Annotated in this window: 54 protein-coding genes and 1 pseudogene (1 of these 55 running past the window's edge); 42 read left to right on the forward strand and 13 right to left on the reverse strand. The window is 41.9% G+C overall.

Going from position 1 to position 57671, the window contains the following annotated elements:
- Window positions 1-47 precede the first annotated feature (47 nt).
- Window positions 48-731, reverse strand: a complete 684-nt coding sequence (locus tag RUMTOR_RS01215; protein WP_242647669.1) for a helix-turn-helix domain-containing protein — start codon at window positions 729-731, stop codon at window positions 48-50.
- Between the two features lie 115 nt (window positions 732-846).
- Here RUMTOR_RS01215 and secG point away from each other — a divergent pair, with 115 nt between their 5' ends.
- The 12 genes from secG to RUMTOR_RS01275 all read left to right on the forward strand — a co-directional run bounded on the left by secG (window position 847) and on the right by RUMTOR_RS01275 (window position 13376).
- Complete coding sequence (gene secG, locus RUMTOR_RS01220; protein WP_004845185.1) at window positions 847-1089, forward strand: preprotein translocase subunit SecG; 243 nt, start codon at window positions 847-849, stop codon at window positions 1087-1089.
- A gap of 185 nt (window positions 1090-1274) precedes the next feature.
- On the forward strand, window positions 1275-3482 hold the full coding sequence (gene rnr, locus RUMTOR_RS01225; protein ID WP_004845187.1) for a ribonuclease R: 2208 nt from the start codon (window positions 1275-1277) through the stop codon (window positions 3480-3482).
- Between the two features lie 101 nt (window positions 3483-3583).
- Window positions 3584-4048: an SsrA-binding protein SmpB gene (gene smpB, locus RUMTOR_RS01230; RefSeq protein ID WP_009243370.1), complete on the forward strand. Its 465-nt coding sequence runs from the start codon at window positions 3584-3586 to the stop codon at window positions 4046-4048.
- Window positions 4049-4098: 50 nt separating this feature from the next.
- Window positions 4099-4959, forward strand: coding sequence for an NAD(+) diphosphatase (gene nudC / locus RUMTOR_RS01235; protein ID WP_004845189.1), 861 nt, complete (start codon window positions 4099-4101; stop codon window positions 4957-4959).
- A gap of 4 nt (window positions 4960-4963) precedes the next feature.
- A complete protein-coding gene (locus RUMTOR_RS01240; RefSeq protein WP_004845190.1) occupies window positions 4964-5386 on the forward strand; it encodes a bacteriohemerythrin in 423 nt (140 codons plus the stop codon).
- Between the two features lie 181 nt (window positions 5387-5567).
- Window positions 5568-8252, forward strand: coding sequence for an NYN domain-containing protein (locus tag RUMTOR_RS01245; RefSeq protein ID WP_242647670.1), 2685 nt, complete (start codon window positions 5568-5570; stop codon window positions 8250-8252).
- 104 nt (window positions 8253-8356) lie between these two features.
- A complete protein-coding gene (locus RUMTOR_RS01250) occupies window positions 8357-8977 on the forward strand; it encodes an ECF transporter S component (protein WP_004845192.1) in 621 nt (206 codons plus the stop codon).
- Between the two features lie 111 nt (window positions 8978-9088).
- Entirely contained in the window at window positions 9089-9829 is a 741-nt protein-coding gene (locus RUMTOR_RS01255; protein WP_009243367.1) for a CD225/dispanin family protein, read from the forward strand.
- A 22-nt stretch (window positions 9830-9851) separates the two neighbouring features.
- Window positions 9852-10295, forward strand: coding sequence for a DUF2752 domain-containing protein (locus RUMTOR_RS01260; RefSeq protein WP_004845194.1), 444 nt, complete (start codon window positions 9852-9854; stop codon window positions 10293-10295).
- Between the two features lie 378 nt (window positions 10296-10673).
- The gene (gene pyrF / locus RUMTOR_RS01265; protein ID WP_004845196.1) at window positions 10674-11603 is read left to right on the forward strand and encodes an orotidine-5'-phosphate decarboxylase; all 930 of its coding nucleotides are present in this window, start codon (window positions 10674-10676) and stop codon (window positions 11601-11603) included.
- An 88-nt stretch (window positions 11604-11691) separates the two neighbouring features.
- A complete protein-coding gene (locus tag RUMTOR_RS01270; RefSeq protein WP_009243366.1) occupies window positions 11692-12474 on the forward strand; it encodes a dihydroorotate dehydrogenase electron transfer subunit in 783 nt (260 codons plus the stop codon).
- A complete protein-coding gene (locus RUMTOR_RS01275; RefSeq protein WP_004845198.1) occupies window positions 12474-13376 on the forward strand; it encodes a dihydroorotate dehydrogenase in 903 nt (300 codons plus the stop codon). Before RUMTOR_RS01270 ends, RUMTOR_RS01275 begins: the two co-directional genes overlap by 1 nt.
- 169 nt (window positions 13377-13545) lie before the next feature.
- Here the strand turns inward: RUMTOR_RS01275 and RUMTOR_RS01280 are convergent, their stop codons facing one another.
- On the reverse strand, window positions 13546-14196 hold the full coding sequence (locus RUMTOR_RS01280; RefSeq protein WP_004845199.1) for an SdpI family protein: 651 nt from the start codon (window positions 14194-14196) through the stop codon (window positions 13546-13548).
- On the reverse strand, window positions 14193-14471 hold the full coding sequence (locus tag RUMTOR_RS01285) for an autorepressor SdpR family transcription factor (protein WP_004845200.1): 279 nt from the start codon (window positions 14469-14471) through the stop codon (window positions 14193-14195). The genes RUMTOR_RS01280 and RUMTOR_RS01285 overlap by 4 nt, the downstream gene beginning before the upstream one ends.
- Before the next feature lie 330 nt (window positions 14472-14801).
- On the opposite strand from RUMTOR_RS01285, the gene RUMTOR_RS01290 reads away from it, so the two are divergent.
- Both RUMTOR_RS01290 and RUMTOR_RS01295 read left to right on the forward strand, forming a co-directional pair.
- Window positions 14802-16088, forward strand: coding sequence for an aspartate aminotransferase type Ic (locus RUMTOR_RS01290; RefSeq protein WP_009243364.1), 1287 nt, complete (start codon window positions 14802-14804; stop codon window positions 16086-16088).
- A gap of 137 nt (window positions 16089-16225) precedes the next feature.
- Window positions 16226-16558, forward strand: a complete 333-nt coding sequence (locus RUMTOR_RS01295) for a hypothetical protein (RefSeq protein WP_004845205.1) — start codon at window positions 16226-16228, stop codon at window positions 16556-16558.
- A gap of 111 nt (window positions 16559-16669) precedes the next feature.
- Here RUMTOR_RS01295 and RUMTOR_RS01300 read toward each other — a convergent pair whose 3' ends face one another.
- The 4 genes from RUMTOR_RS01300 to RUMTOR_RS01315 all read right to left on the reverse strand — a co-directional run bounded on the left by RUMTOR_RS01300 (window position 16670) and on the right by RUMTOR_RS01315 (window position 20323).
- The gene (locus RUMTOR_RS01300; protein ID WP_004845206.1) at window positions 16670-16993 is read right to left on the reverse strand and encodes a hypothetical protein; all 324 of its coding nucleotides are present in this window, start codon (window positions 16991-16993) and stop codon (window positions 16670-16672) included.
- 111 nt (window positions 16994-17104) lie between these two features.
- The gene (locus RUMTOR_RS01305) at window positions 17105-17467 is read right to left on the reverse strand and encodes a VOC family protein (RefSeq protein ID WP_004845207.1); all 363 of its coding nucleotides are present in this window, start codon (window positions 17465-17467) and stop codon (window positions 17105-17107) included.
- Between the two features lie 126 nt (window positions 17468-17593).
- The gene (locus RUMTOR_RS01310) at window positions 17594-18601 is read right to left on the reverse strand and encodes a YeiH family protein (protein ID WP_004845208.1); all 1008 of its coding nucleotides are present in this window, start codon (window positions 18599-18601) and stop codon (window positions 17594-17596) included.
- 324 nt (window positions 18602-18925) lie between these two features.
- A complete protein-coding gene (locus tag RUMTOR_RS01315) occupies window positions 18926-20323 on the reverse strand; it encodes an IS30 family transposase (RefSeq protein WP_242647671.1) in 1398 nt (465 codons plus the stop codon).
- A gap of 371 nt (window positions 20324-20694) precedes the next feature.
- On the opposite strand from RUMTOR_RS01315, the gene RUMTOR_RS01320 reads away from it, so the two are divergent.
- The 3 genes from RUMTOR_RS01320 (at window position 20695) to RUMTOR_RS01330 (ending at window position 23398) form a co-directional block, all read left to right on the forward strand.
- Entirely contained in the window at window positions 20695-21570 is an 876-nt protein-coding gene (locus RUMTOR_RS01320; protein ID WP_004845212.1) for a LysR family transcriptional regulator, read from the forward strand.
- Between the two features lie 147 nt (window positions 21571-21717).
- Window positions 21718-22464 carry an ABC transporter ATP-binding protein gene (locus RUMTOR_RS01325; RefSeq protein ID WP_004845213.1) on the forward strand — a complete coding sequence of 249 codons (747 nt, stop codon included), beginning with the start codon at window positions 21718-21720 and terminating at the stop codon, window positions 22462-22464.
- Window positions 22454-23398 (forward strand): SufB/SufD family protein, encoded by a 945-nt coding sequence (locus RUMTOR_RS01330; RefSeq protein ID WP_004845214.1) that lies wholly within the window; start codon window positions 22454-22456, stop codon window positions 23396-23398. Before RUMTOR_RS01325 ends, RUMTOR_RS01330 begins: the two co-directional genes overlap by 11 nt.
- 17 nt (window positions 23399-23415) lie before the next feature.
- Here RUMTOR_RS01330 and glpK read toward each other — a convergent pair whose 3' ends face one another.
- Window positions 23416-24930 carry a glycerol kinase GlpK gene (gene glpK, locus RUMTOR_RS01335; RefSeq protein ID WP_004845215.1) on the reverse strand — a complete coding sequence of 505 codons (1515 nt, stop codon included), beginning with the start codon at window positions 24928-24930 and terminating at the stop codon, window positions 23416-23418.
- A gap of 215 nt (window positions 24931-25145) precedes the next feature.
- On the opposite strand from glpK, the gene RUMTOR_RS01340 reads away from it, so the two are divergent.
- The 3 genes from RUMTOR_RS01340 to RUMTOR_RS01350 all read left to right on the forward strand — a co-directional run bounded on the left by RUMTOR_RS01340 (window position 25146) and on the right by RUMTOR_RS01350 (window position 27821).
- Window positions 25146-26675 (forward strand): Na+/H+ antiporter NhaC family protein, encoded by a 1530-nt coding sequence (locus tag RUMTOR_RS01340; RefSeq protein WP_004845216.1) that lies wholly within the window; start codon window positions 25146-25148, stop codon window positions 26673-26675.
- Window positions 26665-27297 (forward strand): C39 family peptidase, encoded by a 633-nt coding sequence (locus tag RUMTOR_RS01345; RefSeq protein WP_004845217.1) that lies wholly within the window; start codon window positions 26665-26667, stop codon window positions 27295-27297. Before RUMTOR_RS01340 ends, RUMTOR_RS01345 begins: the two co-directional genes overlap by 11 nt.
- Before the next feature lie 197 nt (window positions 27298-27494).
- Window positions 27495-27821: a hypothetical protein gene (locus tag RUMTOR_RS01350; protein WP_009243363.1), complete on the forward strand. Its 327-nt coding sequence runs from the start codon at window positions 27495-27497 to the stop codon at window positions 27819-27821.
- Window positions 27822-27903: 82 nt separating this feature from the next.
- Here RUMTOR_RS01350 and asnA read toward each other — a convergent pair whose 3' ends face one another.
- Complete coding sequence (gene asnA / locus RUMTOR_RS01355) at window positions 27904-28914, reverse strand: aspartate--ammonia ligase (RefSeq protein WP_004845220.1); 1011 nt, start codon at window positions 28912-28914, stop codon at window positions 27904-27906.
- An 813-nt stretch (window positions 28915-29727) separates the two neighbouring features.
- Here asnA and RUMTOR_RS13080 point away from each other — a divergent pair.
- Together RUMTOR_RS13080 and RUMTOR_RS01360 are read left to right on the forward strand one after the other, a co-directional pair.
- Window positions 29728-29898, forward strand: a complete 171-nt coding sequence (locus RUMTOR_RS13080) for a hypothetical protein (protein ID WP_009243362.1) — start codon at window positions 29728-29730, stop codon at window positions 29896-29898.
- Window positions 29899-30059: 161 nt separating this feature from the next.
- Complete coding sequence (locus RUMTOR_RS01360; RefSeq protein WP_004845222.1) at window positions 30060-30875, forward strand: PHP-associated domain-containing protein; 816 nt, start codon at window positions 30060-30062, stop codon at window positions 30873-30875.
- Window positions 30876-30935: 60 nt separating this feature from the next.
- On the opposite strand, the gene RUMTOR_RS01365 is transcribed toward RUMTOR_RS01360, so the two are convergent.
- The 3 genes from RUMTOR_RS01365 to RUMTOR_RS01375 all read right to left on the reverse strand — a co-directional run bounded on the left by RUMTOR_RS01365 (window position 30936) and on the right by RUMTOR_RS01375 (window position 33675).
- Complete coding sequence (locus tag RUMTOR_RS01365) at window positions 30936-31283, reverse strand: hypothetical protein (protein ID WP_004845223.1); 348 nt, start codon at window positions 31281-31283, stop codon at window positions 30936-30938.
- Window positions 31283-31645, reverse strand: coding sequence for a PqqD family protein (locus RUMTOR_RS01370; protein ID WP_022003258.1), 363 nt, complete (start codon window positions 31643-31645; stop codon window positions 31283-31285). Before RUMTOR_RS01370 ends, RUMTOR_RS01365 begins: the two co-directional genes overlap by 1 nt.
- A 137-nt stretch (window positions 31646-31782) precedes the next feature.
- Window positions 31783-33675 (reverse strand): OPT family oligopeptide transporter, encoded by a 1893-nt coding sequence (locus RUMTOR_RS01375; protein WP_330359996.1) that lies wholly within the window; start codon window positions 33673-33675, stop codon window positions 31783-31785.
- Window positions 33676-33989: 314 nt separating this feature from the next.
- On the opposite strand from RUMTOR_RS01375, the gene RUMTOR_RS01385 reads away from it, so the two are divergent.
- From RUMTOR_RS01385 to RUMTOR_RS01450, 14 genes are all read left to right on the forward strand, one after another.
- Window positions 33990-34646 (forward strand): Crp/Fnr family transcriptional regulator, encoded by a 657-nt coding sequence (locus RUMTOR_RS01385; RefSeq protein ID WP_004845227.1) that lies wholly within the window; start codon window positions 33990-33992, stop codon window positions 34644-34646.
- A gap of 156 nt (window positions 34647-34802) precedes the next feature.
- Complete coding sequence (gene trxA, locus RUMTOR_RS01390; RefSeq protein WP_004845228.1) at window positions 34803-35111, forward strand: thioredoxin; 309 nt, start codon at window positions 34803-34805, stop codon at window positions 35109-35111.
- A 103-nt stretch (window positions 35112-35214) separates the two neighbouring features.
- Window positions 35215-38610 carry a PD-(D/E)XK nuclease family protein gene (locus tag RUMTOR_RS01395; protein WP_004845229.1) on the forward strand — a complete coding sequence of 1132 codons (3396 nt, stop codon included), beginning with the start codon at window positions 35215-35217 and terminating at the stop codon, window positions 38608-38610.
- Between the two features lie 2 nt (window positions 38611-38612).
- Window positions 38613-42206: a helicase-exonuclease AddAB subunit AddA gene (gene addA, locus RUMTOR_RS01400; RefSeq protein ID WP_004845230.1), complete on the forward strand. Its 3594-nt coding sequence runs from the start codon at window positions 38613-38615 to the stop codon at window positions 42204-42206.
- Window positions 42203-42469, forward strand: a complete 267-nt coding sequence (locus RUMTOR_RS01405; RefSeq protein WP_004845231.1) for a DUF1294 domain-containing protein — start codon at window positions 42203-42205, stop codon at window positions 42467-42469. The genes addA and RUMTOR_RS01405 overlap by 4 nt, the downstream gene beginning before the upstream one ends.
- A 290-nt stretch (window positions 42470-42759) precedes the next feature.
- Window positions 42760-43524: a MerR family transcriptional regulator gene (locus RUMTOR_RS01410; RefSeq protein WP_009243355.1), complete on the forward strand. Its 765-nt coding sequence runs from the start codon at window positions 42760-42762 to the stop codon at window positions 43522-43524.
- A gap of 133 nt (window positions 43525-43657) precedes the next feature.
- Window positions 43658-43993, forward strand: a complete 336-nt coding sequence (locus RUMTOR_RS01415; protein ID WP_009243354.1) for a PadR family transcriptional regulator — start codon at window positions 43658-43660, stop codon at window positions 43991-43993.
- A gap of 40 nt (window positions 43994-44033) precedes the next feature.
- Entirely contained in the window at window positions 44034-44249 is a 216-nt protein-coding gene (locus RUMTOR_RS01420) for a small, acid-soluble spore protein, alpha/beta type (RefSeq protein ID WP_004845234.1), read from the forward strand.
- Window positions 44250-44297: 48 nt separating this feature from the next.
- On the forward strand, window positions 44298-44975 hold the full coding sequence (locus tag RUMTOR_RS01425) for a WecB/TagA/CpsF family glycosyltransferase (protein WP_004845235.1): 678 nt from the start codon (window positions 44298-44300) through the stop codon (window positions 44973-44975).
- A gap of 231 nt (window positions 44976-45206) precedes the next feature.
- Window positions 45207-46298, forward strand: coding sequence for a PucR family transcriptional regulator (locus RUMTOR_RS01430; protein ID WP_004845236.1), 1092 nt, complete (start codon window positions 45207-45209; stop codon window positions 46296-46298).
- 34 nt (window positions 46299-46332) lie between these two features.
- Window positions 46333-47019, forward strand: a complete 687-nt coding sequence (gene ftsE, locus RUMTOR_RS01435; RefSeq protein ID WP_004845237.1) for a cell division ATP-binding protein FtsE — start codon at window positions 46333-46335, stop codon at window positions 47017-47019.
- Window positions 47009-47959: a permease-like cell division protein FtsX gene (gene ftsX / locus RUMTOR_RS01440; RefSeq protein ID WP_004845238.1), complete on the forward strand. Its 951-nt coding sequence runs from the start codon at window positions 47009-47011 to the stop codon at window positions 47957-47959. Before ftsE ends, ftsX begins: the two co-directional genes overlap by 11 nt.
- Window positions 47960-47971: 12 nt before the next feature.
- Complete coding sequence (locus RUMTOR_RS01445) at window positions 47972-49066, forward strand: murein hydrolase activator EnvC family protein (protein WP_009243351.1); 1095 nt, start codon at window positions 47972-47974, stop codon at window positions 49064-49066.
- Between the two features lie 269 nt (window positions 49067-49335).
- A complete protein-coding gene (locus RUMTOR_RS01450) occupies window positions 49336-50628 on the forward strand; it encodes a S41 family peptidase (RefSeq protein ID WP_009243350.1) in 1293 nt (430 codons plus the stop codon).
- A gap of 183 nt (window positions 50629-50811) precedes the next feature.
- Here RUMTOR_RS01450 and RUMTOR_RS13865 read toward each other — a convergent pair.
- Window positions 50812-51075, reverse strand: a pseudogene (locus RUMTOR_RS13865) (4Fe-4S binding protein); the annotation flags it as partial.
- 201 nt (window positions 51076-51276) lie between these two features.
- Between RUMTOR_RS13865 and RUMTOR_RS01455 the strand changes: the two are divergent.
- From RUMTOR_RS01455 to clpB, 6 genes are all read left to right on the forward strand, one after another.
- Window positions 51277-51546 (forward strand): hypothetical protein, encoded by a 270-nt coding sequence (locus RUMTOR_RS01455; RefSeq protein ID WP_004845242.1) that lies wholly within the window; start codon window positions 51277-51279, stop codon window positions 51544-51546.
- A gap of 41 nt (window positions 51547-51587) precedes the next feature.
- Window positions 51588-52190 (forward strand): LysO family transporter, encoded by a 603-nt coding sequence (locus RUMTOR_RS01460; RefSeq protein WP_004845243.1) that lies wholly within the window; start codon window positions 51588-51590, stop codon window positions 52188-52190.
- A 58-nt stretch (window positions 52191-52248) separates the two neighbouring features.
- Window positions 52249-55041 (forward strand): restriction endonuclease, encoded by a 2793-nt coding sequence (locus tag RUMTOR_RS01465; RefSeq protein ID WP_004845244.1) that lies wholly within the window; start codon window positions 52249-52251, stop codon window positions 55039-55041.
- Window positions 55042-55180: 139 nt separating this feature from the next.
- Window positions 55181-55828 carry a helix-turn-helix domain-containing protein gene (locus RUMTOR_RS01470; protein WP_004845245.1) on the forward strand — a complete coding sequence of 216 codons (648 nt, stop codon included), beginning with the start codon at window positions 55181-55183 and terminating at the stop codon, window positions 55826-55828.
- A gap of 37 nt (window positions 55829-55865) precedes the next feature.
- A complete protein-coding gene (locus RUMTOR_RS01475) occupies window positions 55866-56606 on the forward strand; it encodes a TraX family protein (RefSeq protein ID WP_004845246.1) in 741 nt (246 codons plus the stop codon).
- Window positions 56607-56990: 384 nt separating this feature from the next.
- Window positions 56991-57671, forward strand: partial view of an ATP-dependent chaperone ClpB gene (clpB, locus tag RUMTOR_RS01480; protein WP_004845247.1) — the beginning only. Its footprint extends 1932 nt past the window's final position; 681 of the gene's 2613 nt are visible here — the first part of the coding sequence; it begins with the start codon at window positions 56991-56993; the stop codon falls past the right edge of the window.

A 57671-nucleotide genomic window follows, 5' to 3' on the forward strand; every position in this document is an offset into this window, starting at 1 on the left:
TTTTACTTTTTAGGCAGATCGATATTTTTAACACTCAAAGCTCCGGATCAATGTAATGTAAAGCGTTTTTTCTGAGTAAGGGATCTCCGGATGATCTGTAGGATCATGTAAGGGGACTGCCCCTGCATAATCAGTGGGGAAACCAGTTCATCCAGCGTTATCAAATCTTCAGGAGAAATGTTGATACCAGTTCGCGATTCAATCAGAACGGTTCGATATTCCCTGTGAGCAATCGTGGCTCTATAATAAGCCTTATCCAAACGGCATCCGCTTTTTTTACTGCAAGCATTGCATACAAAGGGAGCTTTATCTAGTTTGGAACAATGATAACTGCGAGGAATGAAATCATCGCAATGGGAATTACAGTGGTTGCAGAGTTTACACATTCTTTTGCATATCGGAGCATAGATTTCACAGATATTCTTTTTTTTGCAGTCTTTTATTAGAGCACATTTATTTTTTGATTCATTGAAGTGGCTATGTTCCTGAATAGTGCGGTGCTTTTTAATTTCTTTGGAGATAGTGGTTGGATCTTTTCCTAACTGTAGCGCAATGCTATGGAGGGAGTTTCCTTGATCCAACCTTTTTTCAATTATAATACGCTGATCCATTGTCATATGCTTTTGATTTCCAGGGATAGATTTACACATAAGTACCTCTTTTCTACTGCGGATAGAAGGTACTAAAATAATATAGGATATAGAAGAAGAGAGTAAGACTAAATTCAGCATGATGGTGGAATTTAGTTTTTCATTTAAGGGTTAATAACAACAATGGATGAAATGTCTTGCAAATAAGCTGTAATTGTGATAGAATAATTTTGGTTTATTTCAGGAGGTAGAAGAAATGGATATTTTAAAAACAGTATTGACGATTATTTTTGTTATAGATTGCATCGCATTAGCTTGTATTATTCTTTTACAGGAGGGTAAATCCGCAGGTCTTGGAACGATCAGCGGAGCTGCAGATACATATTGGGGACATAATAAAGGACGTTCGATGGAAGGCGCGCTTGTAAAGGCTACAAGAGTTATTGCGGTTCTGTTTATTGTATTGGCAGTTGTACTGAATCTCAATATCTTTAACTAAAAGGATAGTATAAAAAGACAGCAGAAGATAATAATGATTATGAGCACTCTATACGAATATAGGGTGCTTTTGCTTTGTAACGGCGAAGAGCCGGAGCTCGGAGACGTCTGAGAATCTGGCGGCTGTTTACAATCGGGAATGTGCCTTTTGGTACTTTCGGCGATTATTTTAGTGCGGAGGGTAAAATGCGGAAAACACACGGTAACAGAGAGAAAAAAAGAAGAATACATGATGATCGCGTCAAAGTGAATGACAGAAAAAATCCTTCAAAATCAAAAGAGGAAAGCCGTCAATTTGAAAAACGCAAAAAGGTACTTTTTGATTTTATCAACGATGATCTGTACGTACCTATGAAGATCAAAGAGATTGCCGTCGTACTTCAAATTCCGGGAGAACAGAGACAGGAACTGCGGGAAGTTCTCGATGCTCTTGTGGAAGAAGGGAAGATCACGATTTCAAAAAGGGGAAAATATACATGCGGTCATACCGAGCGTCTGAAAGGAATATTTCAGGCAAATGCAAGAGGTTTCGGTTTTGTTACGCCGGAAGATGGAACAGATGACATCTTTATTCCGGAAGAGTGTCTTGGGAATGCATTCCAAGGCGATGAAGTAGAGTATATTATAACGTCAGCTCCGGCAGGAAAGCGGCGGGAGGGAAAGATCGTCGGAATTATTTCGCACGGAGTAACGCATATTGTCGGATTGTATGAAAAATGTAAAAGTTTCGGGTTTGTCAGGCCGGATAACTGTCGGTATGTAAACGATATTTATATTCCGTCAGGGCGTGAGATGGGCGCTGTGACAGGTCATAAAGTTGTTGTGGAAATGACGTCTTACGGCGGGGAACATATGAAACCGGAAGGAAAAGTTACGCAGATCATCGGACATGTGAACGATCCGGGCACGGATATTTTGTCAATCGTAATGGATCTTGGCATTAAGACAGAGTTTCCCGAGAAAGTTTTGAATCAGGCGGTCAGAGTCGGGAAGCCTGTAAGTGAGGCGGATCGTGCCGGGAGAAAAGACCTTACGAATGTGAAAATGGTGACGATCGACAGTGAAGATGCAAAAGATCTGGATGATGCCGTATCGGTAGAGCGGGACGGAGAAAATTATGTGCTCGGCGTACACATAGCGGATGTAACGAATTATGTTCAGGAAAAAAGCGCCCTCGACAGAGAAGCGTTGGAACGCGGAACAAGCGTCTATTTGGCTGACAGGGTTATTCCGATGCTTCCGCACATTTTGTCAAACGGGGTCTGTTCGCTCAATGCGGGGGAAGAGCGTCTTGCTTTGTCCTGTATCATGACGATCTCGCCGAAAGGGGAGATGATTTCCCATGAGATTACAGAGTCGGTGATCTGTGTTGACAAGAGGATGAGTTACAACAAAGTTTCCGCTGTATTAGAGCAGGATGAGCAGGCGCTTCGTGAGTATGAAGGATTCGTTCCGATGATATGGATGATGAAAGAATTATCGGAGTTGATCAGACAGAAACGGGGAAAACGGGGCGCTATCGATTTTGACTTTCCGGAGACGAAGATTGTTTTGGATGAAGATGGAAAACCGATCGAAGTAAAGCCGTATGACAGAAATCCGGCGACAGAGATTATCGAAGATTTTATGCTTATGGCAAATGAGACAGTGGCGGAAGAGTTTTTCTGGAGGGAGATTCCGTTTCTTTACCGGACGCATGAAGCGCCGGATGAGGACCGGATCAGACAGCTTTCGGCATTTGTCAACAGCTTCGGCTATCATATCCATGTCGGAAATGAGATCCGGCCGAAAGAGATCCAGAAACTGCTTGAGAAAGTAGAGGGAAAACCGGAGGAAGATCTGATCAGCAGACTTACGCTCAGGTCGATGAAACAGGCGAGGTATACGACGGAGAATACCGGACATTTCGGACTTGCGGCAAAATATTATACTCATTTCACATCGCCCATCCGAAGGTATCCCGATCTTCAGATCCATCGTATCATCAAAGAAAACTTAAGAGGAAGATTTGATGAGAACCGGGCGGAGCATTATTCTGAACTTTTGCAGCAGGTTGCGGCACAGTGCAGTGAAAGGGAGAGAAGAGCCGAAGAAGCCGAGCGGGAAGTTGTGAAGCTGAAAAAGGCTGAGTATATGAGAGATCATATCGGGGAAGAGTTTGACGGAGTGATTTCGGGAGTGACAAAGTGGGGCGCTTATGTAGAATTGGAAAATACGGTGGAAGGACTTGCACATGTGGCGGATATGTGGGATGATCATTATGAGTTTTATGAACAAAGCTATGAACTGGTCGGAGAACATACAGGCAAGACTTATAAGCCGGGACAGAAGGTGAGAATTTGCGTCACAGATGCGGATAAACTTCAAAGGACAGTGAATTTCAGGATTCTGTAAGAAAGAGATATTTGCGTATGTAAAGCATTCGTACAAAGAGGTGTTCGGGTATGTGAAAGTATTTGGACATGATAGATTTTAGGGCAGGAGAAGAGTGGATTATGGCAAAGTCAGAAGTCAGGATGATCGCCAATAATAAGAAAGCGTATCATGACTATTTTATTCTTGAAAAATATGAAGCAGGAATTGTTCTGCACGGTACAGAGGTAAAATCTCTGAGAATGGGAAAATGCAGTATAAAAGAAGCTTTTATCAGGGTGGAGTCAGGAGAAATGTATATTTACGGGATGCACATCTCTCCGTATGAGAAAGGGAACATATTTAATAAAGATCCGCTCAGGGTGAGAAAGCTCCTTCTCCATAAAAAAGAGATAGACAAGATGTTCGGAAAGATGAAAGAACAGGGAATTACTCTTGTTCCGCTGCAGGTGTATTTTAAGGGGAGTCTTGTGAAAATGGAGATCGGAGTGGCAAAAGGAAAGAAACTGTATGATAAGCGGGACGATATTGCTAAAAAAGATCAAAAACGGGAAGCACAGAGAGAATTTAAGATCAGAAACTTATAGCGTCGCTGCAAAAGGAAAGAAAAACTGCGGCGTATGGGAAAGGAACTGCTATGATACAAGACATTGAACCGCATCACTTAGATAATCAGTACAAACCGGTTCCGCCTGATAAAGACAGTATTGCATTGTATTATGAAGATCACGCGGCGCTGATGAAAGTGTCTGAAAAGGGAATCAGTTTTCCGAGTTTTGCGGATTTGGAACATTTGAACAGGGAGATTTACAAAGAGTGTATATATTTATTTTCAGTAGATGATGAGCGTTATTATCTCGTAAATGAAATTGACAGATCGATGCTTTTAGACTTCCAAATGAAAAATACAGAGATTTTCAGAACGGCAGATCCGCAAGACCGGGCATTTGCCGGAATTACGGGATATCAGCTTTATAATTGGTATAAAGACCGGAAATATTGCGGACGGTGCGGAAAACGGCTGAAGCACGGGGAGAAGGAGCGGATGCTTGTCTGTGAAGCGTGCGGAAATACGGAATTTCCGAAGATATGCCCGGCCGTTATTGTCGGCGTGACGGATCACAACCGGATTTTGATGTCCAAATATGCAGGACGTACATATAAAAAATATGCGCTTTTAGCAGGATTTTCGGAGATCGGGGAGACTGTCGAACAGACTGTGGCGCGGGAAGTGATGGAAGAAGTCGGGCTGAAAGTGAAAAACATCCGGTATTATAAAAGTCAGCCGTGGGCGTTCAGCGATACGCTTCTTATGGGATTTTATTGCGATCTTGACGGGAATGATGCAATCACACTTGACAGAGAGGAACTGGCGGTGGCAGAATGGTTTGAAAGGGAAGACATTCCTGTAGAGCCATCACGGGATAGTCTTACAAATGAAATGATCCTGCAGTTTAAAAACGAAAGAACGGCAGTGAAAAAAGAAAAAGGAGAATGAAACGATGAGAGCAGAATTTGATGAAAGTTTGGTAACGGGAAATGAAATGATCGATACACAGCACAAAGAACTGATTGACAAGATCAATAAGCTTCTTGATAGTTGTGAGACGAGCAAAGAAAAAGTAGTGGCAGTGAAAACGCTTGATTATCTTGCAGACTATACAGAGTTTCATTTCGGGGAGGAAGAAAAACTTCAGGAATCGATCAATTATCCGGCAATAGCGGAACATAAAAAAGAACATGACAAACTGCGTGCCGTAGTAAAAGATCTTTACAATATGCTTGAAGAGGAAGAAGGACCGTCAGAGGCATTTGTAGAGCAGGTGAATAAAAATGTTATCGAGTGGCTGTACAGACATATTAAAGGTTTTGACCGTTCCGTGGCAGAATACAAATTTATGAATGAAAGCAGCGAAAGACTGTAGAAAAATAGAGTGGAAAAGTAGAAAACGTTTTACATTCGACTTATACCCCTTTCTGTGATATGATAATTTCTGTATAAAAATCACAGGAAAGGGGTATTTTCATGGAAAATACATCCGAAAAGAAAGACAAAAATTCGGTAAAAAACCATTAAAACATATATGTATCGGTCTTGTTGCCCATGTGGACGCGGGCAAGACAACATTGTCGGAAGGAATGCTTTATTTAAGCGGACAGATTCGGAATATGGGGCGCGTCGATCATGGGGATACATTTCTTGATAATTATGAAACAGAACGAGAACGCGGGATCACGATTTTTTCAAAACAGGCGGAATTTATATGGAATGATACGAGTATTACGATTCTTGACACTCCCGGGCATGTGGATTTTTCAGCAGAGATGGAACGAGTGCTGCAGGTGCTTGACTGCGCCGTACTTGTTGTCAGCGCTGTGGACGGGGTACAGGCACATACGGTCACGCTTTGGAGGCTGCTGAAACAGTACAAGATTCCGACAATGATTTTTGTGAATAAAATGGATCGTCAGGAAGCAGACAGAGAAAAACTGCTGGAAGAATTAAAAAACCGATTCGGAGACGGCTGTGTGGAGATGGACATGCAGTCGGAGGAGAACAGAGAAAGTCTTGCGATGTGTGATGAGACAATGCTTGAGGAATATTTATCAGGCGGGAAGATCGAAAAGGAGACTGTGAAAAAGGCGGTTGCCGCAAGGAAAGTATTTCCGTGTTGGTTTGGTTCTGCTTTGAAAGCGCAAGGAATCGAAGCGCTGATGTCGGGATTATGTGAATATGCGCCGTCGGCAGAGCCTTTGCCTGAATTTGGGGCAAAAGTCTATAAGATCGCCCGTGATCCTCAGGGAAACAGGCTGACTTATCTGAAAGTCACAGGAGGACAGCTGCGCGTCAAAGATGTTCCTTTTGCGGCAGAACAATCATGTACAGGGAAGGTCAATCAGATCCGAAAGTATTCGGGAGAAAAATACGAACTCGTTCAAACAGTTTCCGCAGGGGAAGTATGTGCGGTGACAGGACTTGAAGGAACTTATCCGGGACAGGGGATCGGCGCGCAGAAAGAATCTTTGCTTCCTGTATTAGAACCTGTCATGACATATCGGATCGAACTTCCGGACGGGTGTGACGCTCATAAAATGTTTCAGAATCTGCGATGTCTTGAAGAAGAAGATCCGCAGCTTCATGTGATCAGAAACGAGGAAACATCAGAGATCCACATCCGTCTTATGGGAGAAGTGCAGACGGAAGTTCTGCAGAAGATGGTGAAAGACCGGTTCGGAGTTCTCATTCATTTCGGAGAAGGACGCATTGTATACAAGGAGACGATCAAAAACAGTGTGGAAGGGGCAGGTCATTTTGAACCTCTTCGACATTATGCGGAAGTGCATTTGAGATTAGAGCCGGGAGAGCGCGGATCGGGGATGCAGTTTGCGGCAGATTGTTCGGAGGATGTTTTGGATCGTAATTACCAGAGGCTGATACTTACGCATTTGGAAGAGCGGGAACATAAAGGAGTACTGACAGGTTCTGCTCTTACAGATGTCCGAATTACGCTTCTGTCGGGAAAGGCGCATAAAAAGCATACAGAAGGCGGTGATTTCAGGCAGGCGACATATCGTGCGGTACGTCAGGGACTTCGGAAGGCGGAAAGTGTTCTTCTTGAACCGTACTACGAATTTCGTATGGAACTGCCGTTGGAAAATGTCGGAAAAGCAATGACGGATATAAAACGGATGAGCGGAGAGTTTGAAGGACCTGAGACGGAAAATGGGATGGCGGTGCTTAAAGGAAGTGTTCCTGCCGCCGAGATGAATGGATATCAAAAAGAATTTACGGCGTACACAGGCGGTTACGGAAGATTGTTTTGTTCTTTGAAAGGATACGGCGAATGTCATAATACAGAAGAAGTGATCGGGCAGATCGGATACGATGCGGATGCAGATGTAGAAAATACTGCAGATTCGGTATTTTGCTCTCATGGGGCGGGAACGATCGTTCCGTGGTATGAGGCGGACGCCCATATGCATGTAGAAGGCGAGGCGGCAGAAAAATCGGAAGAAGATACACAGATGTCTGCAGCATTTCGTCCACAGAGAAGAACGATCGAGCTGACACAGGAAGAGCTGGATGCAATCTATGTCAGAACGCCCGATCCGGTGAAGAAAACGAAAAGGAGCGCGCCTGTTACTGTGACGGCAGGAAAGGCGGCAGCTTTTTGCAACGGCGACCGCTTACAATCCCGAAATGTACCTTTTGACATTTCCGGTGATTATACAAAAACGAAAAAAAAGAAAGCAGACCGGAAAGAATATTTGCTTGTAGATGGGTATAATATTATTTTTGCGTGGGATTCACTGAAAGAATTGGCGAAAATCGATCTGGCCGCCGCAAGAGGGAAGCTTGCGGATATTTTGTGTAATTATCAGGGATACAAACAATGTGAACTGATCCTCGTATTTGACGCGTATAAAGTAGAAGGAAATCCGGGAGAGATCATGAAATATCATAATATTCATGTCGTTTACACGAGGGAGGCGGAAACCGCGGATCATTATATAGAGAAGACTGTGCGAAGAATCGCAAAGGAGCATGATGTTATCGTGGCAACATCGGATGCGCTTGAACAGGTGATCATTATGGGGCAGGGAGCGCATCGGATGTCGGCGGCAGGACTGAAAGAGGAGATCGAATCGGTTATTGAACAGATGAAAGACGATTATCCGAAACAGGAGGAGCTGATCCGGAATTACTTGTTTGATTATCTTGAAAAGGATATTGCCGAAGAGATGGAGCGAGTCCGACTTGGTTCTCATAAGAAAAAGTGGACTGTATAAAAATGGGATAACTGGATGTTTCAATACGACCAGTCTGATGCTAATATACCTGTATTAAATAATGTTGAACAAAAAAGTAACAGTTCAGGAAAGCAGGTAAGTATATGACGAAAAAAAATGAAACTGTAGTTAAGATTGCCCAAACAGCTCTTATGGCTGCGCTTTGTTTTGTATCATTTCAATTTTTGCAGTTTAAAATTGTTCTTCCCGGGGGCGACGCAACGTCTTTTCATGTAGGAAATGCATTTTGCGTACTGGCGGCTCTGATCTTGGGCGGATGGTACGGCGGACTTGCGGGAGCTATCGGAATGGGATTCGCAGATATTCTCGATCCGGTCTATATTACAGGAGCGCCGAAGACGTTTGTACTGAAATTATGTATCGGACTTATCGTCGGTCTTGTGGCTCATAGAATTGCGAAGATCAATGAAAGTACAGATAAGAAATACATTTTCCGCTGGAGCATGATCGCATCTGTCGCAGGGCTTGGATTTAACGTCATTGCCGATCCGATTGTAGGATACTTCTACAAACAGTATATTATGGGGCAGCCGCAGCAGATGGCGGAAGTTCTTGCAAAGTGGAGTGCGGCTACAACTTTTGTAAATGCAGTGATTTCGGTGATCCTCGCAGGCGTTTTGTATAACGCGCTTCGCCCGGTTCTTCTGAAAACAGGGATCATTCGGCAGAAAAGGGAAGAAGCGGTGACAGCCAAGAGTATATGAAAATGTAAAAAAAGCAAAAAAATGTATTTTTTTGGTGACTTTTTTGCTCTGACAGTGGTATTATTATTGAAATGAAATAATATACAAATACTATGAGAGCGAGGTAGGAAAATGAATTGTATTAAGTGTTATCAAGAAATTCCTGACGGCGCAAAGTTTTGTCCGTATTGCGGAGCGCAGCAGTCTGATACGTCAGCGACAGACCCGGTTCGAGCAGAAGAAACAGTGACGGAGCCGGTACAGGCGGCGCAGACAGAAGAAGTTCCGACAGAGCCGGTACAGGCGGCGCAGACAGAAGAAGTTCCGACAGAGCCGGTACAGGCGGCACAGACAGAAGAAGCTTTGACAGAGCCGGTACAGCCGACCCAGACAGAAGAAGCTCCGACAGAACCGATTCAGCCGGAAGCTGCTTCAACGGATCACGTATATCAGGAAGCTCCGGCACAGGAGACATATACATCCGCACAGAACAATCCTTATTACGGAACAGGTCAGACTTATTCTGATCAGACGTCAGATCAGCAGTATGGAGGAAATCAAGGTCAGACATCTTACCAGAACCAGATGCCTTATCAGAATCAGGCGCCGCAGACGCCGATCAACTGGGTACCGTACCTTGTATTATCTATTATTTGTACGTTGTGCTGTTGTCTTCCGTTCGGTATCGTAGGTATCGTATATGCGGCAAAGATCAATTCATCTATGGCGGCAGGCAATTATGAGGAAGCGAAAAATGCGGCAAAATCCGCGAAGATCTGGATCATTGCATCTGCAGTCGTAGGTCTTATTGTAGAAGTCATCTATATCATCTTTGCTTTTATCGGCGGCGTAGGCGGATACTATTATTACTAAGATGCTATAGCAGAGGAAATACATGTTAGAATTATTGCGTAAAAAGAAAAGTTTGCGGATCTTGATCGTAGCAGGAGCCGCTATAGCGGCGCTGGCGGGAGCGGTTTACTTGTATTTTCATAATCCGCACAGCTATCCGCTGCCGTGTGTTTTTTATTCTTTGACAGGGTTTTACTGTCCGGGATGCGGCGCGGGACGCGCCAGTTATTCTCTTTTGCATGGACGGTTTTTGGATGCGTTTTGCTATAATCCGGTTATGACGGTATTGCTCCCGCTATTAGCGCTTTATGTGGCGGCAAGAGCAATCGATTGGGCGATTACGGGCGGAGATCATATCGATCAGAAGATCAGTGTAAAATTTGTCGCAGGAATATTGATTTTCGTGCTTTTGTTCGGAATCGTAAGAAATATTCCGGTATATCCGTTTAATCTGCTCGTGCCGGGCGGCCTGTTTGAACTGTTTTAAATTTGCGGCTCACAGGAAGGCCGGAAAACAAGAGGCGAAAAAAGCTATTATGTAAGCCGGATAAAGCGGAAGAACGAAAGATAAATGAGAAATGATTAAAAATATATAAGCGGATACTTAAGGAATTTCCGAGAGTGTCCGCTTATATTTTTACGGCGGCGACAGGATAAAGTCCGGATCTGCCAGGAATCTTGGCGATCATTTGCAATCTCGGAATCTTCCTTTTGGCATTTCAGGGATGAGGCAGGCAAGATTTTGGTATAGAAGTCAGTCGGATATTGTGATAAAATATAAAAGATAAAAAAGTTCTGAAAATGTGTGAGGCATCTGCTTTACACAAAAGCAAGGCAGATTTTCAGGAAAACGGAGGGTACTTGTATGATTAACAAATTAGTAGAAAAGATTAAAAAGACAAAAGCGCCGATCGTAGTAGGTCTTGATCCGATGCTTAGCTATATTCCTCAGCATGTTCAGGAAAAAGCGTTTGCAGAGTATGGGGAAACTTTGGAAGGGGCTGCAGAGGCAATCTGGCAGTTTAATAAAGAAATCGTAGATAAGACATATGATCTGATACCGGCTGTGAAGCCTCAGATTGCTATGTACGAGCAGTTCGGTGTTCCGGGAATCGCCGCATTTAAGAAAACAGTAGATTACTGTAAATCAAAAGATCTTGTTGTGATCGGAGATATTAAAAGAGGAGATATCGGTTCTACGTCAGCCGCATATGCGGTAGGACATCTCGGAAAGGTAAAAGTCGGATCAAAAGAGTATGTTCCGTTTGACGAAGATTTTGCAACAGTGAATCCGTATCTTGGATCTGACGGAGTGAATCCGTTTGCGGACGTATGCAAGGAGCAGAAAAAAGGGTTATTTATTCTTGTGAAAACATCGAATCCGTCCAGCGGAGAATTCCAAGACCGCATCATTGACGGACGTCCGCTGTATGAACATGTAGGCGAAAAAGTTGCGCAGTGGGGCGCAGAGTGTATGGGAGATGAATACAGTTATATCGGCGCCGTTGTCGGAGCGACATACCCGGAGATGGGAAAAGTCCTCAGAAAGATCATGCCGAAATCATATATTCTCGTTCCGGGGTACGGCGCGCAGGGCGGCCGCGGAAAAGATCTTGTTCATTTCTTTAATGAGGACGGACTTGGAGCGATCGTGAACTCGTCGAGAGGAATTATTGCGGCATATAAGCAGGAAGCATATGCAAAGTTCGGAGCAGAGAATTTCGGAGACGCTTCCAGAGCGGCTGTAGAAGATATGATCGCGGACATCAGCGGAGCGCTTGAATCTGCAAAATAAGTATCCGGCAGGGACAAAGACGATCTGACGGAAAAAGCAGTTGATAATTTGTAATAGAGAATTTGAAATAAAGGAGCATATGACACATATGACGAAAGAAAAAGAAAATGCGGCGATCATTTCACAGGAAGAAATCGCGCATGGCATATACAGTATGTGGATCAGAACGAAAGCGGCGGAAACGGCAGAGCCGGGGCAGTTTATCTCGATGTATACAAACGACGGAAGCAAACTTCTTCCGCGCCCGATCAGTATTTGCGAGATAGACAAAGAGAAAGGCGCACTGCGCGTTGTATACCGTGTTACAGGAGAAAATACAGGAACAGAGCTTTTTTCACAGATGGGAGAAGGCGATACGATTCCTGTGATCGGACCGTTGGGAAATGGATTCCCGCTGGAGAAAGCATTAGAAAAACGGGCGTTTCTCATAGGGGGAGGGATCGGAGTGCCTCCGATTCTGGAACTGGCAAAACAGATCGGCTGTGAGAAAAAGCAAATCATTGTCGGATACCGAAATGACGAGACGTTTTTGAAAACAGAGTTTGAACAAAACGGGGAAGTATATATTTCTACAGAGGACGGAAGTGCGGGAACGAAAGGCAATGTAATGGATGCGATCCGTGAAAACGGATTGGAAGCAGATATTATCTATGCGTGTGGACCGACACCGATGCTCCGCGCGATCAAAAACTATGCGGAGGAAAACGGGATCGAATGCTATATTTCGCTGGAAGAGCGCATGGCATGCGGTATCGGAGCATGTCTTGCATGTGTATGCAAGACGAAAGAAAAAGATCATCACAGTAATGTGCATAACAAAAGAATCTGTAAAGACGGTCCGGTATTTTTGTCAACGGAGGTGGAAATCTGATGAATACAAAAGTGACGATCGCAGGAGTGGAATGGAATAACCCGGTTACAGTTGCTTCCGGCACGTTCGGATCAGGAGCAGAGTTTACTGATTTTGTCGATCTGAACCGACTCGGAGCTGTGACGACAAAGGGCGTTGCTAATGTTCCGTGGACAGGAAATCCGACGCCGAGAGTAGCGGAAACTTACGGAGGAATGATGAACGCAGTCGGCTTGCAGAACCCGGGAATCGATGTGTTTTGCGAGAGGGATATTCCGTTTTTGAGAAAATACGACACGAAGATCATTGTAAATGTATGTGGAAGATCCACAGAAGATTATTGTGAAGTCGTAGAACGTCTGGCGAATGAAGACGTCGATATGCTGGAGATTAATATTTCCTGTCCGAATGTGAAAGAAGGCGGGATTGCCTTCGGTCAGAATCCGAACGCTGCGGAAGAGATTACAAAGGCAGTAAAAAAATATGCAAAACAGCCGATCATCATGAAATTAAGTCCGAATGTTACAAGTATTTCCGAGATGGCGAAAGCGGTGGAAGCAGGCGGCGCAGACGCCGTATCTTTGATCAATACTTTAACGGGGATGAAGATTGATGTGAATAAAAAAGCGTTTGTTTTGGCAAACAAAACAGGCGGAGTGTCAGGACCGGCGATTCATCCGATTGCTGTGCGCATGGTATATGAGGCGGCAAATGTCGTCAGTGTTCCCGTAATCGGAATGGGCGGAATTGCATCTGCGGAAGATGCGATCGAAATGATTCTTGCGGGGGCAAGCGCCGTATCGGTAGGAACAGCAAACTTTTTTGATCCTGCAGTGACAATGAAGATCGTAGACGGGATTGAATCATATATGAAACAACATGGATTTGAAAGTGTTGCGGATATGGTCGGAATTGTAAAGTAGATGAAAAGCAAACATAAGAAAAGAGAATAAGAAAACGAATATAAGAAAACGAATATAAGAAAACGAATATAAGAAAACGAGCATAAGAAAACGAGTATAAGAGGACAAAAATAACGTCCGTCAGGATCAAAAATTCTGACAGACGTTATTTTTATAATAGAAGATTCATTTAAATGCCTTTTTTATACAAATAGAAAGAATAAGCGGCAGGAATTATAGCGCCTATAGTGATCACGGACAGGATGATCCATGCGGCGGCTTCGCTTCCGAGTAAGCTGTCTATAAACGACATTAAAATCATGGCAATTCCCATAACAATATAAAGTTTGCCTCCGAGCCGATGGGTTCGATTCCAGTTTTCCTCGCTGTTTAATGTCCACGGAAGTTTGATGCCTATCGTATAGTTTTGTTGAAGTTTCGGCATATAGTTTCCGAGAACGATGAAAAAGACACCGATCAGAGCGGATATGAAGATTTCAATGCTGAAATCTACTCCTAAAGCGATCAGATAAGTCGAACAGTTAGCCAAAAGAGAAATCACAGGAACGAGCCAGAAAATAAGCGCCATAGGCTTCTTGTGGATATTCTTTTTCTTCGGGTCATTCAAAGTGACAAAAAGGCACAAAACGTGGATCGCAGTCAGGATGAGCGGCATTCCGAAGACAGAAAATGTTTTGCTGGACCATCCGTTTGCGGTTCCGTCGCTTCCCCAATGTGTTGCCAGTGTATCGGGAAGTTTGTTCCAAAGAAATAGTCCGATCACAATAGGAAGTAATGTGATCAAAGTTGTAATAATGATTGTGGTTTTATATTTTTTCATGTCTCTTTTTCTCCTTTCAAGTCTGAGATCCATACCATAATCTCCTCTAATACGGTAAGGCTCAGCTCATAGAAAATAAAATTTTTCTCCCGTGTTTCCCTGATAAGATCTGCTTTTTTCAAAATCTTCAGATGATAGGAGACAGTCGCCTGCGTCATATCAAAATGACTTGCGATCTCTCCGGCAGACATTCTGCCCTTTTTCAGAAGTTCCAGAATTTCCCGTCTTACCGGATCGGATAATGCTTTAAACGTTTCGGCAAAGCTCAAAAACATTCCCCCTTACTTTAAATAGTATTTAGAAATATTTCTAAATATATTAGAGCACTGCGGAAATAAAAAGTCAATATCTATTTAGAAAAAAATCTAAATTCTCAAAATGTTTTCTGTGAAATCCCATAGCCGCTTTCTGATGTTTGTAGAAAGAAAAATGATATGAAAAGATCAAACCATGAATGAAAAGCCTTTCAAAATTTCAAAATTATTATAAAATTCCTCCAAAAAGTGTTTTCGTAATTAAAAAAATGACGGAAAGCATTGACGAAATATCAAAAAATGTATACAATACGATACAGTGATGAAAAAATAAAACGGAGGAGTCCTGTAATGACTGCGTATAAAGATTTAAGTAAAGAAGAGCTGTTGGAATTAAAAAGCGAATTAGAAGCGCGCTTTGAAGAAGTAAAAGAAAAGGGATTAAAGCTGGATATGTCCAGAGGAAAGCCGGCTGCAGATCAGTTGAACTTATCAATGGATATGATGAAAGTGCTTGCAGGGGATGCGAATCTCATTTGCGAAGACGGAGTAGACTGCCGAAATTACGGAAACCTTGACGGTATTGATGAGGCAAAACAGCTTCTCGCAGATATGATGGAAGTGCCGAAAGATAATGTGATCATCTTCGGAAACTCAAGTCTGAATGTAATGTATGATACGGTTTCCCGTGCCATGACTCATGGAATTATGGGCAATACACCGTGGTGTAAATTAGATAAAGTGAAATTTTTATGTCCGGTTCCGGGGTATGACAGACATTTTGCGATTACGGAATTTTTCGGAATTGAGATGGTCAATATACCGATGACTCCTACAGGTCCGGATATGGATCTTGTGGAAAAACTTGTCAGTGAAGATGAGTCGGTCAAAGGAATCTGGTGTGTGCCGAAGTATTCTAATCCGCAGGGAATCACATATTCTGATGATACAGTATATCGTTTTGCTAATCTGAAACCGGCTGCAAAAGATTTCCGTATTTTTTGGGATAATGCATATTGCGTACATCATCTGTATGAAGATAAGCAGGACTATCTTCTTGAGATTTTGATGGAATGTAAAAAAGCGGGAAATCCTGATATGGTTTATAAGTTCTCTTCAACTTCCAAGATCAGCTTCCCGGGATCAGGCATCGCGGCTTTGGCGGCGTCGGAAGCAAACTTAAAAGACGTTCGTAATATGATGAAAGTTCAGACGATCGGACATGATAAAGTAAATCAGTTGCGTCATGTGAGATTTTTCAAAAATATTCACGGAATCGTAGAGCATATGAAGAAACATGCCGATATTCTCCGGCCGAAGTTTGAGGCGGTTCTGGATGTTCTGGAAAGAGAATTGGGAGGACTGGAAATCGGATCATGGATCGCGCCTCACGGCGGATACTTTATCTCTTTTGATGCAATGGAAGGCTGCGCAAAGGCGATCGTTGCAAAGGCGAAAGAGGCAGGTCTTGTAATGACCGGAGCAGGGGCGACATTCCCGTATGGAAAAGATCCTCATGACAGTAATATCCGTATTGCGCCGTCTTATCCGACTCCGGAAGAATTGTCCGTTGCGGCGGAAATTTTTGTACTGAGTGTGAAACTTGTAAGTATAGATAAATTGCTCGGAAATTTATAAAACAGACGATTTTAAATACAGTAAATAAAATGGGAGATTGCACAAAAAAGATATTTTTCTGTTGAGCAGACAGTTGAATATGAAAAAAGTGCGTCTCCCATTTTTGTTATTTGCGAAAAGAGAGGAAGGTGTATCGCATGACAGGCAGTCATTCTTTTAAAAGAATAAAAATATTTTTGGCAGTTGTGATTTTTGCTTTTTTGAGTATTTTATTGTGGAATGTATGTTTTAACAGGCATTCGATGACAGGTGTAGTAATCGAAAATAAGAATCAGATTAAAATAGAAGCTACAGAAAAAGATTTTGTGGATTCTCACGGGAAATATTTTGTGATAAGGTTTGAAAAAGGCAAGGAAAACAGAAACGATGACTTTCTTGTGGGGGATCAAGTTATTGTTAAATATGACGGTATAATATATGAGTCAAATCCGGCAGTGATAGATGCAAAGTCCGTTAAACGAAAAGAATAAGCTATGGAAAAAGAATATATCCTTTTTTCATAGCTTATTCAGGTGAATAGAAGCAGATATTTTTTATTAATGTGTCTCCCTATTTGCATCTATCATGCTGTGGTTTCATGATTATTTTGCAAATAATTTGGTTATGACCGTTCCGATCGCTGTTCCGACAACGGAAACGACAAAATACCAGACAGAATGAATAAGAGCGCTTTCGTTATAATAAATGAACACGGAAGGAATAAAAAGTATTGCTGTTATAAGCGGATAGAAATATTTGATCTTGTTAGTTGAGATGATTCCCATTAGAGCAGATAATACAAATGTCGCAGTGATAAGGAAGAGAACCATGCCTATTGCGTCAATCTGTTTTGCAAATAAAGGAAACAGATAAAAAATCAATAATTGAATTATAAATAATGTTATTTCTTTCATAAATTTTTTCATATGACAGCTCCTTTCTACTACGACAAAATTTGAGAGTAGGATTTTTTCATGCGTTACAGACTGTTTTTTGAAAACGGTATATCATCTTTTCTGAAAAAAGACTCTGTGCTGTTAGACAGGAGTTCCTACTTCGATCAAATTACCGTCCAAATCATAAAAACGGATTACCTTTTGTCCCCAGCTATGTGTCATGAGCCGATTGACATATTGGATTGACGGGTATAATTTTTCCAGCTTTTCGATAAATTTTTCTATATTTTTCTCTTCAAAATACAGTTCGCAAGAATTGCTTTTCGGAAAGATCTCTTTTTTCAAAAAGTCTCTCCATATCTTTTCATCTTGAAGGACAAGACCTTCCGTTAAAATGATATTTCCGTCATTGTCAAGTATCATGTCTAAACCAAATAAATCATGATAAAATTGTTTTGATTTTTCGATATCTTTTACAACAAGTAAAATGTTTTTTAATTTCATGTTTCTGCCTCATTATATTTTGCCTGATCATCTCCGGCAGTTTTCCTGTTAAAAACGATGTGGTTTCGGTTCTCAGATATTTATAGACAGTATACCATTTTTGGGGAAAACGGACAATTAAATTCTTTACCAAAGTCCCATCATATGCTGCATTCCAAGACTTACAAGCGATATGCCGACCCAGCAGCAAAAACCTGTGAAGATTGGTTTCGCGCCTGTTTTTACAAGGTGAACGATATTTGTATTCAGCCCGATCGCCGCCATAGCCATGACGATCAAAAATTTGCTCAGTTCCTTAAGAGGACCTGTGACTGCGGCAGGAAGGTGGAATATTGTTGTTACGACAGATGCAAGGATGAAAAAAAGCACAAAGAACGGGAAGGACTTCTTGAAGCTAAAAGAAGAGCCTTCTTCTTTTTTCTCCTTTTTTTCCCGATAAAAAGCTAGGGCTAATGTGATCGGGATAATAGCAAGCGTACGGGTCATTTTTACGATCGTTGCAGTTTCCAGAGTATGACTTGCGTGGATTCCGTCCCAGGCGGCGGCAGCCGCGGTTACGGATGATGTGTCGTTAATGGCAGTTCCGGCAAATAATCCGAAACCTTCATTGCTTAGTCCGAGGACAGCGCCCAACGTAGGAAAGATCAGTGCGGCCAGCACGTTGAATAAAAAGATAACAGAGATCGACTGAGCAACCTCTTCGTCCGTCGCGTCGATGACAGGCGCGGTTGCGGCGATCGCGCTTCCTCCGCATATGGACGATCCCACGCCGACTAAAATTGCATTGTTTGTCTTTAGTTTCAGAGCTTTATATAAAATAAATGCAATGATAAGCGATGTTGTGATCGTGGAAATTATGATCGGCAAAGACTGCTTTCCGCCTGCAAGTATTTGAGATAAATTCATTCCGAATCCAAGAAAAATAACAGCGGCCTGCAGTATTTTTTTGGAGGTATAGTTAATTCCTGCGGTAAACGGTTCTTTTTCTTTTAATATCAGTGTCAAAACCATGCCGATTAGAATGGCAAAGACAGGTCCTCCTATGACGGGAAATGATTTTCCGAGAAACCATGCCGGAATGGAGATGGCGAGACATAGCAGAAGACCGGCGCCGTTCTTTTTTAAAAAGTTCATAATAAAATCTCCTTTGCAAAATGATGTGTTGTTATTCCTGTTTCCGGAAATACAATATCATAAAAAATATATAAAAGGTTGAGTGAATAAGTAAATTCCATATGTAAAAGTAAATTCCATACAGAAGACTAAATTCGATATTTTAGGGTTTGACGAATTGTGTCAAATCCTTTAAAGTGGAATTTAACCAGATAATAAATGCTTTTCTGCAATAAAAATGTATGCTAATGAGACAACTGGAATCTGCTCTGTAAGACTAAATTCCACTTGTCTGGTATGTGTGATATGGAGCCTTTATCCGCAGATTTGTTTTATTATCTGGTTTTATTTTTTCAATAATGCAGGCGTTAATACGATCTCATCTGCCGGTATTTCAGTGAGAGCAAAAAAATTTAAAAGTTCATGTGGGAGCATGATTTTTGCAAGAGCCATAGGCGACAATCCACCAAGGCTTTGTCTTGGAGTACTGTTGATATGGCTCATCATCAGATTGATCTCTTTTTGCGAGTAATCGTCAAAGGATGTTCCTTTCGGGCATATTTTTCGGATATATTCATGGTTCTTTTCACAATGCGGCTTTTGCCAGGAACACATCGGATCACAATAATAAATACTTGTCCGAATCAGGTTGTCTTCACCACATTCCAATGCATCCGGAATCTGAAATTCACCGCCTCTGTCCGTTAAAATCAGCGAAAAAGCAGAGGCAAAAGAAAAGGTTCCAATCGCATGCTCAATGGAGTCAAATACATTTTTTATATGATCGGATTCTTTGCTGTCAAGAAGATACGCCATCATAAAAGAACATTCGGAAAAGTGGAAAGTGAGTAACACCTTGTGGGAACCTTCACAGCCGAGAACGGTATCCATTTCAGTAACTCTTGTATCCGGGAACTCTTTTAAAAATGCCTGAAAGTCTTTGTAAGTACGACCTTCATAGATTGTTTTATCAACTAATTCAGAAGAGCCGGAAGAACGGAGCTTATATTTTACTTTTTTAGGCAGATCGATATTTTTAACACTCAAAGCTCCGGATTCAATGTAATTGTAAAGCGTTTTTTCTGAGTAAGGGATCTCCGGATGATTCTGTAGGATCATGTAAGGGGACTGCCCCTGCATAATCAGTGGGGAAACCAGTTCATCCAGCCTTATCAAATCTTCAGGAGAAATGTTGATACCAGTTCGCGATTCAATCAGAACGGTTCGATATTCCCTGTGAGCAATCGTGGCTCTATAATAAGCCTTATCCAAACGGCATCCGCTTTTTTTACTGCAAGCATTGCATACAAAGGGAGCTTTATCTAGTTTGGAACAATGATAACTGCGAGGAATGAAATCATCGCAATGGGAATTACAGTGGTTGCAGAGTTTACACATTCTTTTGCATATCGGAGCATAGATTTCACAGATATTCTTTTTTTTGCAGTCTTTTATTAGAGCACATTTATTTTTTGATTCATTGAAGTGGCTATGTTCCTGAATAGTGCGGTGCTTTTTAATTTCTTTGGAGATAGTGGTTGGATCTTTTCCTAACTGTAGCGCAATGCTATGGAGGGAGTTTCCTTGATCCAACCTTTTTTCAATTATAATACGCTGATCCATTGTCATATGCTTTTGATTTCCAGGGATAGATTTACACATAAGTACCTCTTTTCTACTGCGGATAGAAGGTACTAAAATAATATAGGATATAGAAGAAGAGAGTAAGACTAAATTCAGCATGATGGTGGAATTTAGTTTTTCATTTAAGGAAAATATATAAAATAAAATTATTAATATTTATATAATAATAAATTTATGTTATAATTAAACGCAGGGAGTAATTCTTATAGAGCTCGGGCGGGTGTTCGGTGAAAACACCGCCCGCTGCTTATAAAATATAAAAATGATATAATGAGGAAAGAGAAAGTAACAGTTCAGTCTGCGCCATTCGTAAAACCACACTGCGTGCTTATCGTGGCTGCTGCCACTGTTTTACTCATAAACGGGCGCTCACCGCATACAGATGTCCGCTCGCAAAAACATGCAGGCATGTTTTCTGCTTCACGTACACTGTATGGCTGAACTGTTGAGAAATATAACGGGGAAAGAGTATGCTTGATTTTAGAATGGAAACGTTTCTGGCGGTATGCCGGTATATGAATTTCACACGGGCAGCGGAAAAACTGAATATCACTCAGCCTGCGGTATCACAGCATATCCGTTTTCTGGAAAAGCATTATAATACGAAGCTGTTCCGCTATGAGGGGAAAAAGCTGGAGCTGACCGAAGCGGGAGAGATTTTGAAAAACGCGTCATTGACGATGATGCATGATGAAACTGCAATGCAAGATGAGATGAAAAGAGCGGGCGAATCAGAAGAACTTCGTTTCGGAGCAACGAGGACAGTGGGAGATGTGCTGGGCGGGAAAATGATTTTTAATTATCTTGAAATGTATCCGAACGCGCACATACATATGATCGTAGAAAATACACGGGAACTTTTGAAGAAACTGGATGAAGGCGAGATCGACTTTGCTTTGGTAGAAGGTTTTTTCAAGAAGAATGAATATGATTTTCAGAAATATTCAGAAGAGCCGTATATAGCGGTGTGCAGCCCTGATTATCCGTTTAAAAAGAAACCAAAACGGATAGAAGATCTTTTCGGAGAACGTATTTTGATCAGAGAGGACGGATCGGGTACGCGCGAAGTGCTGGAGAGGTATTTGGAGTCCTGTAATCTGAGCATCGGTAATTTTCGGCAGACGGTAGAGATTGGAAGTATGCATACGATCAAAGAGTTGACAAAATTAAAATGCGGTATTACATTTTTATATGAAACTGCCATATGGGAAGAGTTGGAAAGCGAAGCATTGGTCAAAATTCCATTGGAAGATTTTCATATAGTGCGAGAATTTACTTTTATCTGGAGGCGGGGCAGTTTTTATGCAGACAAGTATAGAGAAAAGTTCGGATATTTTTCAAAATGACGAAAAAGGGAGAAACTTTTATCTATTCATCAATTTTCTGCGTAAAATATAATTTTTTCTGCGCAGAGCAGAAGAAAAAATAAAAAGAGAAATAAAGAAGAAAAATAAAAAGAGAAATAAAAAAGAAAAAGGAAGTGAATTTCCGGAATGTTACAGGCAGAACATTTATCGTACAATATAACAGAAGAAGGAAGACAATCAGAGATATTAACAGATGTAAGTTTTACGGTGGAAGACGGGGAGATGCTTGTCATTACAGGTCCTAACGGGGGAGGTAAATCGACGCTTGCGAAACTTCTTATGGGGATCAATGAGGCGACAGGCGGTAAGATCATACTGGACGGGCAGGATATTACATCGTATACGATCGATAAGAGAGCGCAGGCAGGAATGGGGTTTGCATTTCAGCAGCCGCCGCGCTTTAAGGGGATGACAGTAAAAAGGCTGCTTTCTCTTGCGGCAGGCAGAGAATTAGATGATACGACATGCTGTGAGTTGTTAAGCAGTGTCGGTCTTTGCGCGAAAGAATATATTAACAGAGAAGCTGACGCGACGCTTTCGGGCGGAGAGATGAAGAGGATTGAAATTGCGACAGTTCTGGCAAAAGATCATAAGATATGTGTATTTGATGAACCGGAAGCAGGGATTGACCTGTGGAGTTTTTCGATGTTGATCAAGCGGTTTGAACAGATTCACAAAGAAAAGAAGCAGAGTCTGATCTTGATCTCACATCAAGAGCGTATTATACGCATGGCGGACAGGATCATGGTTATCGGAGACGGAAAAGTAGAAGCGGTCGGCACGGCGGATGAGATCGTTCCGATCTTGTTCGGGAAGAAACCGGAATCATGCGGATGCAGAATACAAAAAGGAGGCGAACTTTATGAGCGCTGATTTTGAAGGAAATGACAAAGACGCTGTTGTGACACAGCAAGTGCTTGATGTGATCGATTCTTATGGATTTAAAAAGGAAGGGGCATATAACCTCAGACTGAACGGTTTGGCGGTTTGTCATGGGGACAGCCGTCATATTAAGATTGTTCCGAAAGAGGACAGACAGGGAATCGATATTTATATAAGCGGTGAAGCAAAAGAAGAGCAGGTTCACATTCCTGTAGTAATGACTGAAGAAGGTGTGGATATTGTATACAATGATTTCTATATAGAAGACGGAGCAGATGTAACGATTATCGCAGGATGCGGAATCCACGGGGAAGGGTGTTCGGAAACCCGTCATGACGGAATCCATGCATTTCATGTAGGTAAAAATGCGAATGTGAAATATATAGAAAATCATTATGCTCAGGGAAACGGCTCGGGTAAGAAAACGCTCAATCCGGTGACAAAGATCTATGTCGGAGAGAATTCAGTATTTACGCTTGAGACAACGCAGATCAGCGGCGTAGACTGTACGGAGAGAGAAAATTATATTGAGCTGGCGGACAACGCGAAACTGTTTGTGACAGAAAAGCTGATGACAGATGAAGAACAGTCGGCAGTTTCCAATATGGACATTGAGTTAAACGGAACAAACAGCTCGGCAAGAATTGTTTCCAGATCGGTCGGGAAAGGAAATTCAAAACAAGTCTTTCATCCGAGAGCGATCGGCAATAACCGGTGTCATGCACATGTGCAGTGTGATTCGATTATTATGGATCAGGCAGAGATAAGCTCTATTCCGGAGATCAATGCAAAACATGTAGATGCGCAGATCGTTCATGAAGCGGCAATCGGCAGAATCAATGATGAACAGCTTGTGAAGCTTCGCACGTTCGGTATGAGCGAGGAAGAAGCGGAAGCTGTCATCATTGAAAATTTCCTGAATTGATTTTCGGCATCGGTTTTTTAAAATGATTTTTCGGAATCGTTGTTTTTCGCCCATCCGTAGGAATATTTTACAGCTTTATTCCATCCTTTGATGCGGCTAAGCCGAAGTTCTTCACAGACAGAAGGAAGGAAGATTTTATCGGTTGAGCGGTTATTTGCGATTTCTTCTTTGCTTTTCCAATAACCGGAAGCAAGTCCGGCAAGATAAGCAGCGCCCATGGCGGTCGTCTCTACAAAAGAAGGACGATTGACAGGGGCGTTTATAATATCTGCCTGTACCTGCATGAGAAAATTATTCGCGCTTGCACCTCCGTCTACATTGAGTGAAGAAAGCGCAATGCCGGAATCGGCTTTCATCGCCTCCAGCACGTCGTTTACCTGATAAGCGATCGATTCAAGAGTGGCGCGGATGATGTGATATTTGTTTACTCCGCGGGTGATACCTACGATCGTTCCCCGTGCATACTGATCCCAGTGAGGAGCGCCAAGACCTGTGAAAGCAGGAACGACGTAACATCCGTTCGTATCTTCTACTTTTGACGCCATATATTCCGAATCTTCGGCTGAATCTATAAGGCGCATTTCATCTCTGAGCCATTGTATGGCGGCTCCTGCTACGAAAATAGAGCCTTCAAGCGCATAAGTCACCTTTCCGTCCAATCCCCAGGCAATCGTTGTCACAAGTCCGTTTTCGGAAAATACAGGTTTTTCGCCTGTATTCATTAATAAAAAGCAGCCCGTTCCGTAAGTGTTTTTGGCTTCTCCGGCCTGAAAACAAGTCTGACCGAAAAGGGCGGCCTGCTGATCGCCGGCAGCTCCCGCGATAGGAATCTCTCCGCCGAAAAATGCGGGATCGGTCTTTCCGTAGATACAGCTTGACGGTTTTGGCTGAGGAAGCATACTTTTCGGAATGTCAAGTTCGGACAGGATCTCGTCGTCCCAGGAAAGGGTGTTGATGTTAAACAGCATCGTACGGGAAGCATTGGAGTAATCCGTTACATGTGCCCGTCCTTTTGTCATTTTCCAGATGAGCCATGTCTCCACTGTGCCGAAAAGAAGTTCCTGACGTTCTGCACGTTCTCTGGCTCCGGGGACATTGTCCAGTATCCATTTGATCTTTGTGGCGGAAAAATAAGCGTCGATTACAAGACCCGTTTTTTGACGAAATTTTTCCGTAAGACCTTTTTCTTTCAAAGAATCGCAGTATTCGGAAGTGCGGCGGCATTGCCAGACGATGGCGTTATAGACCGGTTCTCCTGTTTTTCGGTCCCATACGATAGCGGTTTCTCTTTGGTTTGTAATACCGATCGCCGCGATATCTTCTGCCGATGCACCGATCTTGTTCATTGCTTCTACGGCAACTCCGAGCTGACAGGCCCATATTTCGTCGGCATCGTGCTCTACCCATCCGGGATGAGGAAAATATTGGGTGAATTCTCTTTGGGCGACGCTGCACACTTGCCCCTTTTTATTGAAAAGGATGCATCGGTTGCTTGTCGTTCCGGCATCCATAGCCATGATATATTTTGACATGATAGTACCTCCTTTGTCATCACATTTTGATAGAAGTTTTTGTATATGTGAGACGAGTTTTGATAATGGTGATGTTATTAGCTATTATATCAGCATTATTCTCTTCGATAAATGCTTTTGATATAAAAGAAAGTATGGTATAATCGTAGAGAAACCGTCATGAAAAGGACGGGGATACGAAAAGAAAAAGGATTAAGAGAGATGGAGAGTGAAGTATGGACGGATCAATGTTTATCGGAACATGGTGGGCGCTTGTCCCGCCGCTGCTTGCAATCGTGCTCGCATTTATAACAAAAGAGGTGTACAGTTCTCTTTTTATCGGCGTGGCGGTAGGTGCAATGCTTTACAGCGGATTTAATCCGTGGGAGTCATTTGTCAATTTTTTTGACATTATGAAAAACAGTATGAATCTGAATATTTTGATTTTTGACGTTTTGCTTGGAATGATCATTGTTCTTATGGCAAAGTCAGGAGGTTCCGCAGCCTATGGAAGATGGGCGGGAACGAAGATCAAGTCGAAAAAGAGCGCCCTTTTGGCGACGACAGGTCTTGGTATGCTTATTTTTGTAGACGATTATTTTAACTGTCTGACTGTCGGATCGGTAATGAGACCGGTAACAGACAGGTATAAAGTGTCAAGAGCGAAACTTGCGTATATCATCGATTCGACAGCGGCTCCTGTCTGTATTATCGCGCCGATCTCCAGTTGGGCGGCTGCGGTAAATTCTTACGTGCCGGAAGATGCGGGGATCAGCGGATTTCAGCTTTTTATGAATACGATCCCGTATAACTTGTATGCGCTTTTAACACTGACGATGGTTATTTTCATTACGGTGACGGCGTTTGACTTCGGACTGATGAAAAAGCATGAGAGAAACGCGGCGAAAGGAGATCTGTTTACGACAGGAGGAGAAGAATTCGATCAGGTTGCGGAAGATGAGATCAATCCGAACGGTAAGGTGATCGACCTTGTACTTCCGGTAGCGGTTTTGATCGTATCTGCGGTTGGAGCAATGATCTATACAGGATTCCAGGGCGGAGCGACAAATCTTATTACAGCTTTTTCGGGATGCGATGCAGAGACAAGCTTGATCTTTGCGACACTCGTTACAGTATTTTTTATGTTGATTTTGTATCTTCCGAGAAAAGTCGTAACGTTTAAAGGATTTATGGACAGTCTCGCAGAAGGCTTTAAATTAATGGTTCCGGCTGTTACGATCCTTATTTTTGCATGGTCTTTGAAAGGGATGGGAGATGCTCTCGGACTGGCTGAATTTGTCGGGGGAATTGTAGGAGATAACGCTTCGGCAAGTATCTTCATTCCGGCGATTTTGTTTGTAGTAGCGATCTTTCTGTCATTTTCTACAGGAACGTCGTGGGGAACATTTGCAATTCTCGTTCCGATAGCGACAGCTCTTTTTGCAGGAGCGGATAACCTGACGATGATGACGATTTCTGTATCGGCTGTTCTTGCCGGAGCGGTTTGCGGAGATCACATTTCGCCGATTTCCGACACAACTGTTATGTCGTCTGCCGGAGCGCAGAGCAATCATATCAACCATGTGTCTACTCAGATGCAGTATGCGGCAGTTGTCGCCACGGTAAGTTTTGTCGGCTATATTCTTGCGGGAATCATACGGGTGTGGTGGATCGTACTTGGAATCAGTCTGATCCTTCTGATCGGTGTTCTTATGGGAATGCGGATGTTCTTGGAGAGAAAGCAGGTAAAGAAACATGCCGGGTGAGCAGAAAAAAGTATGTATTGATGTTCCGTATATCGATCAGAGCAAGCTGTACCCGACGGGATGCGAAAGTGTATCGACGGTAATGCTTCTTCGGTTTCTGGGCATTGATATAACGGTTGACGAATTCATAGAAAAATATTTGGAAAAGAAGTCTTTTGAAGAAAGAGACGGGCAGGTTTACGGTCCTGATCCGCATCGGTATTTTTGTGGAAGTCCGTACGATGACGAGTCGTTTGGATGCTATGCTCCGGTGATCCGGGAAGCCCTTGAGAAAATAATAGGCGCTGAATATACCGTGACGGACGAGACCGGGATGACAACTGATGAACTGGTTGAAAAATATATCGATCAGGGGATGCCGGTTATTTATTGGGCGTGTATCAATATGCGTGATCCGATCGTAGGTCCGCAGTGGAAACTCTTAGATACAGGAGAGACGTTTACGTGGATCTCCAACGAACATTGTATGTTGCTTGTCGGTTATGACGAAGATAGTTATTATTTTAATGATCCATATGAAAATAACGGCTGCATCCGATATCCGAAAACAGTTGTGGAAGATCGCCATAAAGCACAGCACATGCAGGCAGTCGGCGTAGTAAGAAAAACGGTCATTCAGTAACCGGTATATGGATGAGCTCGGTATGGTTTGGGAATATGGTGACGGCAACAGATAAAAGAGTCTGAAAAGATTTTGTCTAAGGAGATTTTGAGATATGAATAAAAAACGATTGATTCCTTTGATTTCTATATTGCTCGTATTTAGTTTTATCGGCTTATTTTTCTTTTATAAAAGAAGAAAAGGCTTCGGAAAAAATATTGGCGGATGCTGTTATAGATCTGCCTGAAAATGATCCGGCTATCGACCGCGCAGTTAAAATAATCGAAGAAAACCTCATAAAGGAAATGCCGGACTGCCATGTAACTTCTCTTCATGAAAATGATGCGGGATATGCTCCGCTCCTTCAAAAATATGAAGACAAGGGATTAGAGACACTGATCATAGATATGGATTTTTATGTTGAGGAGGATGCCGAACCGGGCGTGTTCACTCCGGGAACTTCATATGAAGGTTATAGTTGGATGTTTACACGTGAAAGTAAAGACGACACATGGACTTTAGAAGAAAACGGATTTCTTCTATGAAGAAACCATGATGTCTGAATAAAAGAGAACTGCCGCATTGAACTGATTTTTAGTTAAGTTCAGTGCGGCAGTTTTGTGCATTTTATAATAAATGGATTCCGTTTTCGGAAGCGGTTTCGACGATTGATTCCGGCCACATAGAAGAATGGACTTCTCCGATGTGAGCTTTTCTTAAATAATACATACAGATACGTGACTGGCCGATCCCGCCGCCTACAGTATAAGGGAGTTCTCCGTCAAGAAGAGATTTCTGGAAAGGCAGTTTAGCGCGGTCTTCGCATCCTGCGGTTTTTAATTGAGATTTTAATGATTCTTCATCGACACGGATGCCCATAGAAGAAAGCTCGAGAGCGATGTCAAGAACCGGATAATAAACGATGATATCGCCGTTTAACTCCCAGTCGTCATAGTCCGGCGCACGTCCGTCGTGCTTTTCGCCTGAAGCGAGCACTTTTCCGATCTGTGAGATGAATACGGCGCCTTTTGCTTTTGCAATACGCAGTTCTCGTTCTTTTGGAGTGCAGTCAGGGAACATGTCTTCCAGTTCCTGTGAAGTGATGAAGAAAATATCATCAGGAAGAAGAGGTTCGATATAGTTGTACCTTCTTGATATGTAGTCCTCGGTATCTTTTAATGCACTGTATACCTTTCTGACTGTGTATTCCAGTGTTTCCATATTCCGTTCTTCTTTGGAAATAATCTTTTCCCAATCCCACTGATCGACATAAAGGGAGTGGATGTTATCGGTATCTTCGTCACGACGGATTGCAGTCATGTCAGTGTAAAGACCTTCGCCGGAATGAAAACCGTATTTTTTTAAGGCATATCGCTTCCATTTTGCGAGGGAATGAACGATTTCCGCGCAGGCATCGTCCTGCTCTTTGATTCCGAATGATACCGGACGTTCAATTCCGTTTAGATTGTCGTTCATACCGGACTGCGGAAGAACAAACAACGGGGCAGATACACGCGTCAAATGAAGAGATTTTGCAAGCGCGCGCTCGAAATGATCCTTAACTTCTTTGATAGCGACTTCTGTTTCACGGATTGTAAGCGGAGAAGAATATCCCTCCGGTATTTTTAAATGTTCCATATATAACCACTCCTCTTTTGATGTATTGACATTTATGTTTTATTTTAATGGGGAGAAGGGGAGAAGTCAACTGTGACTTTTTTGATTATGTTACTGACAGATTTTTTCATGGAGAAAATTCATTGAGCTTTTCTTTTTGCTGCTCGTTTGCTGTCTGTATTTCAGATTATTCACAATGAGGATATAAAATAACAGATAATTTAAAATAAAATGAAAAAATATTAGAAATAATATTGACAAACACATAATAGAGTGATATTATTAAATCAACAAATAAAACAAACTAAATAATCAATCAAAACTAAATAAAAAATATTTTGTTTTGAAAGAATTTTAGTAAATGTTTTATTCATCCATCGGATATCGTGATCAGGGATCGGATGGAAAGATACAGAGAAAGATCATAATGACGAGAAAGTTATGAGAGAAGTAAAATCTGTATTTGAAAAATCCATCGGAAACTGAAGTTCGATGGAAATCTAAGAATAGGAGGTACGGACCACCGGGAACGTAAGTTGATCTATCAAAAAGAAGATAGAAAAGAGAGGTAAAAAAAGAATGATAGTAATATCACATTGAAAGTGGATGTTGATCAAGATGAGTTGATTGGCATCCACTTTCAGTTGTGCGGAAATATATTCGGTAAAATAGCGAAAGCATAAAACTTGGCAGAGGTATGTATATTGCTATGTATTGCTGTATATTGCGTAATGAGTCGGGTTTATGGCACACCTTTTCTGATAAGATTTTTTTAGAAAACTTTTTGGAAAACTTTTTGGAAAAGATGATATTTTGGAAAGGTGTGTTTTTATTATGAAGAGAAAAAGAAAGACAGCAAGAGAAATTTTTATAGTGATCTGTTTATTTTTGACAATATTTCTGGCGGTGTTGTTTGCATTTGGGAGAACAGAGATTCCGGCAGTCGTTTATATGTCTGTATGTACGGCATGTCTTTTCGGAGGGGTTGCAGCGATACAGGAGTGAGTGACCGGGTGTTTTGGATTTTATCAACTACCGTTGTCTTCTGAAATGTGAAATGTCGGTGTATAACAGTTGTAATCAACTGTTCGGATGATGTATAATAATTTCATGAATGATAGGGATAAAAAATATCAGGTGATTACACCGGAAAAGGGGGCTTGTGTATGAAAATAGATATGCATTGCCACGTGAAAGAAGGCTCGATCGACAGCAAGGTTGGAGTGGAAGAGTATATTACGATTTTAAAAAAGCATGGTTTTCAAGGGATGGTCATTACCGATCATGACACATACAACGGATACCGATATTGGAAAGAAAATATAAAAGGAAAGAAGCATACGGATTTTGTTGTATTGAAAGGGATTGAGTATGACACAAGGGATGCCGGGCATATCCTTGTTATTATGCCGGAAGGGGTGAAGATGCGTCTGCTTGAGATGCGGGGGATGCCGCTGGCGCTTTTAATCGACCTTGTGCATCGAAACGGCGGAGTCCTAGGTCCTGCTCATCCATGCGGTGAGAAGTATATGAGTTTTACGAATGCGCGGCGGTATTACTTATCTCCGGAGATTGTAAAGCGTTTTGATTTTGTAGAGGCATTTAATAGCTGTGAGCCCGTTTCGTCGAATTCAGGTGCGGAAAAACTGGCGAAAAAATATGGAAAAGTTATGACTGGCGGAAGTGATTCACATAAGCCGGACTGTGTCGGACGGGGATATACGATCCTTCCGGAACCTGTTACATGTGAGACGGAACTGATTTCGCTGATCCATAAGAAAACTCCGTTTAAAGCGGGAGGAGTGCTTTATAATAAGACTACGAAGGAAAAGATCGGAAAGATCAACAAGCTTTTGGTATATTCCTTCTGGGTTTATAATAAGAGCGGAGAATTAGTGAAAAGACATGGCAGAAATAAAAAAATGGAAGAAGAGCATCCGTTTGATCCGATCGATCCGATCGAACTGTATTATCATTCTTGATCCGATGAATGGAAAATGATCGCTGTGTGGAGCATGCGATAAGAAAAAGTTGTCTATCAGTTATTTGTTTAACTGATAGACAACTTTTTTGTCTTCTCTTATTTCTTTTATCATTTTTTGTTTCAGCATATACGGGAGAATCGAATCAAGGAAAGCATTTGGATCGGTCACTCCGATTCGCTCGCTGTTGAACGGCTGTTTTGCGGTCAGATCTTTTACAAAGGGTTCCAGTTCTTTTTTTGTCAGCGACTTATTTTTTTTGAGCGCTTTTTTGACTTTGGAGATTCCTTTTGAACAGAGCATGTTGGAGAGATCCTGTTTCTGGTGCATTGTGCGCCAAAGACCCCATCCGTAAATGATCATTGTGGCAACGGCAAACATAAGGACGTAGGGAATGTATTTTAACATTATTTTTTCTCCTCTCCTTTCCAGTAGATCAGGTTGTTGTCTTTCATGATCTCAAGAAATTTAATTAAACGGGATAATGATTTTTCCATTTTCGGAAATTCAGATTCCATTTCTTTGGAAAGCTGATGTACGTCTTTTTCATCGTCTATCGCATGCCATACGAAACTTCCGTACTTATCCATTTTAATATCGCTGACTCTCGGGCGGCGGAATATTTTCTGGGCAATTTTGTGATAGAAGCCTTTCCATTCGATAAAGACGGTGACGATTCCGTTTTCATCTGTTTCATATTCTATATCCGGATTTTTTACAGGAATAAAATCAAGATAGTTTTTTTCGTTTTTTTTACTTTTTTTACTCATCTTAATGAAGATCCTCTCTACAATATCATTACAGAATAATATCATAAAAAGAGGCAGCCTGCAAGCAGCAGACTGCCTCCGGTGAACAATCAGATCATGTATGTACTTTGTTTATACGTTGAACTGAATGTACGGTTTTATTTTTTAGCAGGTTTCGCTTTCATGCAGAGTGCGAACAATCCGCCGAGAAGAGCGATGAAGATAATCAGACTTCCAACTTGCGGAAGTGAGAATTTTAAAGCTACGTCAAGTTTCGCAACTGCAAATCCTGCAAGCAGGATACCGGTGATACCTTCTCCTGCGATAAGTCCTGATGTGAAGAGCACGCCTTTGTCTGTGCGGGCTTTCTTTTCTTCGTCCGTACCTTTGATCTTTTCAACAAGGAAACGAACAGCTCCACCGGCCATGATACCTGCGCTTAAGCTGAACGGGAGATACATACCGACTGCGAACGGCATTACCGGAACTTTTATGATCTCGACTACGATTGCGATAAACACACCGATAAGGATGAGTCCCCACGGAAGTTCTGCGTTCATGATACCTTCAACGAGCATTTTCATCATTGTAGCCTGAGCTGCCGGAAGTTCTTTTGAACCGTAAGACCAAGCTTCGTTCAGAAGGTAGAGAACTCCGCCGATAGCTGCCGCTGAAACAATGACACCGATCAATTCACCGATCTGCTGTTTCTTCGGTGTAGCTCCTACGATAAATCCGGTTTTAAGGTCCTGAGACGTATCTTCGGCGATTGCTGCGATTACACAGATGATACCGCCGATAGCGATTGCTCCGACCATACCTTTTGTACCTGTTGTACCTGTTGCTTTTAAAGCCAGTGTAGCGATGATCAATGTTGCGATCGCCATACCGGAAACAGGGTTGTTAGAAGAACCGATCAGACCTACCATACGAGAAGAAACGGTTGCAAAGAAGAAACCGAAGATTACGATGATAAGTGATCCGAGCGGACTTACAGGGAATGCCGGGATGAGCCAGATTGCAACAACGATCACAAGAAGAACTACAAGAAGGATCGGCATAGGAAGATCCTGCTGTGTACGAACGAGCGTTGTGTTGGAACGTTTTTTGGACATACTGGACATAGCCTGTTTAAATGTACGGACGATCAGCGGGAAGCTCTTGATCAGGCTGATCATACCGCCGGTAGCAACAGCTCCGGCTCCGATGTATTTGATGTAGTTGCTCCAAAGAGCAGACGGTCCGTTGGCTGCAAGCAATTCAGAGATCGGAGCTGTGCCTGGGAAGATCGTAGCGTCAGCGCCGAACAAAGCGATTGCCGGCATAAGTACGAACCAGCTCAGAGTACCTCCTGCAAGCATGTAGCTTGAAATCTTCGGTCCACAGATGAAGCCGACACCTGCAAGAGCAGGAAGAACCTGAATACCGATCTGAGATCCTGCATAGCTTTTGAAAGCATAACCGATTTCGCTTGGGAATAATTTGAATCCGTCTGCGATGAATTTGTAAGCTGCTGCGATACCGAGTCCTGCGAATACAGTACCTGCTTTTGCGCCTCCCTCTTCTCCTGCAAGAAGAACTTCTGCGCAGGCTGTTCCTTCCGGGAACGGAAGTGTGCCGTGTTCTTCAACGATCAATGCCTGACGAAGCGGCACCATGAAGCAAATTCCGAGGACACCTCCGAAAAGTGCAACGAGAAAGATCGTCATCATACTTGGGAAAGCGATTTTTCCCTCCTCAGCCCAGATAAATAATGCAGGCAGAGTGAAGATAGCACCTGCCGCTACAGACTCTCCGGCGGAACCGATTGTCTGCACAAGATTGTTTTCGAGAATGGAATCCTTACGAAGAATCACACGGATGATACCCATAGAGATAACTGCTGCCGGAATGGAAGCTGATACTGTCATACCGACGATCAGTCCGAGGTATGCGTTTGCGGCTCCGAAAACGACTGCAAGGATAATACCAATCACGATTGAAGTTACCGTAAACTCCGGAACGATTTTATCTGCCGGAATATACGGTTTGAACTCATTTTTCTTTTCCATGATGTTCATTCCTTTTCCTTTCTGTAAAATTAAAGACTTTGTAGTAAAGTCTATAACATTATACCACTTTGGCGTGATAAAAGGAAGAAGAAAAATTTGTATTTATGCAATATTCGTCAATATTTCTACAGTAATATTAATATTTATTAATATTATGACGGTTTTTTTTGACATATTCTGCGTTTTGGATAAAATTGCAGGGGAAAACGGCGAAGAAGAAATTCAGGCGGAGCGGGCGGAGAGATTTTACACTTTATATTTCAGGAAGATTCTTTTATAATAAGAGGCAGCAAGACGGAAGGTGAAAAGTGGAAATGAATGAAATTTTAGAACAGGCGCTTCCTTTTTGGGAAAGTCTGACAGATAAACAGAAAGAAGAAATCAGGAACAATATGGTAAAAACAGAATGCCAAAAGAAAACGCAGCTCCATTTCGGCGGCGGAGAATGCGCCGGAGTCCAGATCATCGGAAAAGGAAGAGTGCGGGTATTTATTACATCACCGGGCGGCGGAGATATTACATTATTCCGTTTGCTGGAAGGAGATGTCAGTATTCTGAGCGCGGCGTGTATGCTTAACGGTATGGATGTGGAGCTTGATATGGAGATGGAAACAGACTGTGAACTTTATACGATTCCAAAGTGTGTGTATCGCAAACTGTATGATGAGAGCGGAATTGTGAAAGACTATACGATGGAGATGATATCGGAAAAGTTTTCTGACATCATGTGGCTGTTTAATCAGTTCGTTTTTTCAAATGTAGCATCTCGTATCGCATCGGCTCTGCTCGACCATAAAGTGATGGAGCGCTCAGACAGTCTGGCGATTACGCACGAGGCATTGGCGCGGGATGCGGGGACAGCGAGGGAAGTAGTGACAAGGATACTGAAGCAGTTTCAGGCTGACGGACTTGTGAAACTGACCCGCGGGAAAGTGGAAATACTTAACGAGGCAGGACTGAGAAAAATCTAATCTTGAAACGGCAAAACGGCACATAGATGTTAATTGTGATTTTGTCACTGAAAAGAAAATTCATCCGGTATAATATAAAGCCATACTCAATGAAAGAAAACAAAAATCGAATCAATAAAAACAGACCGAATAAGGTCGGGAAAAGGAGAAAGAAAAATGGCAGTAGTAAAATTAACAACGGCAAATTTTGATCAGGAAGTTCTTCAGGCAGATCGCCCGGTATTGGTAGATTTCTACGCTGACTGGTGCGGACCGTGTAAGATGATGGGACCGGTAGTAGAAGAGATTTCCGGAGAATTGGACGATGTAAAAGTATGTAAGATCAATATTGACGAAGAGATGGAAGTAGCGCAGCGCTACGGTGTTATGAGCATCCCGACATTTATCGCGTTTAAAAACGGAGAGATGACAGGAAAACAGGTCGGCGCTGTTCCGAAGGGAGCGCTTGCAGATCTGGTAAAATAACAAAACATAGTAAAGGACAGATAAACCGGCTTCTTGTCAGGAATGTGCACGGGTAGTATAATCAAGAAAAATATGTTGGAAGACCTGTGGCAGGAGGCGGTTTATGTCATTACAATTTATTATGGGAAATTCCGGAAGCGGAAAATCTTACTGTTTATATGATACGGTTGTTCGGGAAGCGATTGAAAATCCTGACAAGAATTATCTTGTCATCGTTCCCGAGCAGTTTACGATGCAGACACAAAAAGATCTCTGTCTTGCGCATCCAAAAGGCGGGATCATGAATATTGATGTGTTAAGTTTCGGGCGTCTGGCGTACCGCGTTTTTGAAGAGGTGGGTCAGGATGCCCGTGTTGTGCTTGATGATGAAGGAAAAAATCTTGTTTTGCGCAAAATTGCGGGCGAGTGTGAAAAAGATCTGAAGGTCTTTAAGGGAAACCTGAAAAAACAAGGTTATATAAGCGAAGTGAAGTCTGTTCTTTCGGAATTTGCGCAGTATGGCGTAGACTTTGAACGTTTGGATGATTTTATGAAAGAAGTGCCGCCTGAAAGTTATCTGCATTATAAACTGGATGATATCCGAACTATATATGAAAAATTTGAAGAGTATTTAAGTGAAAAATACATTACAAAAGAAGAAATGCTCGATGTGCTCAGCGACGCTGTTCCGTATTCCGATATTTTAAAAGGAAGCGTGGTGGCGATGGACGGGTTTACAGGTTTTACGCCTGTACAAAACCGTTTGATCGGTGAGCTTTTTTCAGTGTGCGAAAAAGTGATGATCACAGTGACGATGGACGGAAGAGAAAATCCGTATGTATATGAACATCCGTATCAGATTTTTGCGCTCGGCAAACAGATGGTCACATCTCTTATGAAGATTGCGGGTGAGAAAAAAACAGAGATTGAAGAACCGATATGTTTGTTTGAAAGGCCGGTGTATCGTTTTCGGGATTGTTCGGAAATGGCGTTTTTGGAAACGGAACTATTCCGGTATTCAGGCGCAAAATATAACGGAAGCTGTGAGTCTGTATCGCTGCATGAAGTGCGCTCTCCGGGAAAAGAGGCAAAGTATGTAGCAGAAAGTATCAGGCGGTTAGTGAGGACAAAAGGATACCGATACAGAGACATTGCCGTGATCGCGTCAGATATGAATGTGTATGCGGATGTGTTGGAAAAAGCATGTGCTTCTTTTGACATACCTGTGTTTATGGATCATAAGAAAAGTATTCTTCTGAATTCTTTTGTAGAGTATGTCCGCAGCCTTCTGGGGATGATACAGGAAAATTTTACTTATGAAAGCGTATTTCGTTATTTAAGATCCGGATATTGTGAATTTACGGAAGATGAGATCGACCGATTGGAAAACTACTGTCTTGCGCTGGGGATAAAGGGATATAAAAAATGGCAGCAGGCATGGGCGAGGAAAACGAAAGAGGCGGATGAGGAAGAAGTGGAAAAGTTAAATCATCTGCGCGTGAAATTTGTCGAAAAGATCGATCCGCTTATGTTCGTTTCAAGACAGAAAAAAAAGACGGTGCTTGACATTACGCTTGCGGTATATGAATTTATCGCAGGAGAGCATCTTCAGGAGAAATTGGAACAACAGCAGAAATTTTTCGCAGAACAGGGAGAACTTACACTTGCAAAAGAATATGAGCAGATCTACCGGATCGTCATGGAGTTGTTTGACAAGTTTTCGGAACTGTTAGGCGACGAGCCGATTACGCTGAAAGAATACTGCGAGCTTCTTGACGCCGGATTTGAAGAGGCGAAAGTGGGAGTGATTCCTCCGAGCATTGACCAGGTTGTGATCGGAGACGTAGAGCGTACAAGAATGAAAGATATCCGCGCCTTGTTTTTTGTCGGAGCGAACGATGTGCTTTTGCCGGGCAATGCGGGAACGGGCGGCATTTTGTCTGAGCGGGACAGAGAAAAATTCAAAGAGAAAGATATCTCGTTGTCGCCCGGACCGAAGGAAAAAATCTATATACAGAAATTTTATTTATATACGGCGCTGACAAAACCGACGGAACTTCTAAGCCTGTCATGGTCAAAGGTGTCGGGGGAGGGAAAATCTCTGCGTCCGGCGTATTTGATACAGGAGCTTCGCAGGCTGTTTCCGAATCTGTCCGTTGTCGATGAAGAAAACAGAAAGCTTAGCGACAGAGAGATCACCCGAAGAGGGGGGATCGAGAAAGTGGCAAAAGGAATTTGCAGCCGCCGTCTCGGGCTGGATAATGAGTGGAAAGAGTTGTATACATGGTTTCAAAAAGACGGAAGAAATAAAAAAGAGATCGAAAGTATTTTGAATGCAGGTTTTCTGCATAAAACAGATACGAGGCTTGCACCGGAACTGACAAAAGAACTTTATAGTGATCGAAATCGCGTCAGTGTGACAAGACTGGAAAAATTTGCGTCTTGTGCATATGCTCATTTTTTAAGTTACGGACTGCGGCTTTCAGACCGGGAAGAATATGGGTTTGAGGCGCTTGATCTCGGAAATATCGCGCACAAGTCTTTGGAGACGTTTTCCAAAAAGGCGGATGCGCAGAAAATGAAATGGCAGGAAATACCGGAAGCTCTTCGTGACGAGATGATCGATGAGAGTGTGGAAGAAAGCGTAATAGATTATGGGAATACAGTTCTTTTCAGTTCGGCGCGAAATGAATATATGATCACTCGGATCAAACGTCTTATCCGAACTTCTGTGTGGGCGCTGACAAAGCAGATAGAAAAAGGAGACTTTCTTCCAAGCGGGTACGAGATGCAGTTCGGAAGCGGGAAGATTGACCGAATCGATACATGTTTTGACAATGACTGTGTTTATGTCAAAGTGACAGATTATAAAACGGGAATGAAAAGTTTTGATATTACGGCGTTGTATCATGGTCTGCAAATGCAGCTTCCGGTATATCTGAACGCGGCTTTGGATGTAGAGCAAAGAAAACATCCTCATAAAACGATCGTCCCGGCAGGAATATTTTATTATCGGATACAAGATCCGATCGTTTCGGAAGAAAAAACTCAGGATGCCGTGGAGAGAAGTATTTTAAAAGAATTAAAGCAGGATGGGCTAGTTAACGGGGATGATATGGTGATTTCGCATTTGGAGAAAGAACTTTCGGGGAATTCGCTCCTTTTTCCAATAGGAAGAAATAAAGACGGTTCATTGAGTAAAACGTCTCACGCGCTTCCGGAAGAACTGTTTCGGCTAGTACTTTCTTTTGCGAAACGAAAAGAAGAGTCGGTCAAAGACCGAATGTATGACGGAGAAGTTTCCGCCTCTCCGTATGAGATGGGAGAAACTACAGGATGTGATTACTGTCCGTACAGAGATATATGTGGGTTCGATCCGCGTCTTGAAGGATGTAGTTACCGCAGGCTGGAGAGATATTCTTCAGACGATGCGGTGAAAAAGATGCGGGAGGCTTTGGAAGAAAATGTCAGCCGGGACGCTTCGGAAAACGAGCAAAGCGGGAAAGGCAGGGAAGGATAAGAATGGGCGTGAAATGGACAAAACAGCAGCAAAAGGTCATAGATCTGCGAAATCGTAATATTCTTGTATCTGCGGCGGCAGGATCGGGAAAGACAGCCGTTCTCGTAGAACGTATTATTCAAAAGATCACAGATGAGCAAAGTCCTGTCGATGTGGACAGACTTTTGATTGTGACATTTACAGAAGCGGCGGCAGCAGAGATGAAGGACAGGATCAGAGAAGCGATCGAGAAAAAGCTGGAAGAAAATCCGGGAAACGTACATCTGGAGAGGCAGGCTACGTTAGTTCACAGTGCGCCGATCACGACGATACACAGTTTTTGTCTGTCTGTGATAAGGGAACATTTTCATGTGATCGATCTTGATCCGGGATTTCGGATCGGAGAAGACGGAGAATTAAAACTTTTAAAACAAGACGTTCTCGATGAATTGCTTGAAGAGTGTTATTCCAAAGGAGAGGAAGAGTTCCTTTCCTTTACAGAGCGGTTTGGAACAGGGAAAAATGACCGGAAGATCGAAGGGATCATTTTAAAATTATACGAATATTCCGGCAGTTATCCAAGACCGGAACAGTGGCTTGACCGTTGTGCTGCGGTATATACAGAAGAAGAGGCGGCGGAAGCGATGATACGGCGGGCAAAAGAACACGTTCTTATTCGGATCGAAGAACCGGAAAAACTGATCCGCAGAGGATTGAAAATATGTGAGGAGCCGGATGGACCGTATATGTATGCGGATATGCTGGAAGAGGATCTTCGTGGAATAGAGAAGATAAGAAAATGCAGTGATTTTGCAGAAATGTATGACGCGGCTGATCGGTTTGTATGGAAAACGCTTTCGAGAAAAAAAGATGACAGTGTATCGGCTGAAAAAAGAGAGTCCGTAAAGGCGTTGAGAGAACAGGCAAAAAAGGCGATTGCCGGGGTGAAGGAAACTTATTTTTACGCGCCGGAAAGCGTATGGAAAGAGGACATGGTTTCGGCGGGAGAGTCTGTGAAAACGCTCGTATCTTTGGTAAAGCTGTTCGCAGAAAAGTTTGCGGAAAAGAAGCGCGGCAGAAATATGATAGATTTTAACGATATGGAACGGTTTGCGCTTGATATACTGACTGAAGAAAAAAACGGAGAACTTGTTCCGTCTGCCGTAGCCGGAGAATATGCAAAACAGTTTGAAGAAATTATGATCGACGAATATCAGGACAGTAATTTTGTACAGGAGACGATCCTGACAAGCGTATCGGGACAGGCAGAAGGAAAAAATAATATTTTTATGGTAGGCGATGTAAAGCAGAGCATTTACAGCTTCCGTCTTTCAAGACCTGAACTGTTTATGCAAAAATATAACACATACAGTTTAGAAGACAGTGACAGACAGAGGATCGATCTGCATAAAAACTTCAGAAGCAGAGGAGAAGTTCTGGACAGTGTCAATTATATCTTCCGACGTATTATGAAAAAAGAAATGGGCGGAATCGAATATGATGACAGCGCGGCGCTTTATCTTGGGGCGAAGTTTCCGAAAACAGAAGAAATTGAGGCAAAACGATACATATCGTCAGAATGTGAAAGAAACACAGATCTTTTCAAGACGGAGCTTTTGATCTTAAAAGACCGCGATAAAGAAGCGGAAAACGTACGTCGGTCAGAAGCGAGGATGATCGCGCGCAGAATTAAAAGTTTGATGCGCGGCGGGGTTGTGTCGGATAAAAAAACAGGGGAATATCGTCCGGTGCAGTATAAAGATATTGTGATTTTGACAAGAAGTGTGAAAGGATGGGCAGAAGATTTTTCGGCAGTCCTTGCAGAAGAAGGGATTCCCGCATATTCTGTAAGCAGGGAAGGGTATTTTGAAACTTATGAAGTGAGCGTATTGCTTGACTATCTTAAAATACTCGATAACGGAAGGCAGGATCTCCCGCTTGCGGCGGTTCTGGCGTCGCCTTTGGGAAATCTTCTGACAGAAGATATGGCAAAGATCAGAGTCGCATATCCCGACGTACCGTTTCATGAAAGCGCGCGGATGTACGCGTCGGAAGAAGCACAGGATCCGGTCTTGAAAGATCGTCTGATGAGATTTTTCAGTCAGGTGGATCATTTCAGAAAAAAAGTGTCGTATACTCCGATTCATGATCTGTTGACGGAGATTATAGAAGAAACAGGTTTCGGTATATACATTTCGGCGATGGAAGGCGGAGTGCAAAGAGCCGCAAACGTAGAGATGCTGGTGGAAAAAGCAAAGGCGTTTGAAGGAACAAGCTACAAAGGATTGTTTCATTTTGTGCGGTATATCGAACAACTGAAAAAATATGACGTTGATTACGGAGAAGCCGGGATCATGGATGAACAGGCGGATACGGTAAGGATCATGAGTATTCATAAGAGTAAAGGTTTGGAATTTCCGGTTGTTTTTGCGGCAGGTATGGGAAAACAATTTAATACACAGGATACGAAAAGCAGCATGATCCTTCATCCTGAATGGGGCATTGGGATTGATAAGATCGATCTGAAACGGAGGACAAAAGCGCCTACATTTTTGAAAAAGCTGATTCGGGAAGAGGCAATGTATGAAATGTGGGCAGAGGAGATGCGCATTCTGTATGTAGCGTTGACAAGAGCAAAGGAAAAACTGATCATGACAGGGGTTTTGCCGGATCGTTTCATTATGCGCTCCGGCAAAGACGGAGTTATCACGGCAGGTGCAAAATCATATTTCGACTGGATCATACCGGCTCTTTGGTCTGAAGAGGAGGAGGCGGCGTTAGAAGATGCGCCTGTCTGCATTTTTCAGTATACAGGAAATGACATAGGAGCAGATATTTTACAGGTGAAGTCAGAACAGTTGGCGCTTGACGTATTGAAACACTGGGATGTGACAAAAGTGTATGATCCGGAAATACGAAAATGTCTGGATGAACAGGCAGATTACGTTTATCCGTATTATTCGGAAGGCGGTATGAAAATGAAGTTTACCGTATCGGAGCTGAAAAAAAGAAAGGCGCTGCAAGAAGAAGCGGGAGAGGAAATGTATAAAGAACCACAGACGGTTCCTCTTCTTCCCCGTTTTATAAAAGAGGAAGAAACTCTTTCCGGCGCTTCACGGGGAAGCGCATATCACAAGTTTTTAGAACTGCTTGATTTTGCAAAAGAATACGAAGCAGATGATCTGGAAGCAGAGGTGGAAAGGCTTGCGGAAGATGGACGTTTATCGAGGGAAATGGCAGAATGTATTGAGACAGAAGATATGATGCGGTTTCTTCGGACTAAGAGCGGAGTGCGGATGTTACAGGCGGCAAGGAACAGAAAACTTTATAAAGAGCAGCCTTTTGTGATCAGCGTGAATGCATCGGAGATCTATCAGGGAGATCTGTCCGGGGAAAAGATATTAGTGCAGGGGATTATCGACGTTTATTTTGAAGAAGAAGACGGACTTGTCGTGCTTGATTATAAGACGGATCAGGTGAAAAGCAGAAAAGAACTTGTGGAAAAATATCATGCGCAGCTTGAATATTATGCACATGCCCTGTCTCAGCTTACGGGAAAAACTGTAAAAGAGAAGATTATTTATTCGTTTACTTTAAAAGAGGAGATCATCGTATGAAGATTTTGATGTATTGTTTGCTCGCATTAAATGTTGGGGTATGGCTGATGTACGGTATAGATAAGTGGAAAGCAAAATCGGGAAGATGGCGGATTCCCGAAAAAGTTCTTCTGCTTGCGGCGTTTGCAGGCGGTTCGGTTGGAGCTTTAGCAGGAATGATGATGTTCAGGCATAAAACAAAGAAAGCAAAATTTGTCATCAGCGTACCGATATTTTTTGTGATCCATTGTGTGATAGCCGGATATGTGCTTTTGAATTATTAAAGAACAATGTAACAGTTCAGCCCGCGCCATTCGTAAAACCGCACTGCGTGCTTATTGTGGCTGCCGCCACTGTTTTACTCATAAAAAGGCGCTAAGCACATACAGATGTCCGCTTGCAAAAATATGCAAGCATGTTTTGTGCTTCCTGTACATCTGTATGGATGAACTGTTACGAAAAAATATGTCAGATGCTCTTGACTTTGACGTAACGTCAAGTAATATACTTGCCCTAAGCTGATAGAAAAGAAAGAAAATATCGGCTTAGGGTATTTTAACAGGAGGTGAAAACGGTGAAGTGCGGCATTAAAGAAGTATCGGAACTAACAGGAGTGAGTGCGCGCACACTTCGTTATTATGATCAGATCGGATTGCTGAAACCATCAAAGACAAGTGAAGCCGGATATCGGTACTATGGAGAGCGGGAACTGGAGATCCTGCAGCAGATTCTGTTTTACAAGGAACGGGGAATGGAACTAAAGCAGATCAAGAAGATCATCTATCAGAAAGACTTTGACATTATGGCGGCTTTGCGGGAACACCTTTTGGAACTTGAGGAAAAGAGAAACCATATGGAAGCTCTGATCCAAACAGTGGAACAGACGATACGTTCAATGAAAGGAGAATATGATATGAGTGATCAGGAAAAATTTCAGGCGTTTAAAGAAAGAGTAGTTCGGGAAAATGAAGAAAAACACGGGGCGGAAATCCGCGAAAAATATGGCGATGAAGAGATGGATGCCGCAAACAGGAAAGTTTTAGATATGACAGAGGAGGAATACGAGAGATTTCAAAATCTGGGTGAAGAAATCCGCATACAATTACAGGATGCGGTAAGAGGCGGAGCAAACCCGGAGGATGAATGCGGCAGGCGGATCGTCGCACTTCATAAAGAATGGCTTGGAAAGACATGGAAACAGTATACGAAAGAGGCGCATGCGGCAATCGGCAATCTCTATATCAGCGACGAGAGGTTTAAAATGTATTATGATAAAGAAGTGAATGGATGTGCAAAGTTTCTCGAATCTGCAATTCGATATTGGGTTGACCGGGTATAAGCGGAGCTGAACAGACGATTTACAGGGCGGCGATCAATGGTTTTTCCGGATAATATTGTATTGACAAACTATATTATACAAAATATAATATTACTCATATAATACAATGTCTTTGGCAAAAAAGGAGGAACAGATGGTATTTCATACAGGAGCTGCCCTGTTGGATGCGATCGTACTGGCAGTCGTATCTATGGAAGAAACGGGAACATATGGATACAGGATCACGCAGGATGTAAGAAAAGTGATCGACGTATCGGAATCGACATTGTATCCGGTTTTGCGAAGGCTTCAGAAAGATGAGTGTCTGGAAGTATATGATCGACAGTTTGAAGGCAGAAACAGACGGTATTATAAAGTGACCGAAAAGGGAATCGCGCAGTTGGATTTTTATAGGGAAGAGTGGAAAAATTATACATGTAAGATCAGCGATATCTTTGACGGAGCAGATCGGATGAATACGATTTGCTAAAACGGGCAATACTCCTTTGAAAGAAGAAAGGGGAAGTTGTATGTCAGGGAAAAAATCAAAGACGATCGATCCGGCAAATCTTGATCCGGATGAAAAGCTGAAATATGAGGTGGCTGAGGAAATAGGGCTTCTCGATAAAGTGATGACGGAAGGCTGGAAATCACTTACATCAAAGGAGACAGGCAGGATCGGAGGATTAGTGACACGAAAGAAGAAGCAGCGATCCGGCGGGCAGAATATTTCTTTACAAAGATAGACAAATTTGATAGAATTATACATCCGAGGGAGACGACAGGTGATGTGTATGAAAGAAAGAATAAATGTTTTGAGTACGGAAATGGACTGCATAACAGCGAAGGAAGCGATGTTAAAAGCGATTGCGTTTCTGGAAAGAGAGTCGGTTGATATTATCGAAGTTTTATCTATGAGCGCATTGATGCGCGCGCGGGATGAAGACGAGTGGATAAGATCGACATCCGGATTTGGTCTTATTCTGCCCGGAGAGACAGAAATTCTCGAAGCGGCAGGGGAAACCGACAGGATAAAACTAAGAGAAGCGGAAAATCAGACATTTATAAAAATGTTTATGAAATACCTTCAGAAGAACAGAAAAAGAGTTTTTTTGCTTGCCGAATCGGAAGAAAAGCTAAATACTGTGGAAAATGCCATGAAGTATTATGACAAAGGAATTTTTCTGACGGGACACGCGCTGATCAAAGAGGGAGAAAACCGGGAAGAAGACGTAGTCAATGAGATCAACGGAACAGAGACGGACTGTATCTTGTCCGTACTGACTTCTCCTTATCAAGAAAAGTTTATCGCGGAAAATCAAGCTCTTTTAAATGTAAAACTGTGGTTCGGATGTGGAACTCTGCTTGAAAAAAGTTATGGCGAGAGAAAGCTTTCCAAAAGGCTCTCCCGGTTTCTGCTGAAAAAGCGATTTCATCTGTTAGTAGGGAAACAACAGAAAAAATCAGACTAGACAAAAGCGGGAAAAATGTCCATATATGGAATTTGTGAACAATGTATAGACATTAAAATATGAATTTTTTGTAAAATATCTGAGGAAATGCATAAAAAATATGTATTTCCTCTTTCTTTTTTTGCTGTTTTGCATTAATATAATATACGAATCTAAGAAAGAGGAATATTTTCGCTTTTAAAGTTTGTGAAAAATGTACATGATATAAATCCAAGGAGTGGAGGAACAGGCATGATTTCAAATCAGATACTTCAGAATACGATCGACGGATTGAAAGGAATTTCCAAAGTTGACTTCTCAGTATTAGATACAGAGGGAAAGGAACTGGCATCTACATTAGACAATGCGCAGGAACGAAACAGCGCGGTAATCTCGTTTGTAGAATCGCCTGCGGACAGTCAGGTAATACAGGGATGTCAGTTTTTTAAGATTTTTGACGAGCAGAGGCTTGAGTACGTACTGCTGGCGGAAGGTGACAGCGAGACGGCGTATATGCTCGGCAAAGTTGCGGCATTCCAGATCCACAGTCTGCTGGTAGCTTATAAAGAAAGGTTCGACAAAGATAATTTTATTAAAAATCTTCTTCTGGACAACCTTCTGTTGGTAGACATTTATAACCGTGCTAAAAAATTACATATTGACACGGAGGTAAAACGTGTTATCTTTATTATTGAGACATCACACGAAAAGGATAATGCCGCGCTTGAGAATGTGAGAAATCTTCTTGGCGGAAAATCAAAAGATTTTATTACTGCGGTTGATGAGAAGAATATCATTGTAGTAAAAGAACTCACAGAAAAAGACGGGGCGAAAGAGCTTGAGAAGATGGCGAAGGAAATGCTCGACATGCTGAAGGAAGATACAAAGGACGAGCAGATCCGTATTGCATACGGTACGATCATCAGCGACATCAAGGAAGTATCCAAGTCCTATAAAGAGGCGAAGCTTGCGCTTGACGTAGGGAAAATTTTCTTTGCGGAAAAGGATATTGTTGCATTTACGACACTTGGTATCGGCCGTCTGATCTATCAGCTCCCGATTCCGTTGTGCAAGATGTTTATCAGAGAGATTTTCGAGGGGAAATCGCCGGATGATTTTGATGAGGAGACATTGACAACGATCAATAAATTTTTTGAGAACAGTCTGAATGTATCGGAAACATCCCGGCAGTTGTACATTCACAGAAATACTCTTGTATACAGACTGGATAAACTTCAGAAGAGCACGGGGCTTGATCTGCGTGTGTTTGAGGATGCGATCACGTTCAAGATCGCGCTTATGGTTGTAAAATATATGAAATATATGGAATCATTAGAGTATTAGATCTTACAGGAGTATAAATAATTAGGAGGAACTTATGATTGAATTAAGAAACGTGACGAAAGAGTACTCTAAGGGCAATTCAGCTCTTAACGGAGTCTCTGTGAAAATCGAACGGGGAGAATTCGTTTTCATCGTCGGAGACAGCGGCTCGGGAAAGTCTACCCTGATTCGTTTGATCATGAAGGAGTTGAATCCGACTGAGGGAACGATCATAGTAAACGGGCAGAACCTGAATCGTATGAAACACCGCAATATCGCGAAATACAGAAGAGGATTGGGCGTTGTGTTTCAGGACTTCCGTCTTTTGAGAGACAGAAACATTTATGAAAATATTGCGTTTGCCCTGCGCGTGACGGAAACGCCGACAAAAGTGATCAAGAAAAAAGTGCCTGCGGCGCTTTCGCTGGTCGGTCTTGCGCAAAAATATAAATCGTTTCCGAAGGAATTATCAGGCGGAGAGCAGCAGCGAGTTGCAATCGCAAGGGCAATCGTAAACGAACCCGCTATTTTGTTGGCAGACGAGCCTACGGGAAACTTAGATCCAACGAACTCATGGGAGATCATGAGCCTTTTGAAAGAGGCGAATGAAAGAGGAACGACAGTGCTTGTCGTTACGCATAACCAGGAGATTGTAAACGAGATGAACGAGCGCGTGATCACTATGAAACAAGGTGTGATCGTCAGTGATGAACAAAAAGGTGGGTATATAGATGAGGATTAGTACATTTGGATACGTCGGAAAACAAGGCGTTAAGAATATCTGGAGAAACAAGATGTTTTCGCTCGCGTCCATTGCGACAATGTCAGCTTGTATCTTCTTGTTTGGATTATTCTTTTCGATTATTGTAAATTTTCAGCATATTATAAAAACAGCGGAGGAAGGCGTTGCGATCACAGTATTCTTTGAAGAAGACGCTACAGATTCAGAGAAGAAAGCGATCGGGAAGGCGCTGGAAGCCCGCAAAGATGTGGCAGAAGTAAAGTACATATCGGCAGAAGAAGCATGGGAAGAATTCCAGAAGCAGTATTTTGCAGACAATCCGGAGCTGGCAGAAGGATTTAAAAACGATAACCCGCTGGCATCTTCGGACAACTATGAAGTATATATGAAAACAGCGGAAGACAGTAAGAGTCTTACAGCGAGAAGCCGTTCTCTTTCGGAGACGCAGAAAGAACTTGTTTCTTATGCACAAAAACTGGACGGCGTACGAGAAGTAAACAAGTCGGACGTAGTAGCGAAGATGCTTTCAAGCGTAAATACACTTGTAGCGGTTATTTCGATCACAATTATCATTATCCTTCTCGGAGTTTCGATCTTCCTGATCAGTAATACCGTTACGATGGGTATTACCGTGCGAAAAGAAGAGATTGCGATCATGAAGTACATCGGAGCGAAAGACTTTGTCGTTCGTTCTCCGTTCGTGATCGAAGGTCTTATCATTGGTATTTTCGGCGCGGCGATTCCGCTTGTACTGCTGTACTTCCTGTATGATAAAGCAGTTCAGTACATTATGGTGAAATTCAGTATTCTTGAGAATATTATTACATTCCTTCCGGTGTCGACTGTATATCAGATCTTACTCCCGATCGGTGTGGTAATGGGAATCGGAATCGGTTTCCTCGGAAGTTTCTTTACGGTGCGCAAACATCTGAAAGTATAGGAGGTATACTCGATGAAGTGTAGAATGAAGAGGGTGGCGAGTTTATTTCTTGCGTTGGCGCTGTGTGCCGGAATGACGATGAACGTAGGGGCTGTTACCGTTCAGGAAGCGGAAAATAAAGCGGACGAGCTTGAAGGCAAAAAAGAACAGGCTGAGGCAGAGGCGAAAGATCTCACGGAAAAATTAAAAGGGATCGTTGCCGATATGGAAGAAACGCAGAAGAAACTGACAGAAAAAGAAGAGGAGATCGAACAGGTTGAAAATGAACTTGTTCAGGCTCAGATTGATGCGAATGATCAGTATGAGAGAATGAAAGTTCGTATCAAATATATGTATGAGAGTGGAAATACTCAGTTTGTAGCCGTTCTTGCCGAGAGTAAGAATATGGGAGATTTTCTGAATAAGGCAGAATATATTTCTCAAATCTCAGAGTATGACAGAGACGAACTTATAAGGTATCAGGATACGGTTGAAGAAATCGAGGTGAAAGAAGAAGAGGTTCAGGCAGAATATGAGGAACTGAATACGCTTCAGACAAAGCTTGTCGGTCAGCAGACGGAAGTTCAGAAAATGATCGATGAGAATAAAGAAAAACTTAGCAATATCCAGTCGGAGATCGATGCGAATGCTGCTGCATTGGAAAAGGCAAAAGAAGTTGAAAGAATCCAACAGGAGCAGGCAGGAAATAATTATATTCCTTCAACGGGCGGAAACGTCGTGAGCGGAAACGGATATTTTACGCACCCGTGTCCGGGTATGTCGTACCAATCCAGTTATTTTGGCGAGATCAGGCCATATGAGGTCGGCGGCCATAAAGGACATGATTATGCTGCGGCTGTAGGAACACCTACATATGCGGCTGCGGCAGGAACGGTTGTGATCGCCGGATTCAGCTACAGCGCCGGAAACTGGGTTGTTATTAATCACGGAAACGGACTTGTGACAAAATATATGCATCACAGCGCACTTGCCGTCAGAGCAGGGCAATATGTAGAGAAAGGTCAGCAGATCGGATATGTGGGAAGCACAGGGCAGTCAACCGGACCGCATCTTCATTTTCAGGTGGAGCTGAATAATGTACCTGTAAATCCTGATTTGTATATGTAAAGTGGTTATACATAGGAATAGCCGGGGGTAATGATTCAGTCAGTGAAATTTACTATATGGGAGATTTCCCGTATATGGAAGAAGAGGGGAGACAAGGCAGAGTATGATCTGTTTTGTCTTTCTTCTGTATAGACAAAAAGTTTGGCGACATTTCATAAAAGTCGAATGGGAAATAAAAACGGTTATATAATAGATAGAGGGGCGTTGGAAAGTAATGCGATGTGATGTAAGAAAATTTGCGGATGAACGAAAACAGGGGAATGAAAAACATGGATCAAACTAGTAATAATCAAAATGAGTCGGATGAAATCAAGATGAGTCGGGGCAGCGTGGATGCAAATGAAGGTTCTTTAGGCAGCGGGAAGAAAAAAAGCAGATTCGGGATTGGCGTTCTTGTAGGAATCGTGATCGGCGCAGTTATAATTACCGGAGTATGGGGAGCTGCAAAGGTGGTATCTGCCGTATTTTTCAAAGGCAATTTTGCAACGGAAAGTACATCAAGATCAGATATGGAACATAAACTTGACAGGCTTAACGCGTTGATAGAGAAGTATTATCTGTATGAAGATGAGATTGATAAAGATGCCCTTGTAGAAGGTATTTATTCAGGGTATGCAGGCGCGCTGGGAGATCCGTATACAGAATACTACGATGAACAGGAAGCGAAGGAGCTTTTTGAAACAACGAACGGTGAATTTTTCGGAATCGGAGCATCGATGTCGAAGCAGCTCGGAACAGATGAGATTACGATCGTCAATGTGTATGAAGATTCACCTGCAGACAAGGCGGGCTTGAAATCAGGCGATATCTTATATAAGGTAGACGAACATGAGACGGCGGGATATGAACTGGATACAGTCGTTTCGTGGATCAAAGGCGAAAAAGGTACGTCGGTTGTCCTCCATGTGCTAAGAGACGGAAAAGAAGTTGAAGTGACGGCTGTCAGGGATAAGATCGAAGTACAGACAGTCGCATATGAAATGAAAGAAGATCAGATTGGCTATATCGCTGTAAGCGAGTTTGACAGCGTAACTTATCATCAATTTGAAACGGCGCTGGAAGATCTTGAAAAGCAGGGAATGAAAGGGCTTGTAATTGATCTTCGTAATAATCCCGGCGGAAATTTTGATACAGTAACAGATATGCTGAAGCTGCTTCTTCCGGAAGGAGTGATCGTGTCGACAAAAGACAAAGAAGGGAATGTAGAAGAAGTTACTTGCGACGGAGCAAATGAATTTGATAAGCCGCTTGCCGTACTTGTAAATCAATACAGCGCCAGCGCGTCGGAGATTTTCAGCGGAGCTGTGCAGGATTACGGCATCGGAGAGATCGTCGGTATGACGACTTATGGAAAAGGGGTCGTTCAGCAGTTAATGGATCTTGGAGACGGAACATGCTTAAAAATGACAATCGCAGAATACTATACTCCAAACGGACGGAGCATCAACGGCAAAGGCGTAGAGCCTGACGTGGAAGTAGAGTATGAATACGATGAGAATAATCCCGAAGCAGACACCCAGTTAGAGAAAGCTTTGGAAGTAGTGAAAGATCAAAATAAATAAAACAAAAACAATATGGGCGGACAATATGGAACAGAATAAGTTTAACGGAAAAATCTGAGCAGAAAGTCTGAACATCTGAACAGAAAAAGCGGAACAGTGAACTGTCCGCTTTTTTCGTAATTATTCAAATTGTTTTTTAATAAGTTTTTAAATCGGTTTTTTGAATCGGTTTTTCGTGTGGGCTCATTTTGAATCGTTTAGTTTTGGACTTTTCGCCTTACAGATGAGCTGAGTCATTGTTCCCATCGGACAGTAAACGCACCAGCTTCTCGGTTTGAACAAGATCATTGTTGCAACCCCAAGTACGGTAGATGTCAGCATGACACTGTAAAATCCAAAAGTAAACTGTGCGACGCCCGGATGGAATAGTGTTCCGTGGTATGCCCAATCCCACGGGAGCGAAAATGTCCAGAGCAGGGAGACTGCCTGTTTTAAGCTGTGGACGGACCTCCTAAAAGTTTGTTCTATTAATATATAGCATAGAGGATGATAAGATTCTGTGATATAATCACGCAAGCAGATGACAATGTGCTTTTTGGCGCTTTTCGGTGATTCCTGAAGTATTTGTTTTCCTTTTATACATGACGAAACAGGAAAATTTTGATATAGTATATAAGTGCGAAAAATCGGATTGTGAGGAGTTAAGAAATGGATATATTGATTGTTATGTGTATCGGGATTTTAGTAGGAAGAGTTTCAATCCTGCGCAGGGCGAAAAAGAAAAATGAATATCTTTCTTTGTTTTGTACGTTTATTTTGATTTTTTCTATGGGAGTCATGCTTGGAAAGAAAGATCATTTTTTTGAAGAATTATCATCGCTTGGTCTGACAAGCTTTCTCTTTTTCCTTATACCGACCGTGCTTTCTATCGGATTGGTTTACTGGCTGACAAGAGTTTTTATGAAGAAAGATAAATAGGCCGTTGTAAAAAATAAAGTTTTAGGAAAGAAGGGGTTTAGATGATCGTTTTTTTAACGATATTGTCCTTAGTATCAGGACTTGTCTACGGCTATTTTGATGTGGAAAGCAGTTTCATTTCCGCAATCACGCAGAATACCCATATTGTTTTATATATATTAATGTTCTCCGTCGGAATAAGCATCGGAATGTATGACGGTATTGTGCAGAAAATACGGGAATATCATATTAAGATTTTTATTATTCCGATCGGAATTATTATAGGCTCTCTTTTGGGAGGAATAATTTGTTCTATGATCGTTAAAATGCCTGTTGGTCATGGGACGGCGATCGCGAGCGGATTAGGCTGGTACAGTCTTTCAGGAGCAACGATCAGCAAGCTGGTAAGCGCAGAAGCCGGAAGTATCGCTTTTTTGAGTAATCTGATGAGAGAGATCTTTTCGTTTTTTATTATTCCGTTTTTGGCGGTACATTTTAATTATTATACGTGCATTGCACCTGCGGGAGCGACAAGTGAAGATACAACGCTTCCGGTAATGCTGAAATATACAAATGAAGAAACGGTAGTGTTATCTGTTTTAAACGGAGTGATCTGTTCATTTTGTGTGCCGATACTTATTTCGTTTTGTTTGAATATAAAGTAAAAATATATAATCGCCGGCAGACAGGAAAAGTATAAAAGAAGAAAAGGAGACGTTGAAAATGAAACTGCAGTTTAAATATCAGAAATTTCAGGCTGATGCGGCGAAGGCAGTTGCGGATGTCTTTGACGGACAGCCATATTTGGCGCCTTCTTATATGACAGGGGAAATATCGGGGAAAAATTCGTCGTCAGAAGAGAGAAAAGGAACTTTTTCAGGATGGAGCAATCAGAAGATCGTGCCCGAATTAAGCGATGAGAGAATATTAGATAATCTGCGGAAAATACAAAAGGCGAATCAGATTCCGGTTTCTTCAAAGCTGGAAGGGCGGGAAAACGGATATCATCTGACGGTTGAGATGGAGACCGGAGTTGGGAAAACGTACACTTATATTAAGACGATATACGAATTAAATAAACGATACGGATGGAGTAAGTTTCTCGTCGTCGTGCCAAGCATCGCGATTCGGGAGGGCGTATATAAGACATTTCAGATAACGAGAGAACATTTTGCAAAAGAGTATGGAAAGAAGATCCGTTTTTTTATTTATAATTCAGAGAGACTTACGGAAATCGACCGGTTTGCATCGGATAATTCTGTTCATGTAATGATCATCAATTCTCAGGCATTCAATGCAAAAGGAAAGGATGCAAGGAGAATTTATATGAATCTTGATGAGTTTCAGGGAAGGAAGCCGATCGATTTGATCGCGGGAACAAATCCGATCATAATTATTGATGAACCACAGTCGGTGGAAGGCAGGCAGACAAAAGAGAGGATGAAACAGTTTTGCCCTCTTATTACGCTTCGGTATTCTGCAACGCATAAAGCTGACAGTCTGTATAATATGGTGTATCGCCTTAGTGCGGCAGATGCTTACAGAAAATACCTTGTGAAAAAAATTGAAGTAAAAGGAATCGCAGAGACAAAAACAATGGCGTCAGACGGCTATATATATGTAGAAAGGATCTGTTGTTCTGAGTCTGATGCGGCTGCCGTTATACAGTATGATTTTAAAATGGGAAGCGGGATTCGGAAACAATATCGAAAGGTAGGAATCGGCGACGACTTATACGAAATTTCGGGAGGTTTGGAAGAATATCAAGGCGGCTTTGAAGTAAAACAGATTAACAGACAGGAAGAATCGGTTGAGTTTGTCAACGGGATGAAACTATATGCAGGCGATATCAACGGAAAAGTGGACGAGGAACAGATTCGCAGAATACAGATCAGAGAGACAATCCTGTCTCATATAGACAGGGAACGCCGGTTGTTTGGCAGAAGAATTAAAGTTTTGTCATTGTTTTTTATTGATGAAGTTGCCCGTTATAAAAAGTATGACGAAACGGGATGTCCTCAAAACGGCAGTTATGCGGACATATTTGAAGAAGAGTACCGTAACATTATAGAGAATATGAAGTATGGACCGGGAGATGAAAAGTATCGGGATTACATAGAAATGATCCCTGTCGAAAAAACTCATGCCGGATATTTTTCAATAGACAGAAAAGGGCATGTAGTCGACAGTAAAGGGAAAGGAAAAGAAATGATGTCAGACGATCAGGATGCTTATGATCTGATCATGAAAAATAAAGAACTGCTTTTGGAGTGTGACCCGAAACAGTCTCCTGTTCGATTCATTTTTTCTCATTCAGCACTTCGGGAAGGATGGGATAATCCGAATGTATTTCAGATTTGTACGTTAAAAAACGGAGGAAGCGAAGTACGAAAACGGCAGGAAGTCGGAAGAGGGCTTCGTCTGTGTGTCAATGGAGACGGACAGAGAATGGACAGAAGTTTTCTGGGGCAGGACGTTCACAGAGTGAATACGTTGACCGTGATCGCAAGCGAAAGCTATGAAAGTTTTGTGAAGGGCCTGCAAAGTGAAATTGCAGAAGATGTTTTCGGTAAACAGAGTCGGAAGGCCGACGTCTGTCGCGATATAGAAGTAATCATACCCGAGAATGCAAGAAGCCGTCGAGTAGAACTAAAAGTCGATCAGGAAAAGCTAAATGGAGAAGAATTCAGCGCATTGTGGTCAAATATTTGCCTGAAATCGACATATACCGTAAATTTTGATACGGAAAAATTAGTAGAAGATGCGGTGAAAATATTAAACAGAGAACTGCATATACAAGATATGCGATTTAAAGGCAAGAATGAGGCGGCAAAAAGCGTCGTGAAATATGATCTTGCGGGGAAACTTGCCGATATGACAGGGCTGAAAAGGAAAACAGTGATCGAAATATTGAGCAGAGTCGAAAGTTCTGTTTTTCAACAGTTTCAAGAAAGTCCGGAAGAATTTATCGCTCAGGCAGAAAGATTGATCTTAAATGTGAAAGAAACAGCGATTTCGGAAAATATCATATATCATACGTCAGACGAAAAATATACAAAAGATATTTTTACACAGCAGACGATTCAGGGAAAACAGGGAGTGGACGCAATGAAAGTCGGGAAGCATTTGTATGATTATGTGAAATACCGATCCGGCGCAGAAAAGGAATTTATCGAACGGCTGGAAGCATCAAAAGAGGTTGCGGTATATGTAAAACTTCCGGAACAATTTTATATCTCCACTCCTGCAGGACGTTATATGCCGGAATGGGCGATCGCTTTGTACCGGGAAACGAAAGGAAAACGTTTCTTTGTTGTTGGGAAAAAAGCCGGAAAAGATAAAGACTCTAATCAGTCAAAAATAGCGGAAAACATCAAGATATGCTGCGCCTCTAAGCACTTAACGGAGATCAGCGCAGGAAAGGTCGTTTTTAAAACGACGGAGGAATACACGGATTTTATGGATTTATCGCATTTCATCAAAAATTGTCAATATACAAGAAATAGTGTCAAATAACCTTATTATTCTATATTTGTATATATCAAAAGCAATATTTCGCTTTGTAAAAGAAACTTTGCTAAGATGTAAAGGAGTTTTGATAGATTTCTAACGGAAAAAATAAGATAATGATGTCTGAAAGGAGGACAGATTTGAAATGAATATAGGAGAACAAATAAACAATCTGCGCAAACAACATGGTTTAAGTCAAGATGATTTTGCAAATTTATTTAATGTTTCCAGACAGACTATTTCTAATTGGGAGAATGGTAAAAGTTATCCGGATTTAGAGATGATTATAAAAGTAAGTGATTATTTCAAAATCTCTATTGATGAATTATTAAAAAATGATGTTCAGACTGTAAAAAAAATTGATAATGAAAAAAAGGCAAAAAAGAAGTATCTTATACTATTGCTAGTTTTATGTTTTTTAGGAACTGTTATTATCTGGGGATTATACAGTAAATATCAAGATAGCATAGAAGTTGATTTCACAATGGAAAAGCATGAAACTTATAAAAGCAATGAAACAAAAGAACCGTCTATGAATATTGCAAACGGATATTTTTCAGTCCCTAAAGACGAAAAACTTGATATACAAGTAAAAGGGACTGTTGACAACGGTAAACTTCATATTACCATTGCAGATAAAGACAATAAGATTTATTATCAATTAGATGGTCAAGAGTTGAATGATTTACAAACTTTATATTTTGAAAAAGGTTCCTATATTATTCAAATCGTTGCTGATGATTATACAGAAGACATTATAAGTCTTAACTATAATGTTAAAATAGAAAATTAACGGTAAATCTTAACGGGAAATCATCAGTCATAATAAAATGAAAAAAATTATTTCGGGAAGTACATTAAAAATACTGGCAATGATTTTTATGGTAATAGACCATTTTGGTCAAGTGGTGTTAAAAAATGGAATTATCCTACATGCTCCATATTCTATGTTTACAGATGAGCAGTTCGATATGTTAATGTCCACAGTTAATATTTGTCATATTTTAGGCAGAATTGCATTCCCTGTCTTCTGTTTTTTGTTAGTAGAGGGATTTTTTCATACACATAATCTCAAGAAATATATTTTAAACTTAGGAATTTTTGCACTTATTTCCGAGCCTGTTTATGATTTAGCTTGTGCAGGAACTTTATTCAGTTTGGGACAGCAAAATGTGCTATTTACGCTGTTATTAGGGTTGATCATCTTAACAATTATAAAAAGATCCCACAAAAATGTAATAATCTCTTTTGCAGCAATAGTAGTCGGGGCGTACATTTCATATATTTGCAATTTAGACGGGTGGTATTATGGAATAGCCTTAATCAGTGTATTTTATCTTTTTTATGATATGCCAGCATTAAAATATACTGCTTCTATTTTAGTTATGTATATTTGTGGATTGAATTTTACAATAAGTGGATTTATTGACCCTTATTTTTTAACTGCTGCAACATCTTTATTGTTTATTTCAATGTATAATGGTGAGCGTGGAATGAAAATGAAATATTTCTTCTATATTTTTTATCCTGGCCATTTGTTCATATTTTATCTTGTAAGTTTAATACTTTGACCATACTGATAGCGACTGGTGCTTGTGTACCGGTCGTTTTTCTGTATTCCGTTGTCGATATAAAATTAATCGTCAGTCGGTGAGTAGGTCGGCATATAGTGGCTCAGCATGGCAACTTTTGGTTCGTAGCTGACAAGGATTGAAAATGAGATTATAAGACTAGATAATATGGTGTTAAATGCTTGATACCATAAAAAGAAAAATTGGTGTCAAATTGGTGTCAAAACAGAAAAAATCACAATTTCAAAAGAAATAAGATACTGCGAACCATTGATTTTAAAGGGTTTGCAAAAAAATAACAAAAATATTAGCACTCAACCCTTGACAGTGCTAACAACAGATGCTATATTCCTAGTAGAACACGAAAATAAAGGAGGGATTAGCATGAATATAAACAGATTTACACAGAATTCCATTCAGGCGGTGCAAAATTGTGAGAAGATCGCCGCAGATAACGGAAATCAGGAATTGGCGCAGGAACATTTATTGTATGCGCTGCTTACACAAGATGACAGTCTGATCTTAAAATTGTTTGAAAAGATGAATATACAAGGTCAGCTTTTGATAAACCGGGTAGATCAGGCGATCGGAAAGCGTCCGAAAGTTCAGGGCGGTCAGCTTTTCGTAGGGCAGGATCTGAACAATGTGTTGATCCATGCCGAGGACGAGGCGAAACAGATGGGAGACGAATATGTTTCCGTAGAACACCTTTTCCTTTCCCTGTTAAAATATGCAAGTAAAGAGATGAAACAGATTTATCGGGAATTCGGGATCAGCCGGGAAGGATTTTTGCATGCGCTGTCTACTGTCAGAGGCAATCAGAGAGTGACAAGCGATCATCCGGAAGCAACGTATGATACGCTGAACAAGTACGGACAGGATCTGGTAGAACGGGCGCGGGATCAAAAACTTGATCCGGTGATCGGCCGTGATGAGGAGATCAGAAATGTGATCCGTATTCTTTCCCGTAAGACGAAAAATAATCCGGTGCTTATCGGAGAGCCGGGAGTCGGAAAAACAGCGGTTGTAGAAGGACTTGCCCAGCGGATCGTCAGTGGCGACGTT

Origin of the sequence: [Ruminococcus] torques ATCC 27756 (genome assembly GCF_000153925.1) — a bacterium.
GTDB lineage: Bacteria > Bacillota > Clostridia > Lachnospirales > Lachnospiraceae > Mediterraneibacter > Mediterraneibacter torques.

What these genes read in the sequence shown, in the direction of transcription:
- RUMTOR_RS01215 (WP_242647669.1), bottom strand. Translation starts at nt 731, where the DNA reads ATGCTGAATTTAGTCTTACTCTCTTCTTCTATATCCTATATTATTTTA.
- secG (WP_004845185.1), top strand. Translation starts at nt 847, where the DNA reads ATGGATATTTTAAAAACAGTATTGACGATTATTTTTGTTATAGATTGC.
- rnr (WP_004845187.1), top strand. Translation starts at nt 1,275, where the DNA reads ATGCGGAAAACACACGGTAACAGAGAGAAAAAAAGAAGAATACATGAT.
- smpB (WP_009243370.1), top strand. Translation starts at nt 3,584, where the DNA reads ATGGCAAAGTCAGAAGTCAGGATGATCGCCAATAATAAGAAAGCGTAT.
- nudC (WP_004845189.1), top strand. Translation starts at nt 4,099, where the DNA reads ATGATACAAGACATTGAACCGCATCACTTAGATAATCAGTACAAACCG.
- RUMTOR_RS01240 (WP_004845190.1), top strand. Translation starts at nt 4,964, where the DNA reads ATGAGAGCAGAATTTGATGAAAGTTTGGTAACGGGAAATGAAATGATC.
- RUMTOR_RS01250 (WP_004845192.1), top strand. Translation starts at nt 8,357, where the DNA reads ATGACGAAAAAAAATGAAACTGTAGTTAAGATTGCCCAAACAGCTCTT.
- RUMTOR_RS01255 (WP_009243367.1), top strand. Translation starts at nt 9,089, where the DNA reads ATGAATTGTATTAAGTGTTATCAAGAAATTCCTGACGGCGCAAAGTTT.
- RUMTOR_RS01260 (WP_004845194.1), top strand. Translation starts at nt 9,852, where the DNA reads ATGTTAGAATTATTGCGTAAAAAGAAAAGTTTGCGGATCTTGATCGTA.
- pyrF (WP_004845196.1), top strand. Translation starts at nt 10,674, where the DNA reads ATGATTAACAAATTAGTAGAAAAGATTAAAAAGACAAAAGCGCCGATC.
- RUMTOR_RS01270 (WP_009243366.1), top strand. Translation starts at nt 11,692, where the DNA reads ATGACGAAAGAAAAAGAAAATGCGGCGATCATTTCACAGGAAGAAATC.
- RUMTOR_RS01275 (WP_004845198.1), top strand. Translation starts at nt 12,474, where the DNA reads ATGAATACAAAAGTGACGATCGCAGGAGTGGAATGGAATAACCCGGTT.
- RUMTOR_RS01280 (WP_004845199.1), bottom strand. Translation starts at nt 14,196, where the DNA reads ATGAAAAAATATAAAACCACAATCATTATTACAACTTTGATCACATTA.
- RUMTOR_RS01285 (WP_004845200.1), bottom strand. Translation starts at nt 14,471, where the DNA reads ATGTTTTTGAGCTTTGCCGAAACGTTTAAAGCATTATCCGATCCGGTA.
- RUMTOR_RS01290 (WP_009243364.1), top strand. Translation starts at nt 14,802, where the DNA reads ATGACTGCGTATAAAGATTTAAGTAAAGAAGAGCTGTTGGAATTAAAA.
- RUMTOR_RS01295 (WP_004845205.1), top strand. Translation starts at nt 16,226, where the DNA reads ATGACAGGCAGTCATTCTTTTAAAAGAATAAAAATATTTTTGGCAGTT.
- RUMTOR_RS01300 (WP_004845206.1), bottom strand. Translation starts at nt 16,993, where the DNA reads ATGAAAAAATTTATGAAAGAAATAACATTATTTATAATTCAATTATTG.
- RUMTOR_RS01305 (WP_004845207.1), bottom strand. Translation starts at nt 17,467, where the DNA reads ATGAAATTAAAAAACATTTTACTTGTTGTAAAAGATATCGAAAAATCA.
- RUMTOR_RS01310 (WP_004845208.1), bottom strand. Translation starts at nt 18,601, where the DNA reads ATGAACTTTTTAAAAAAGAACGGCGCCGGTCTTCTGCTATGTCTCGCC.
- RUMTOR_RS01315 (WP_242647671.1), bottom strand. Translation starts at nt 20,323, where the DNA reads ATGCTGAATTTAGTCTTACTCTCTTCTTCTATATCCTATATTATTTTA.
- RUMTOR_RS01320 (WP_004845212.1), top strand. Translation starts at nt 20,695, where the DNA reads ATGCTTGATTTTAGAATGGAAACGTTTCTGGCGGTATGCCGGTATATG.
- RUMTOR_RS01325 (WP_004845213.1), top strand. Translation starts at nt 21,718, where the DNA reads ATGTTACAGGCAGAACATTTATCGTACAATATAACAGAAGAAGGAAGA.
- RUMTOR_RS01330 (WP_004845214.1), top strand. Translation starts at nt 22,454, where the DNA reads ATGAGCGCTGATTTTGAAGGAAATGACAAAGACGCTGTTGTGACACAG.
- glpK (WP_004845215.1), bottom strand. Translation starts at nt 24,930, where the DNA reads ATGTCAAAATATATCATGGCTATGGATGCCGGAACGACAAGCAACCGA.
- RUMTOR_RS01340 (WP_004845216.1), top strand. Translation starts at nt 25,146, where the DNA reads ATGGACGGATCAATGTTTATCGGAACATGGTGGGCGCTTGTCCCGCCG.
- RUMTOR_RS01345 (WP_004845217.1), top strand. Translation starts at nt 26,665, where the DNA reads ATGCCGGGTGAGCAGAAAAAAGTATGTATTGATGTTCCGTATATCGAT.
- asnA (WP_004845220.1), bottom strand. Translation starts at nt 28,914, where the DNA reads ATGGAACATTTAAAAATACCGGAGGGATATTCTTCTCCGCTTACAATC.
- RUMTOR_RS13080 (WP_009243362.1), top strand. Translation starts at nt 29,728, where the DNA reads ATGAAGAGAAAAAGAAAGACAGCAAGAGAAATTTTTATAGTGATCTGT.
- RUMTOR_RS01360 (WP_004845222.1), top strand. Translation starts at nt 30,060, where the DNA reads ATGAAAATAGATATGCATTGCCACGTGAAAGAAGGCTCGATCGACAGC.
- RUMTOR_RS01365 (WP_004845223.1), bottom strand. Translation starts at nt 31,283, where the DNA reads ATGTTAAAATACATTCCCTACGTCCTTATGTTTGCCGTTGCCACAATG.
- RUMTOR_RS01370 (WP_022003258.1), bottom strand. Translation starts at nt 31,645, where the DNA reads ATGAGTAAAAAAAGTAAAAAAAACGAAAAAAACTATCTTGATTTTATT.
- RUMTOR_RS01375 (WP_330359996.1), bottom strand. Translation starts at nt 33,675, where the DNA reads ATGGAAAAGAAAAATGAGTTCAAACCGTATATTCCGGCAGATAAAATC.
- RUMTOR_RS01385 (WP_004845227.1), top strand. Translation starts at nt 33,990, where the DNA reads ATGAATGAAATTTTAGAACAGGCGCTTCCTTTTTGGGAAAGTCTGACA.
- trxA (WP_004845228.1), top strand. Translation starts at nt 34,803, where the DNA reads ATGGCAGTAGTAAAATTAACAACGGCAAATTTTGATCAGGAAGTTCTT.
- RUMTOR_RS01395 (WP_004845229.1), top strand. Translation starts at nt 35,215, where the DNA reads ATGTCATTACAATTTATTATGGGAAATTCCGGAAGCGGAAAATCTTAC.
- addA (WP_004845230.1), top strand. Translation starts at nt 38,613, where the DNA reads ATGGGCGTGAAATGGACAAAACAGCAGCAAAAGGTCATAGATCTGCGA.
- RUMTOR_RS01405 (WP_004845231.1), top strand. Translation starts at nt 42,203, where the DNA reads ATGAAGATTTTGATGTATTGTTTGCTCGCATTAAATGTTGGGGTATGG.
- RUMTOR_RS01415 (WP_009243354.1), top strand. Translation starts at nt 43,658, where the DNA reads ATGGTATTTCATACAGGAGCTGCCCTGTTGGATGCGATCGTACTGGCA.
- RUMTOR_RS01420 (WP_004845234.1), top strand. Translation starts at nt 44,034, where the DNA reads ATGTCAGGGAAAAAATCAAAGACGATCGATCCGGCAAATCTTGATCCG.
- RUMTOR_RS01425 (WP_004845235.1), top strand. Translation starts at nt 44,298, where the DNA reads ATGAAAGAAAGAATAAATGTTTTGAGTACGGAAATGGACTGCATAACA.
- RUMTOR_RS01430 (WP_004845236.1), top strand. Translation starts at nt 45,207, where the DNA reads ATGATTTCAAATCAGATACTTCAGAATACGATCGACGGATTGAAAGGA.
- ftsE (WP_004845237.1), top strand. Translation starts at nt 46,333, where the DNA reads ATGATTGAATTAAGAAACGTGACGAAAGAGTACTCTAAGGGCAATTCA.
- ftsX (WP_004845238.1), top strand. Translation starts at nt 47,009, where the DNA reads ATGAGGATTAGTACATTTGGATACGTCGGAAAACAAGGCGTTAAGAAT.
- RUMTOR_RS01445 (WP_009243351.1), top strand. Translation starts at nt 47,972, where the DNA reads ATGAAGTGTAGAATGAAGAGGGTGGCGAGTTTATTTCTTGCGTTGGCG.
- RUMTOR_RS01450 (WP_009243350.1), top strand. Translation starts at nt 49,336, where the DNA reads ATGGATCAAACTAGTAATAATCAAAATGAGTCGGATGAAATCAAGATG.
- RUMTOR_RS01455 (WP_004845242.1), top strand. Translation starts at nt 51,277, where the DNA reads ATGGATATATTGATTGTTATGTGTATCGGGATTTTAGTAGGAAGAGTT.
- RUMTOR_RS01460 (WP_004845243.1), top strand. Translation starts at nt 51,588, where the DNA reads ATGATCGTTTTTTTAACGATATTGTCCTTAGTATCAGGACTTGTCTAC.
- RUMTOR_RS01465 (WP_004845244.1), top strand. Translation starts at nt 52,249, where the DNA reads ATGAAACTGCAGTTTAAATATCAGAAATTTCAGGCTGATGCGGCGAAG.
- RUMTOR_RS01470 (WP_004845245.1), top strand. Translation starts at nt 55,181, where the DNA reads ATGAATATAGGAGAACAAATAAACAATCTGCGCAAACAACATGGTTTA.
- RUMTOR_RS01475 (WP_004845246.1), top strand. Translation starts at nt 55,866, where the DNA reads ATGAAAAAAATTATTTCGGGAAGTACATTAAAAATACTGGCAATGATT.